The organism is Klebsiella sp. CSG-1 (assembly GCF_056521145.1).
Genome location: NZ_JBWNLD010000004.1, coordinates 344,090 through 401,760 on the forward strand (window position 1 = coordinate 344,090; position 57,671 = coordinate 401,760).

Below are 57,671 nucleotides of genomic sequence, written 5' to 3' on the forward strand. Positions count from 1 at the left end.
GCCATACCGCCGCTATGAACGCCCTGATGCGGCAGGACATTTTTGCCGACCACTGCGCGCGGGCGCTGTATCACCGCGGCGAACAACGCGGCAAGCGGGTGGTGATGTTCCATGGCCGCCGCGTCAGCCGCGTACAAGCCAGAGCCTGGCAGCAGGCGCATCCGCTCGCCGTCGATCTGCCGGAAGCGTTTAAAGGACTAAACCATGAATAAGAACCTCTATCGTATTGTCTTCAACAAAGCGCGCGGCATGCTGATGGTGGTGGCGGATATCGCCCGTTCCGGCCGCGCGGGCTCCGCGCGCGCTTCTGCTCCGGGACGGCTTCCGCGCCAGCTGCACGGCAAAATCAGCGCCATTAGCTTCAGCCTGTGGCTGGCGATGGGCGTGATTCACCCGGCGCAGGCCAACATCGTCGCCGACGCCGGGGCGCCGAAAAACCAGCAGCCGACGGTGATGCAGAGCGCCAACGGTACGCCGCAGGTCAATATTCAGACCCCGTCGGCCGCCGGGGTGTCACGCAATACCTACAGCCAGTTCGATGTTAACCAGCAGGGGGCGATCCTCAATAACTCGCATAAAAACGTGCAGAGCCAGCTGGGCGGCATGGTGGCGGGAAATCCCTGGCTGGCGAAAGGCGAAGCGAAGGTCATTCTTAACGAGGTCAACTCGCGCGACCCCAGCCGGCTGAACGGGATGATTGAAGTGGCAGGGAAAAAAGCCCAGGTCGTCATCGCCAACCCATCCGGCATTACCTGTAACGGCTGCGGCTTCATCAATGCCAATCGCGCCACGCTGACCACCGGCCAGGCGCAGCTCAATAACGGCAGTCTCACCGGCTATCAGGTCGAACGCGGCGAGGTGACCATCGAGGGCGCCGGGATGGACAGCTCGGCCGCTGATTACACCGATATTATCGCCCGCTCGGTGAAGGTTAACGCCGGGCTGTGGGCCAAGGATCTGAAGGTCACCACCGGGCGCAACCGGGTGGATGCCGCCCACGAACGCATCGAAAAAACCGGCGATGACCCGGCAACCCGTCCGCAGCTGGCGGTGGATGTCGCCAGCCTCGGCGGTATGTACGCGGGAAAAATCCGCATGGTCGGCACCGAGAGCGGCGTCGGGGTGCGTAACGCCGGCGCGCTTGGCGCCCAGGCCGGGAGCGTGACCCTGACCGCCGACGGCCGCATTGAAAACAGCGGCACGCTGCGCGCCAGCGAAGACGCCACCGTTCGCACCGCCGGCGAGTTCAGCAACAGCGGCGCGCTGACCGCCGGCCGACATGTTGACATTCAGGCGGCAAGCCTCACCAGCAGCCACAGCAGCGTGCTGGCCGCCGGGGTACAAAATGACGGTAAGCTGGCGGAGAGCGGCGACCTGCGGCTGCATGCCGACGGCCAGCTGAGCGCCCACGGCCAGACGCTGGCGGGCGGGAGCCTGCGCGCCAGCGGCCAGGGGGTGGACGTCAGCGGCAGCCAGACCCAGGGCCAGCGGGTCGAGCTGGACAGCGGCGCGGGTAACCTCCTCAGCCAAAACGCCGAGGTCAACGCCCGGGAGTTGACTCTGCGCAGCGGTCAAACGCTTAACAACGACGGCGGCACGCTCAGCGCCGACGCGATCACCCTCTCCGCTCAGCATCTTTCGAACCACAAAGGCAAACTGGTGCAGACCGGCAGCGGCGCCCTGGTGGTCAAACTGCCGGGTGACATCGATAACCGCGAGGGGGAGATTGCCGCCAATGGCGATATTCAGCTCGCCGCACAGTCTGTTAATAACCAGGGCGGGAAAGTGCTGGCGGCGCAAAACGGCAGCCTGACGGCGCACGCCCGGACGACGCTGGATAACCGCAAAGGCACCCTCGCCGCGGCAGGCGATACCCGGATCGACGCCGGGATCCTCAACAATAACGAGGGGCTGATCTCCGCCGCCACCGGCCGCGGCGACATCCGCAGCGCGCAGGCGGTCAGCAACAATAAGGGCCGTATCGAAGCGGCCAAAACGCAGGAAATCAGCGCCGCCGGGCTGAATAACCAGCAGGGGGTTATCGTCGCCGACGGGGCCACGCTGGCGCTCGCCGACGGCGCCTTCAACAACCAGTCCGGCTCGCTGTACTCGCACAGCGGGCTGGCTATTTACAGCGGCGCGCTCAACAACCAGCATGGTTATCTCGCCAGCAGCGGCACGCTCACCTTTAAAGGGGGCGATGTTGATAACCGCGCGGGCCAGTTCGCCACGGAGCAGACGCTGGACGCCAGCTTCAGCGCCTTCCTCAACCAGGAGGGCAGCCTGAAAGCGCTGAGTGCGATGACGCTGAACGGCGGCACGCTGGACAACGCACGCGGGGTCGTCGGCGCGGGCGGTGCGCTCAATATCGGCGTCACTACCCTCGACAACCGCCAGGGTACCCTGTTCAGCAGCGCAGACGCCCTGCTCCACGCCGACCGACTGGACAACCAGGGCGGCCAACTGGCGGCGCAGCGGGCGCTGACCTTTAACGGCGGGCAGCTGATCAACGATAACAGCGGCCTGATCCAGAGCGGCGATAGCCTGACGCTAACCGCCGACGACATCAGCAACCGCAGCGGCAGCATTATCAGCAGCGCAAACGCCACCCTGCGCAGCCAACAGTTGCAAAACGGCGGCGGAGAGATTCAGAGCGTCGGCGATCTGCTGATCGACAGCGTCCATGGCATCGTGGACAACGTTGCCGGGCTGATACGCAGCGGCGCGACGTTAACGCTCGCGGCCGCCAGGCTTATCAACCAGAATACCTCCGGCGACAATCTGGGACTGGAGGCGCAAACCATCGGGCTCACCACCGGCGCCCTCGATAACCAGGACGGAATCATTCTGGCCGATCGGTCGCTGACGGTGCGCAACAGCGGTGAACTCAACAACCGCAACGGTGGGCTGGCGGCATCCGGGACGGTGGATATCGGCGGCGATAAACTGGCACTGTTTAACCAGGATGGCACGGTGAAAGCCGGCGAGTGGCTGCGCATCGACGCGGACAGTCTGGACGGCAGCGGCCAGCTACTGTCGCTCGGCAACATGGCGCTGAGCAGCCGGCAGTCGCTGAATAACCGCGGCACGATGGTCGCCAACGGCCGCTTCACCCTCACCTCTACAGGGGATATCGTCAACGGCGGTAAGCTGCTGGCGGGCAGCAGCCTCGACATCACCAGCCGCAACCTGAGCAACGGGGTAAACGGCGAAATTAACGCCGGGCAAAACACCCTTAACGTCAGCGACACGCTGTTCAACGCCGGGCTGATTGACGGCGGCTATACGCGGATTAACGCCGGGACCCTCACCAACAGCGGCAGCGGGCGCATCTACGGCAACGCGATTGGCGTCAATGCCCTCACCTTCAATAACCTGGCGGAAAACGGCACGGCGGCGACCCTCGCCGGGCGCGAGCGCGTCGACCTTGGCGTGCAGACGCTGAACAACCGCGATCACGGGCTGATCTACAGCGGCGGCGATCTGCTGATTGGCGGCGCGCTGGCGGATAACGGCGCGGCCAACGGCCAGGCGGGAACCATCAACAACCACAGCGCGACGATTGAGTCCGCGGGTGATATGACCCTCGCCGCCGGGCAGATCAACAACATCAACGATCGCTTCACCACCGGGGTGGTGACCGTTTCTCAGGAGCAGGTGACCGAATATCAGCACACCGGCTCCCCCAACCGCTGGAACGCCACGGACGATGGCGTGTTTGTCGACCGCAACTCCGCCGACGGTCTGCGCAATCTGAACACCCCGGACGACACCGGGAGTAACAACGATAACTTCAACCAGTTCGATTATACCCGCACGGTGGAAGAGACGCGGATCCTCGAATCCGACCCGGCGAAGATCCTCGCCGGCGGCAATATGACCCTCACCGGCGACCGCCTGTTGAACGATAAAAGTCAGGTCATCGCCGGCGGCACCCTGGCGATAGCCGGTCTGCAGGAGGTGAAAAACGACGATGTGGCGGGCGAACGGCGGACCACCGACGTCGGTAGCGCCACCCATTACTACCGCATTCGCCACAAAGGGGGCGATGAGCAGGGCCGCGACCGTACCGCCTATACGCCGCCGAGCGAAATTCAGAGCATCTCCCTGAAGCCGGGGCAGCTGATCAGCGGCGGTAGCATCGAGGGCACGCCGCTCACCATTGACCCGCTGACCCCGCAGGGCACGGCGGCGGCTATCGGCGTCGCGGGCGCCGTCGCCGGGCAGCACACCGTCTCGCCTGGCGAGCCGGTCACGCCGCCGGCGGGCCAGCAGTTTGAGGTGACGCCCGCGGAAGGGGCGATTCGCATCGTCGGCCCGAATACCACCCTGCCGGATAACAGCCTGTTTACGGTCAATCCCGCCAGCGACGTACCGTATCTGGTGGAGACCGATCCGCGCTTCACCAACCAGAAGCAGTGGCTCGGTAGCGACTACATGCAGCACGCGTTAGCCGGTGACGGCGACACGACGCTGAAACGGCTGGGCGACGGCTACTATGAGCAGCGGCTGATCCGCGAGCAGGTGGTAGCCCTGACCGGCCAGCGCTACCTTGACGGCTACACCAGCGACGAACAGCAGTTTAAGGCGTTGATGGATCAGGGGATTACCTTCGGCAAACAGTATGCCCTGAAGAGCGGCGTGGCGCTGACCCCCGAGCAGATGGCGCTGCTGACCGGCGACATCGTCTGGCTGGTGAACACCACGGTGAAGATGCCGGACGGCTCACAGCAGACCGTGCTGGTGCCTCAGGTCTACGCCAAAGTCAAACCCGGCGACCTCGACGGCTCCGGCGCGCTGATCGCCGGGAATAACGTCAACATTAAACTCGACGGCGACCTCTTCAACAGCGGCACCCTCAACGGACGCCGCGTCCTGCAGCTTGACGCCGACACTATCACCAACCAGACGGGCACCCTGAGCGGCGACGATGTGCGCCTGAACGCCCGCAACGACATCAATAACATCGGCGGCATCATCCAGGGCGGCAGCAGCCTGCAGGCGGTGGCCGGGCGGGACATCAACGCCACCACCACCCTCGCCGACGCCCAGAGCGTCAGCGGCGAGAACCGCTTCAGCCGCACCACTATCGACAGCGTCTCCGGCATCTATGTCCAGGGCGACGACGGCAGGCTGACCCTGCACTCCGGGCGCGATATCACTCTCAGCGGCGCCCAGGTGGTCGCCAGCGGTGAACGCGGCGAGGTGCAACTGGTCGCCGGGCGCGATATCCGGCTCAACGACGTCACCACCGCCTGGCAGGATAATCTGGTGTGGGATGCCGACAACGCCCTCAGCCAGAGCCAGAGCCGCAGCACCGGCAGCGAGGTGACCGGCAAAGGCAGCGTCACGCTGAGCGCCGGGCACGACCTCAGCGCCCGCGGCGCCCTCCTCTCCTCCGGCGCGGCGCTGAACCTCGGCGCAGGCAATGACCTCACCCTCGCGGCGGGCGAAAACAGCCAGACGCTGGACGAACGCCACAAGGTCACCGGCAGCAGCGGCTGGCTGTCCAAAACCACCACCCGCACCGAGGACAGCGTGTCGCGGATGACGGCCCAGGGCAGCGAGCTCAACGGCGACAGCGTCAGCCTCACCGCCGGGCACGATCTCACCCTGCGCGGCAGCAGCGTGGCCGGCAGCGGCGACGTGGCCCTGCTGGCGGGCAACGATCTGCTGATCGGGACTCAGAATGAGTACAGCAGCGAACTGCACCTGAAGCAGGAGAAAAAATCGGGGCTGATGAGCTCCGGCGGGATCGGCTTCAGCTACGGCACCCAGAGCGTGAAAACCACCGACACCGGCGCGGACGCCACTCAGGCGGGCAGCACCGTCGGCAGCGTCAACGGCGACCTGACCGTGCGCGCAGGCGACAACCTGACGGTCACCGGCTCGGATCTGATCGCCGGCCGGGACATGGCCCTCAGCGGCAAAAACGTCGCCATCACCGCCGCCGAAAACCAGAGCCGGCAGACCCACGAGGTGGAGCAGAAAACCTCCGGCCTGACCCTCGCCCTCTCCGGCACGGCCGGCAGCGCCCTCAACAGCGTGGTGCAGGCCACCCAGGACGCCAGGTCCGCCGGCAGCAGCCGGTTGCAGGCCCTGCAGGGCGTGAAAGCAGCGCTCTCCGGCGTGCAGGCCAGCCAGGCCGCGCGTCTGGATGCGGCGCAGGGCAACGATCCGGCCAACAACAATACCGTTGGCGTCAGCCTCTCTTACGGCAGCCAGTCGTCGAAATCAACCCAGCGCAGCGAGCAGACCACCGCCCTGGGCAGTAGCCTGACGGCGGGACGCGACCTCAGTATCACCGCCCGCGAAGGCGACCTGAACGCGGTCGGCAGCCAGCTGAAGGCCGGTAACGACGTGGCGCTGTCGGCCAGCCGCGATATCACCTTACAATCGGCGCAGAACACCCAACTGCTGGAAGGCAAAAACGACAGCCACGGCGGCACGGTCGGCGTCGGGATTGGGGTCGGTTCCGGCGGCTGGGGGATCAGCGTCTCCGCCAGCGCCAACAAGGGCAAAGGCAGCGAAAGCGGCAACGGTACCACCCACAGCGAAACCACTGTCGATGCCGGCAACAATCTCATCCTCAACAGCGGGCGCGACACCACCCTCACCGGCGCCCAGGTCAGCGGGGATAAAGTCGTGATGGACGTGGGTCGCAACCTCACCCTCACCTCCGAACAGGACAGCGACCGCTACGACTCGAAACAGCAGAACGCCAGCGCCGGGGGCAGCTTCACCTTTGGCTCGATGTCCGGCTCCGCCAGCGTCAACCTCAGCAAGGACAAGATGCACAGCAACTACGACTCGGTGGTGGAGCAGACGGGCATCTTTGCCGGCAAAGGCGGGTATGACATCACCGTGGGTGAACATACCCAGCTGAATGGTGCGGTGATTGGCTCGACGGCGACTGCAGATAAAAACCGCCTCGACACCGGCACGCTGGGCTGGGGCGATATCGACAACCGGGCCGATTTTAAAACTGAGCACCAGAGCGTCGGCTTCAGCAGCGGCGGCAGTATCGGCAGCCAGTTTGCGGGGAACATGGCCAACGGCCTGCTGACCGGCGGGAACAACGAAGGACATGACAGCAGCACCACCCACGCGGCAATCAGTGAGGGTGACATCATCGTACGGGATAAGGACAGGCAACAGCAGGACGTGGCGAACCTCAGCCGTGACGTGGAGCACGCCAACCAGACCCTGTCGCCGATATTCGATAAGGAGAAGGAGCAGCAGCGCCTGCAGCAGACCCAGCTGATCGGCGAGATTGGCAACCAGGTGGCGGATATTGCGCGCACCGAGGGACAGATTAGCGCCATCAACGCTGGCAAGGCAGAGCTGGCGAAGAAAGGGATCACCGAGCCGGAGAAAGGCGCCAGCAAGGAGGCCTGGGAACGATATAATGCTCAGCTGGCCGCCACCGACGGCTATAAGGCGGCGCAGCAACAATGGGGCACCGGCAGCAGCGTTCAGCAGGCGATTCAGGCGGCAACCGCCGCCGTACAGGGACTGGCGGGCAGCGACCTGAAGGCGGCGCTGGCAGGCGGTGCGGCGCCGTATGTGGCGGAGGTTATCGGCCACTACAGCAATCTGGACGATGCGGGCAAGGTCGCCGTGCATGCGGTGGTCAACGCCGCCCTTGCCGCCGCGCAGAACCAGAGCGCCCTCGCCGGTGCCGCTGGCGCAGCCACGGCGGAAATCGTCGGCATCATCGCCACGCAGATGTACGGTAAACCGGTCAGCGAGCTGGACGAAACGCAGAAGCAGACCGTCTCGACGCTGGCAACGCTGGCGGCGGGACTGGCGGGTGGGTTGACCGGCGGAAGCACGGCAGATACAGTGACCGCTGCGCAGGCCGGGAAGACGACGGTGGAGAATAACGCACTGACTGCTGGTTCAGATCTTGGTTTTTGGTTAGGGAAGACGCCGGATTGTGACACAACCTGTAAAGCGAATATCGCAGAAGGAGTAGCGAAAGGTAACTTGATAGTTGCTGCGGGTGAAGTAACCATAGTTGCAGCAACTGCGGAAGTGGCTGTATTGGCAAGGACTGCGCTTGCTGGTTGTAAATTAGCTCCTATAGTTTGTCTAAATGATGCTGGTATAGCCACGGCAGAAGCGCTGGTTCCAGGTGGCGTTGGAGCCGGTGGTGCGATAGGGATTGGTAAAACGGCATCAGAAGCGGCAGCTGCTAAAGCTGAGGCTGTGGCAGCTAATGCAGTGAAAAACTCCGGAAATGGTACAGCTATAAATTCAATTAAAAATACAGTAGAAACACAATCTAGTGTCGAGCAGAAATTAGCTAACTATTTGTTGGATAAACAACATCCTGTCGGAGGAAGTAAGGCTGAGTGGTTCGATAGTGCTCTTGGTTTTAACAAAACAAACTCGAGCGAGCTTTCAAAACAAATAATTTTTGATCCTGCTAAAGCCGTTAAAACAACAGAAACTCAGTTTGGTACTAAATACGATCAGGTAATACCAATAACTGGTACGAATGGTAGAACAATTAACGTAAAATTTGGTTGGATTAAGAATAATGACGGAGTAGTTAGACTTGTAACTGCTATCCCAGCGAAGAAATAAATACTGGTATTTACTTTATGTTTAAAGAATATGATGTAGTAAAAGCAAAAAAAAACTTATCTACCACAGTTCCACAAGGATGTCTAGGTGCAATCGTTTTGGTATACCAAGAACCCATAATAGGCTATGAAGTCGAGTTCGTTGATAGAGAGGGAGATACATTAGATGTTTTAACAGTTTATCCTGATGATATCGAACTATCAGAATAGCAATCCACCTCTTGTCACTGTAAAAACTCTCGGTCATCGAGCCGGGAGTTTTACTTTCAGAATCAACCACAGTTCCGTTTCAGACAGTCATAACGCTCACGTTTGATTACTCACAAATCACCGGTATCGTTAAGCACACCGGGAAATGCCTTAAACTGATTCATCTTCTTCTTACTGAAATCCACCGCACTTAACCCTTCGACGCAACCCCACAGCTCGCGGCTGTCATAGGTGGTAATGTAAGTATCCCTGTAAAACGAACCATTCACTTGTTGATATCTGGCCTAACGTGTCGTAATGTCCGAGATGTCCCCTCTTATGGCACAAAGCCGTCTACGGTAACGGCCAGTGGCTGCTATGAGCGAAGAGCGGAAGTTGTACTTCTTTTGGAGTTGTCTAAGCAGCACAGTTGAAGAAATGTTTAATCCGAACCGTGCTGGTATAGGTGTGTGTGATTTCAACACAAATTAATCATAACATTTTAAATGGCTAATTAATTACAGACCGTTCTGTTATAAACGGTTTTTTAGATTCGGTTTTACTTGCTCCCAAAAATCAAGATAGAACTTACCTTTTTGATAATAAGGTATTTCATTGCTGTTTTTCGGTATTTTTTGCCTTCCACGTGCGTAAATTTGATCTTCTATTTCTTGTAAACTTTTATCTCTATAGTTGAATATCTCATTCAAAAAAACACTCAGCTCGCCTTTATATTCTTGATATCGATTCTCAAGTTGCAAATCAATTGCTGTTGTGTCATTAACTCTTGCTGATTGCTCGTTGATGACTAGATTTAAATTAGTGATTTCAGAGTTCCCCATAAGTGTTGCCATTAGGATATCCTCCTTACTAAAATTAAACTTGTAATGAGAATCAAATGAATCAGCATAAGGGTTAATATGTGTGGTTATGTCAAATTCTTTTGTAGAGCGAATTCGGCTATTACATATACCACAGCACGGTATGAGGTTATAAAAAGACAGAGATAGAAAAGGATACTTGCTTTTTAAATAAAAATGGTCCAAGTCGAAAAGAATTTTATTATTTCCGTCTCTATAGTTATTATTTATGGTTGGTTTTATATTTGATATAACTTTCAGATCATAAATTCCGCAGTAAAAGCAATGCATTCTTTTAATGTGAGTGTTTTTATAAAACTCAACACATTTAGAACTACTTCTAAATGTGTCATAGAAAAATACTCGTCTTAACAAAAGCTCTCCAAGTTTAGTCGGTTGCCAAACTCCATTTACACATTGAGAAATATCTTCAGCTTCTAAAATATTAAAAGCCTCACGGATTCTAATAGGGAAATACTGCGGCTCTGAGGTTATTAATTCTTTTAATTTCTTGTAATTATTGAATTCTAATCTTTGAAGGTATTTTATGTGGCGTTTTTGAGTTTGTTTGGAACCTGATGCGGAAGTATTTAAGTGCTGCCCGTTTTTATATTCCGTCAATAGCTTGGAAAGTCTGCCGCATAAAGATTTTTTAAATAACTCACCATTATTTTTTCGCGGATTTAATACATCCCAAAACTCTGATATTTTGCCATTCAAATATATTTTAGGGTTAGCAGATGAAATACTATTTATAAACTTAATCATTCTCAATCCCCTCATTTATTCTTGAGGTGCTTTCATTTTCATAAAGCATAGCCTTTAATTGGTTATGAAGAAACTTATCACCAATCATATTTATGAATTTATTGATCTCTTCTTTTTCTAAGTTACTATAGGATCGGCTAGAAATTTTTCGTATTATGTTTTTTATATGGTTAGTTGCAAACGTGCCATATCTTTGGTTGTCAAGAAAAAATATGGTTGAGTATAAATCATAAATATTAGAGCCAAAAGTTCTGACATCCTTATTTTCAGAGAGCAGAACACTTTCCTCTTCCAAAATTATCACATTACTATGTGGCAAATCTGTCAATAAAAAAGGAGAATGTGATGTAAGCACTAACTGAATATTATAATTAGAAAAGTTAGGGAGCATTTTATTTAAATTATTTAAGAAGTCAATCTGCCATGAAGGATGTAGATATAAATCCCCTTCATCAATACATATTAAAGTATCAGTTCTTACATTTTTCAATCTTTCTCTAAGTACAGTAAATAATGTTAAATAAGCTTTTGAACCTGAACTAACACCTTCCCAATCGGCCCGAAAATCCCCTCTTTTCCCGAAGAGATAATTTATATCTTTAATTACCTCTAAATTTTTCTCACTTACTTCTATCGTATAGCGAGTGTAAGAACTGAAACCACTAACCGTATTATTAATAATTGGATTGATCGTATTTAGATTATTTTCAATTTTAGAAAAATCACTAAAACCTGCCTGTAAATCAGAGTATTTTTCATGCTTTTTATTATCTATTTTATAACCATCTATAATTTCAGCAATACAACCAGATACTTGCTCGCCAATTTTTTGAAGATATAAATCCGTTGATTCATTGTCCATTGATTCGAAATTAATTTGTTCTAGATATTTTTTTTCGAAATCATTTGATATATTGTTTATTAGTTTAACTAAAAACATATACTTTAAAGAGTAGATGAATTTATTTTTAGGGTTAACAATATCTTTAATCCTTTTTCTTACCAGGCTTGTGAAGTTTTGACCGTCTTCAAAATCCAGTTTCTCGGAAAAAACGTATAAGTCTATCCCAAGAGATGTAGGTATCGATATTTTAATTTCATTTTTTAGAATGGTGCGATGTTTTGTAATTAAATCGATTTGTGAAGATAATAAGTTAACCTTGTCTCCGCTTGAACTATAATTACGATAGCCATAGTTATTATTTGAAGTAGCATATGTAATCTCTCGACCAAAATTATACCTCCTGTTATCATGAATATTTGAGAAGAACACCCCCCTGATTCCTTTTATTTTATTTTTATCTGACTCATATTTATACTCAAAGTTAGCTTCAATACCTTGTTCTAAATTGTGATAAATAGTGTATTTTTTCTCATCATCTTCTACAATAGCCAAAAAACTTGTGTTGTACTGACGCATGGTTCCTTCTAGGATAGTACATATCAACTCTAAGCAATTTGTTTTCCCAACACCATTTTTTCCAACAATGGCTGTGACATCTGTTATTTTAGTAGAGAATAAATTAGCAATATAATCTTCATTATCCATCATATTTAATGAACATGAGTCTTGATTGTATGAAAACCTCTTGTCGCTTGCTAAATTTATGGCGAAATCCGTAAATCCTTTATATTTATCAACCCATATATATGAAATTTTCATTCTAAAATCCTTACCATTGTTGTTATTTAGAACTATATTGGTGTTTATCCTAGCTTATTGCATGGACAGCTAGAGTGCATTGCCTTAATTTAACATTTATTTCAAAAATGTAAACTTACATAAGAGGAAGAGCTACGAGTACTTTGATTTGCACTTTTTCTTTAAGAAACCAGATCATTAGAATCTGTCCATTTCTGACTGAGGGCTGCTTACAGTTGCAGCTTGACCATTTTAGACTTCAATCAACTCAGGGGTCTCCAACGCATCATCGGCTTTATTCGCACCCCATTTTTTGACACACAATTACTATAGAAACGTCCGCTCCTGGCACAGGGCTGCTGTTGCAGCCCTGACAACCTTAGACTTCGATCGATTCAGAGATCTCTAATGCATCATCGACTTCAATGCCCAGATAACGGACTGTGCTTTCCAGTTTCTTATGGCCCAACAGAAGTTGGATCACCCGGAGATTCTTGGTTTTCTTGTAGATTAGGTAAGGTTTTGTTCTTCTCATGGAATGTGTGCTATATAGCGAATCATCGAGACCAAGCTTTTCTACCCACCCATGAAAAATTCGGTTGTATTGCCGGGTTGATATGGGCTGGTTAGTTCCGACTCGAGACCGAAACAAGAAGTCTTTACTATGCAAATTGCCATGCTTTATCAATGCAGCAACAGCTTCTCTTGTCCCTTTGGTTATCTCAAATTGCACAGGGCTACCGGTTTTCTGTTGCAACACCGTAGCTCTGCTTGAAACAGAGCTACCATATGCAACATCAGATACTTTGAGTTTGACCAGATCACAGCCTCGTAGCTTACTGTCCAGGGCCATATTGAAAAGAGCCAAATCGCGCGTTTTACCTTCTAGTTCAAGCCGGATTCGGATCCCCCAGATATGAGATATCTGAAGTGGTCTTTTTTGGCCGATGATACGGTCTTTGTTCCACGGTGACGTGTTCATACTCAAATCTCCTGCAATGTGGGAGATTTGAGTATGGTTGTCCCTTATGAGCGAGGAGCGGAAATTAACATACCTTCGAAAGTGGCCAAATTTAGCTATCCACTACACAGAATAAGAAAAGGTATCTTCTAGCATAAATGCCCGTAACCGATAAGGTACCGGGCTATTACGAAACCTTATTTCTAAGCCATAGTGCCAGCCCGGTGTCCAGTATGAGTTCTGCAAGCCTCGTGGGCCCAATCATAGTGACGCCTTCAGCACGGAGATCCTCACTCAATGTCCCTTGATGCCAGACAAAGAACATCCGATCATAGCTGTCACTGGTCTGGAACCGTGACAGATAGTCAGAGAATACAGACTGCTCAGCAACAGACTTCACTTGCACATATGCCCGTTCTCCGGTGGTGGGCAGTTCAAGCTCAATATCGACAGTCTTCTGTGTCCTGCCAAGGCTCCCGGTTCTTCTCCATCCGCTGGCGGAGAAAATCAGATCTACGAGCAACTCAAAGTCCTGCCAGGTAAGCAAACTACACAGCCTGGTAATAGCCTTCAGGTACTGAGCTTTAGCAATATCAGCGCTGATGATTTCCGGCGATTGCTCATCATTGATTTTTCGCAGGGCGTAATCGGCCAAACGCACATCGCAGATGGTCCCCCGGTAATTCTGTGTAGCGAGTAAAGCACCGCTCAGGACGCTGTGGGATAGAAGGTTCCCGGCCAGACTATGGCTGTGCCATCCGCTCACCGTGGGGCGGGTCCTACTGCCATCATCCAGTTCGGTGACCTCTCCGGAAGGCTGGCACCAATGCAATAACCCCTGGCTGAACGTAATGAAGAGTATATCGGGGGTGGCGGTGTAAAACGTCCTTATCTGTCTGACATCACTGGTGGCAGTGGACTGGTTATTTTTCCTTTCTTCTAACCAGACTTTATTCACATCCTCCCACTTTCCCTCAAGGCACATCTGATGGGGCGTTTTGTGGTACCCAAACTTAATAATGCCAGATGTCAGGCACTCATGTTCCCATTCGCCTCCCTCTCCCAGCTTGATATATTTAACCGCAGTCGCCTGGATCTTTTCCAAAATGCAATCACTCCACTAAACAAATTTCCTAACTGAATGTTCTTACTTTACCTCTGAACAGGGTGTAAAGGCGCGCATTTCCTTTACCGGGATAAATCAGCGTGGCGCCAGATAGTGGTGACAATACGCGTCATAAAGAGCTAATAGGACGTACAGTAAACGGAATTCCCGTACCGGGTGCAGTTGGTCTGCACAGGTCCTTTCAAGACATCATTGAGAGACTGGGTCTGGCGTTCCTGTTGCTCCTGCTGGCGCTGTTGGTCGACGCTGGCCAGCGCCTGATTCTGCCTGTAAATATCAGCACTCAGTTGATTACAATCTCCTTTTGTCATCGGTTTATTCGTAAACGTTTTGACAGCCTGTTGGTAACGTTGCTGATATTTCGCGCTATCTTAGTTCCACACGTCCAAGTATTTTCCGATAAAACTTTTTCCTGTCCCAGCTATCTGGTAATCCATAAGGTCGTTATTTAAAAAAAACGTCAATGCCGCCCGCCATGCCCGCCACAAAATTATATTGACTGTCATCCATTTCTGATTTGGGAATGGCACACGAGCAAAGAAAAAATGGCATTACACCCGAAGGTACTTTTTTATTTCCCAAACATTCCACCATTTTCATCAAATATCTCCAACAGTTCATGAACTCTCATGACTTCATCAAGAATAGGTTGAACATTATGTCTTTCCCCCAATACTTGATAAATTCCATCATTTAGATAGTAGGCTCTGAAGATGTGATGCGGCACATCTGTTTCTTCTGGCTTGTTCAAGATTAGACTTGGGAAGATATTTCCTACAATTCCACCTTCAAGATACATATCCAGTCGTTCATCAAAGTGCTCTATTGCATTTCTAAGTTTCTTATCATGCAAAGGGCTGCTTTCTGTCACATCAAAAATTTGCCTCAGAAACTCAGCACGGTTCTTATGTAAAATCTTCTCACCTTTTCCACCAATCATTGATGGAAAGAAGTACCGAGCTATAGCAGCACTATGATTGATGAAGTTTTGTAGACAGTCTAGAAGCTCATCTTTCCGATCTTGTGGCCCTAGCTTCCCTTCACTGATCGCTTGGATGTACTTAGATGCTCTATCCACGGCCTGTAGAGCCGATGTTGTATTGAACAACATCGATTGGATATAGAAGACTTGGTGCGGAGGCCATATTGATGGCTCATTTTTATCCATTATCTATCCTTTGCTAGATTGCAGTGGCATACCGATTTTGACCACATTAGCAGAAGTGTGGAATGTCCGCTCCTGGCACAGAGCAGCCGTTCTGACCGAACGTGGTCATAAGAACGAAGTTATACGCAAATTTTGTTGACGATGGTGAAGTGATTTGCGAACGGTCGCTATGCTTTGCGAGATAATAAAACCCATCAAGAATGGCTGGTGCCGTATTGTGCGCTGTCACACTGTGACGTTAAAACTGCGTGACGCCAGCCGTCCATTGAAAACCCGTCGCCTCGGGAGATTTGACGGTGTGATATCAGCTCTAAATCTGCGCCATACCGCCGTCAACAAACAGTTCTATAGCATTGATAAAACTGGCGGCATCAGACGCCAGAAACGCAACGGCTTTGCCGACTTCCGCTGGCTCACCAATCCGGCCTAACGGAACCTGCGCCGCCAGTGCATCAAACAGGCCCTGACGCTGTTCCTCGGCAACCAGCCCCCCTAATCCAGGCGTTTTGACCGGACCCGGACTCACGACATTCACCCGAATACCACGCCCCTGCAAGTCCAGCGCCCATGAGCGAGCAAAGTTTCTCACTGCGGCTTTGCTGGCGCTATATACGCTAAAGTTAGCCGTCCCTTTTACCGAAACGGTGGAAGCGGTGAGGATAATGGATGAACCGGCACCAAGCAGTGGCAGTGCTTTCTGGACGGTGAATAATACTCCGCGAACATTCGTCCCGAAAATCCGGTCAAAATGTTCTTCGGTTATGGCACCCAGCGGCAGCATATCTCCGCCACCGGCGTTAGCAAACAAAATGTCCAGACGCCCCGACTCTTCTTCTATCTGAGCGTAAACCTTATCCAGATCGTCAAGACGGGAGACATCGGCCCGAATCCCCTTAGCCGACGTGCCGATCAACGCGATGGCCGAATCAAGTTCCTGCTGACGACGTCCGGTGATGTAGACTTTTGCCCCCTGCACCGCCAGCTCCTGAGCACTGGCAAGACCGATTCCTGTGCTGCCGCCCGTGACCAGGGCAATTTTGTCTGACAGTGGTTTACTCATTATTCATATCCTCGGCGTTGTTTCGAATTGGCCGTCATTCAGCCTGTGAACACACTCTAGCCGCAGAGAAATTATTGATAAATTAGCAAAGATGGAAAACACTCTTTCTACAGGTGAATAATCAGATGCCTCATGGAGAAACAGAATGTGGATCAGTTAATGGCTATGCGTGCGTTTACGCGGGTGGTGGAAACCGGCAACTTTACGCGGGCAGCGGATTCACTGAACCTGCCGAATGCCACATTAAGTAAGCTGGTTAAATCACTGGAGGCCCACCTCGGCGTGCGTCTTTTACATCGTACGACCCGGCGCGTCGTCGCAACGCCAGAGGGTCAGGACTATTATGAAAAAGCCTCGCGGGTACTCATTGATATTGAGGAGATAGACACTTCGTTTAGCACCTCGCAGATCAAACCTAAAGGGTATCTGCGTATTGATGTCGGCGGTTCTACCGCACGTGAAGTCCTGATCCCGGCGTTACCGGATTTTTTGCAGCGCTATCCGGAAATCAAAATCGATTTAGGCGTATCCGACAGGCCGGTAGATCTTATTAGCGGAAATGTGGACTGTGTAATCCGTGGCGGCTCTCTCGATGACTCATCGTTGATCGCCCGTCATATTGGTGATGCCGCGATGGTGACCTGCGCTACATCGGGATACCTGAAAGCCGCTGGCGTACCTGCGCATCCGGATGAATTAAGAAATGGACATAAGCTGGTAAGCTATTTGTCTCCGCTGACGGGCAGAGCCTTTCCTTTTCGCTTTATTGTAGAAGGTGAAATGCGGGAGATGAAGACGCAGCATTACATCGGGGTTAACGAAAGTAATGCGCATTTGGCTGCGGCCGTGGCCGGGATGGGAATTATCCAGACCTTTTGCTATGCGGCGAAACATGAACTGAACAACGGCACACTTGTTGAGATCCTACAGGCATGGCGTCCCGCGAGTTATCCTTTTTATGTCGTCTATCCGCAGAACAGGTACATGACGCACCGATTACGAGTGTTTATTGACTGGCTAACCGAGGTATTCCCAGCGGCACTGCGCGGTTACCGATAAACATACCTCTGACAATAGGTAGAAAACATGACTCTATATGATGAGTGTAAAGAGGCTCTTAGTACTGATTTTGACGTACTTGAAGGTCAGAGAGAGAAAGAAGCTCTTAATATTTTGTACAAATTTCCATTTTCCAATGGGAATATACTATGGGCTGAACTTAATTATGTAGATTATGAAGAGATAAACGAACTTATATCAGACAATCATAATAAAAATTACGATGTATTTGTTTTTGTTGATAATATCAACACTCCCATTTTCAAAACTAATCTAGTTTTGATCGCTGAGAATATCTATGACGTTACTGCCTTATCGCCAAAAATATTCATTTTTAATAATGAATTAATATTACAACCTCTATTCCCAAATGAAACAATCCGTTTAGGTAGGAAAATTAACGGATCTTTAAAAAATCCCGACCGTCTGAGCCGGGATCTGTTTATCATCCGTTACAAACAGCCACCGTCCCTACGCCTAATTACCGGCAGATCGCCGGTATCGTTCAGCGCCTCCGGAAACCCTTCTGTAAGCATCCCTGTAAATCGAACCATGCACTTTTAGATATCTAACCTACCGTGTCGTAATGTCCTAGATGTCCCCTCTTATGGCACAAAGCCGTCTATGGTAACGGCCAGTGGCTGCTATGCGCGAGAAGCGGAAGTTAGTACTTATCACACAAAACAGGGTCATGTATCCAATAGGCGATATTCCAGAACCGTATGGGTAACAAGATTTATACTTAATTCCAGATATTCCGGGATTAGGAGCTTACCATGGGGAACAACCTGTTTTTCTCACTGCTTCGTTCTATTGTTCATCTTGATCCGATACAACTTGAGTGTGCTCAGGAACACCGTCGTCACCAACTCCGGTATGATCAGTGGTGGATGGATAAACCAAAGTGACGATACATCTGTGTTTTCCGGATGCGAAAGCACGCAAGATGGGGTTGGAGAAAATGGGTGCTATTTAAGACGGGAACCAAACCCTGGCGTGCCTCGCAGGCTATGTAATCAAAACTTAATCAAAGAGATAATCATGAGAAAAATAGTTTCGTTTGTTCATGTGTCGCTGGATGGTTTTGTCGCTTCTACCGCTGAGGGCCCGGCGGGTCTGGCCTGGATAAGCCTGAGCCCCGACTTGTTTGAATACGTGGAGCAGCGGATTCAGCAGACCGACACCGCCTTATATGGGCGCACCACCTACCAGATGATGGAGTCGTACTGGCCAACTGCTGCCGATAATCCTGACGCCAGCCCGCATGACCATGCGCATTCGCGTTGGTATAAATCTGCCCACAAAGTGGTGTTGTCGAAAACCCTGTTGCAAAAAAATCATCCTGATACGCAAATTATCAGTAGCCATTTAAGCGACGAAATCCACAAGCTCAAGCACAACGCGGGCAGCGAAATCTTACTGTTTGGCAGTCCCTCAGCGACTCACGCGCTAATGTCGGAAAACCTTATCGATGAGTATTGGCTATTCGTCAATCCGATTCTGCTGGGGCAAGGCATTCCCTTGTTCAAAAACATAAAAGACAGAACCTCACTCATGCTGGTGAATAGTAAAATTTTCCCGTCGGGCGTAGTGTGCCTGCGATACGAGGTGAAACGAAACCAATAATGCAAGGTTCTGATAGTTCTGCAAGAGGAAACAACGCCGAACGGCTGCATTTCTGCGAATGTGCAGCCAATCGATGTTTTGCGGTTTGCGATCTATCCTAACTGGCAATTTCACCTAAGGGCCAGCAACGTCCGCTTCTGGCACAGAGCGAACAGACTAGCGGGCTGTCAGATCAACTGTGAGCAAGAAGCGGACCCTGAATAGTTTAAATATACCAGGCAAAGCCGCTACTTTTAACGCGTAAACAATCAAGGGATTAAGACGTTGAAAATTGACTGGACTGGTATAGCGCCTTACTCGATCACAAGTTCATGGATTGGATCCGCGATGATACCAAAAATAAATTAGGGTGACGTGGTAGATGAGTGGATACGTAGACAAAGGCTATAAAGGAACCTTCCCCTTCCATGTAGGCTGGAAAGACGTCCATTCTGCTATGAGCGAGGTGCGGAAGTTGGTTTAACGGTTTTTGCCCACCCAGTATGTAGCATCTAAGGCCCGACTTTCTGCAGGATAAATATTTATTGAAATCGGTATTTACTCAGTGCTACAAGAACAGAGCAGTTTTTATAATTACTGCTCCAGATGCTCAACGAATACAAGAAGGTCAGAAAATGCTTAAGTCACTTCAGCCAACAACCACAGTTACTACCACCGGCACCTTCGGCGGTGTGGGCGTATCTGTGACAGGCTCCTGACAAAACAGATTCTGAATCCCCGCCAAACCGGACGGGGAAGAAAATATCTCCGTTCATAACGTTCTGAATGGAGACACATCATGCTTTTATCCGAAAATGCACTTTTAGTTATCGATATGCAGCAGGGGCTTTTCCGTGGCCCTACTTCCCCACACTCCTCAGACACCGTTCTGTTGAATATCCGTCTGCTGATTGAAAATGCGAGGCAGGCTCAGGTGCCCGTTTTTTTTGCCCGCCACATCGGACCCGATGATTCCCCATTCTCAGAGCAAAGTCCGTTAACACAACTGATACCCGAGCTGAACGTAAACGCTGAACAGGATATCGTGTTTATTAAAAAGTATCCCAGCTGCTTCCGTGATACAGAGCTTCAGCTTCAGCTCAGTCTGCGAGGTGTTAAGCAACTGGTTATCGCCGGTATGAAAACAGAATTCTGTGTGGATACTACCTGCCGCGCAGCGCCAGAGCATGGATTCAGGACTGTGCTGATTTCAGATGCGCATACGACAATGGATAACAAATATTTGTCAGCGAGTGAAATCATTGCCCATCACAACGTTACGCTGGCTGGACCGTTTGTGACACTCGCAACCGCGGCTTGCTGGAGTTTTCATTCTGAGAAATGAGCCTGAACCTGGAGCCACCCCCGCGGTGGCTAAAATGTCCAACGTCCCCTCCTGGCGCTTAACCGCCAGGCTGAAGGCCCGTACAGGTCAGCTATGAGCGAGAGAGAAGCGGACTTTCGCTTATATTTGGCAGGCGTAGGGTTATGTTTAAGTTAGCATCTAAGAACCTACTGTTCCTGCGGACCTGCGCTAAAACAATATCATTATCTATACCTCTTCTCATGCGCAGATAAGCATGGCAGTCACATCAACACTGATAGCTGCAATTTATATTTGCGAACCACCTTCTTACCGCGCTCTTTAAAACTCTTTCTACTTATTTTCACCCTTCCGTTATGAAAAGTGAAATTTTATCCAGCTTCATTATATCGCACTGAATAAAATTACAGTATATATTGCATAGCCATTGTTGATTATTGCTAAGTGGATTCAGGAAATAATATAATTTCATGTAACGTTGCATTATTCATAAGGACACACCGTTTTTCTGCCAGTAGTCGCGGCATTGATGATACGTATCCCCTGCCCTCCGAACGAACGGCAGGCTGTCGAACACCTCCGCCCATCTTCTGGGCACTGTGGCGAGTCAGATGCGCTGTATTAACCAATTGGGAGCAGTTCAACTTAAGCATGTACGCTTACTTTGTACTAAAATGCTTATCCAACAGATGCTTTAAGATATCGTCTCAGGATCAAGATGGATTTATCAGCATGACCAGAACAGAAAGGCTTCTCGAATTACTACAGATATTAAGGGCGCAAAGATATCCGATCACTGCATCCACTCTCTCTATAAGATTAAGAGTAAGTGTGCGATCTCTTTACAGAGATATAAAAACGCTACAGCATCAAGGAGTGTGTATTGAAGGTGGTGCTGGAATTGGTTATATCGTTAAGTCTGACTTTCATTTACCACCCTTAAACCTTACTCATGAAGAAATCAATGCTATTACACTTGGGTTAAATTGGGTATCTCATAATACGGATTATGATTTCAAGAATACCGCAAGGAATGCACTTGCCAAAATACACGCCGTCATTCCTGGTGAATTAAAGAATCTTATTGAGAGTCAATCCTATCTGATCGGTCCTTCAGAAAATAATGAGATGTTTTTTGAAGATATCCGCAATGCTATTAAAAAGCGAAAGAGAATCAAAATAAAGTATTGTGACAAGAAAGATACTTACTCTTCTCGAATCATATGGCCCATCGGATTGGTATATATGGAGTCCTGCTGGCTTTTGGTTGCATGGTGTGAGATGAGAAATGATTTTCGTCATTTTAGAACTGACAAAATTGAAGAGATGGTACAACTGGATTCCATATATAGTGAAAGCAGGACGGTTTTATTGAAAAAATGGAGAATAAAAGAAGGAATCAGCGAGGAGAAAGAGTACTGACAAAAACTGTCACAGCTAGTTTGTATACTACCCCAGATGAAAGACTCAATTCTACTTCATAGGGGGAATTATGAATTTCCAGAATAAAGTTGCTGTCATAACAGGAAGTACTGCAGGTATAGGTCAGGCAGTCGCAGAGCAATTACACAAATATGGAGCTAAGGTCGTTATTGTATCCCGCTCGTCAGAGCAGGCTAAACAACAAGCGAAACGATTAACCTCACAGGGACAGCAGGCGCTGGGGATCGGATGTGATGTGTCACAACCCGAACAAGTACAGAAAATGATAGATGAGGTTATCAAACATTTCGGCAGACTTGATTATGCTGTAAATAATGCAGGCCTAACAGGTGAACATGGTAAAAACATAACAGAGCAGACAGTTGAAAACTGGGATAAGGTTATTGCCACCTCATTGAGCGGCGTTTTTTACTGCCTAAAATATGAAATACCTGAGATGATGAAATTTGGTGGTTCTATCGTTAATTTATCTGCAGTAAATGGTCTGGTTGGCATTCCAGGATTAGCACCTTACACCGTGGCTAAACATGGTATAATCGGTTTAACCCAAACCGCAGCGTTAGAGTTTGCAAGTCAAGGCATTCGAATCAATGCAGTCGCTCCCGGCTATGTCCAGACCCCACGAATGACTGAATTTCCTGAAAATATCGTACGTAGTTTCGCAAATAGCCACCCTATGAAAAGGATGGCAAAAATGCAAGAAATAGCAGACTTCATATTGTTTTTGCTTTCAGACAATTCAGCGTTCTGTACCGGAGGAGTTTATCCAATCGATGGTGGTTATTTAGCCGAGTAAAATGCCCCTACAGCCCTTTTAAGCTGTAAGAATTGCCTCAATAAAGTGGCAGGCTCAATGGGAGCGTTAGAATATATAGTTAACGCTTCCGTTGCGGGGCTATTGATAACAATATTTCCAGTATGGATTAACAGGAGTATAGATGATTGACTCTCCATTGGTTCATACATCATGCCATTAACAACGTCCGCTTCTGGTACGGAGCGGACGAGTTAACTGAGGTGAAGGTCCGCTGTGAGCGAAGAGCGGACATTTTATTTAGATGGTCTTCCTTTAGAAGAAAGAGAGACAAAATATCTAAACTAATAATTACTTTCGTGATGAATCTAGCGTTCGTAACAGTAATCTAACACCTCAGTGAAACTAATTTCTTCCTTAGAAAGTTTAGATTCAAGATCGTCAAGTTCATCAATCTGAGGTAGATCACTTCCAGGTGAAATCGAGACGTAGAAATCCAGATTCAGTTCGCGGCCTGCTTTCGTGAGTTCTTTACCCAATTGAAGCAATATATAGTCACGTAAAACTAACTGATTCCGTCTGAATCGGATAAGTTGATAACATAGGAAAAAGTCCGAACGTTTATTCGAATCATAATTTCTAGCATTCCACCCAGTTTTCCGCGTTGCACTATACAATGTTCGTTCTTGTATATTTTTCCAAATGTGAAAATCAAAGTGCTTTTTGGGATAAGGATTTTCGTGCGTTACTTGAGCAAAAAATTTAGTACTATCGAATTGGTGCTTATCTAAAACAGCTAAAATCCGATTCTGTTTAGACAGCATTATCCTCAAAGATCTGGGCATTTCAAAACACATCAATTTGGTTTTATCCAAGATTCTTAACTCCCTAGGGAGCATCTCATTTTCTCTGTCTATATGACTTTCGATCCTTTTTGGCACAAACTGAAAAAAGGCAGAAAAAAATCGAAATAACCCATTAGGGTTTAAAGATCTGATAAAGACTTTATCTTGTTCGCAAATGTTGTGAACGAAGTAGTATGTCCTTCCAAACCATACTAACGATTGAGCTATTTCCTCTATCAATTCCCGTATTGTGTCATCGACTGAATGTTGCCTATTCCTAGTGTGTACGTTTCCAAGCAGTTTTTGTGTAAGCCCCTCATCGTTAGATTCAATGTTAAACATATTGTTAACTTGTCGTCTTGCTGAGTGAAAAACTCTAGGAAAATCCTCATTAAACATCCCTTGGTAGAAACCTGGTCGCTCATATTTAGGCTTTATTAAAAGCCTTTCAATAAAACTCAGATAGTCATAATCATGATAGCAGTAAAAAGGGGCGCCCTTTAAAATCTTCATTATAATCCCCCTTCATATTTCACATCTAGACTGCGGGCAAGAGAAGTAACATGATAGTCAATCTTGAAATCAATTGGATTCAGTTGTGGAAGAATCTCGAGTGCGCAAAATAGGTGAGAAGCATCAGAATGGGAACTAAGAAACTCTCTTACAACCTTGTTTTTGTGGTGTACCCCTCTACTCCTTCCCATTTGGTCACTGAAACCATCATGTCTTGCACGTTGTTCAAATGTCATTTTCCACTTGTTGCGGATCATATCTCTTGGGGAGGCACGGAAGCTGAAATTGTACGGATTTGAAAGAATCATCATCCTTTTGAAATATTCTTGTTTATCGGGAATACGTTCGATTAATGCTCTGAAACTATTAAGTACCGCCTCAGACAATTTTTCGTTATCAAAATAAGCACTGTATAGAATAGCGAAACCTAAAACAGACATCAGGTCATTGATAACGGATGAACGAAGGTGTAACCGAAACTCATCATTAACATCAAGTTTTGGATCCACAAATTTGGTTTCTGATGCTTGCAGAGATAAGAACATGAACATAGGGAAAACCTTGCTAAGCTTATTTTCATCATTCTGTTCCAGTGCTTGAATACATGCTTCAGCTAATTCAAAATATATTTGTCCAAAATGATCTGGCAATTCTTCATTTTGTTCTTGATCTAGGATATGCCTAACAATATCACTCCGACCTAGAAAGGCTACTGCTTCATTCTGCGTAGAGGTTAGCCTTCCTAGTATATCAGCAATGTTAATCTCTGGTAGAGCATACTGTTTTTCAGGGTAGTGCTCGAACTCTCTATATCTATCCAAGACCAAAGAGATATCTTCAAACCAACGGGGAAGTTTCCAATGATTATGTAGGCTTCCAAGAATAACTTGTGTTGCAGCTTCTGGCATCTTCATTTTTATCATTGAACTAACAAAATCCGGAACCAAACTTGCGTGAAAATCACATATTTCTGGTAGTATTTTTGCGTATTTCTGTAGTAGTTTCTGAACTACTAACTGTTGAACATACCTTGGCTTGGATAAGCGCTGCCCTTCGATCTCTTTTTCGAATTCAATACGCTCAATGATAAAAGCCAGATCAATTTGCAAAAAAGCAGGAAGAGAAAGTAGAGTTCTCTCTGTCCAAATATCTTTTTGAAAGAACTCTCTGAGTTCTTGCTCAAAAGTAATTATGCGGCGCAACGTTTCAAGGCAGAGATTACTACCTAACGCGGCCCACGTATCCGCAATTCCAACTCTCATAACTATTGCTTCATTGCTATCAAGGATATCCGATGAAGAAAAATATTCTTCGATAAGTACCTTCATTCTCCGAAGTTCACTCATACCTATATCGAAATGAAACTGTCGCGCATAAGTATACACTCGAGAGGAGAATCGGCTGATGAGATCCAACCCAAGCTTGAAATCGCCAACATTTAACGCTAATTCAATATGGCCTATCAATCTATTTATGATCTCACTCTCCAGCCAATCATAATTAACCTCTTCATCGGCCGTTAATTGGCTGCGGGTTTGCAACGCCATAGTCGTTGCACTGTCTCCGGCAAAAAACCATTGCTTGTGTTTTTGTCGCCTAGGATACCAGTAACTTTGATGGTTGATTTTGTGTTTCTGATTAAGATAATGCAAAAGTAATGCAGAGTAATCATCGTTTATAGCTGGTAGATTGTCACAAAGTCCTACTTTTTCTAACCCCATGCGATCGTCAATATAGTTTAGTTGCTCAAATGCTGAATGTGCGGCTTTGGAGTGATGATTGGCTAAAGATATAGAATTTTTAGAATTTGATGCCCCCTCTATGTGGCGAGCAATTCTGGGGAGTATCTCGCTACGAGCTAACTGATTGAGATCAAAAAAATTAAATAATCTTTGACCTAATGGAAAAAGAGCCAACGAGCTTATAAGCGTTAATAGCGTTCCTGCCGCATAAATGAAAAGTCCGGGCTCAAATCCGAACAACTGTAAGGCTGTTGCACTGAGGCAGAATACGGCAGAAGTAACCATAACACGCGAATATACGCTACCAACTTGTTCGGTAGTAAGTATCTGTATTATGTCTCGCCGAAGTCTCGTATATCCAGAGCTAACAATGATACCAATTGTAGCGAAGTATATCGAAAAAATAGCTGTAAGCAGCTGTGCATATAGCCTCAGTTGGTCAATATTGAACTTTTTGTCGTCGGAGCTCAGAGGATGAAGAAAGTCCGTGTTACTTCGAATATAATTCTCTAAAAACCCAAGAGCTAATAACAAAAAAACAACAAACAATAAACTTTTGATGCCAATTAATGTTATTGATATTAAGATGTGGGCACCATTACTAACCTTGGAAAGAGCCGTTTGATTTTTATATGAACTACGTTCAATTAAAAAACAATTCTCATTAAATTAGTTCTAACTTTCCAGAACAATGTTTGAGAAATTAGCCAAACTTTTATTATATTAGTCAAGAAACACCTCTTTCCAATCTCTTTGTGCAACTTAAGTTGTGTGCAGTGAAAGTTATAGAAATCAAGTATAACATGTTATTACATACAGTTTTTTTAATGAATTTTTCGACAGAAATCACTTTAAGTCAAGTTGTAGAGTCAATTTCATCTGTAGTGAGATGTGGTATGAATTTGATCTAAGCATCGTCCGCTTCTGGCACGGAGCCGACTATCAGATTCGGCCCCGGTCAGTTCATCAACTTTATCAGTCAGTCTGCCTGGCTCCCGGGCAGCATGCTCCTTCCTGAGCCGTCATTTTATAACACGCCCAGTTGTTTCATCAGAGCCAGGTTATCTTCAAGATGCCAGTTGGCGATGATTTTATTATTTCTGACCTGATAGATATCCGTCGCGATAAAATCAACCTGCTGGCCCTTACCTTTCAGTTTGCCGAAGGTTCCCGTGAAATGTCCGCGGAAATGCAGATGTGATACGACTCGATCGCCTGCAACAATCATCTGCTCAACCTCGCAACTCAGATCCGGGACAGCGGTACGGAAGGCGCGAGAGGCCAGAAGTGCGCCTTCCGGTCCCTGTTTGCGGCCCTCAGGCGGCGTCTTATCGACAAAATTATCGGCCAACGCCTCACGGGCCAGAGCTTCATCACCCGTATTCCAGAATGTCGCGTAACGTCTCGCGACGGTTTCAAGCGCAGCCTCGCGAGCTGATAACAGGTTGTTTTCCGCAATCAATTCATGGGGTTTCACCAGCTCAAGCGGTGCAGAAAACGCAGCGCTGGCCACGGATAGCAGCATAAGCGCCACCAGCCGGGAAGGATAAATCGTCAACTTTTTCATAAAAAAGTCCTGTGTGTTGCCTCAAAGAAACAGGTGACCCGGGCACATTCAACCGCTTGCGGGTAAAACGTGAGGATTAGTGAATCAGCGCGCCGCCTTCGATATCCAGCAGGGTTCCGGTGACAAAGGGATTGTCCATCACGAACAGATAGCCTTTTGCGATGTCCTCTGCCCGCCCGAAGGCTTTTGCCGGCAAATTTTCAGCGGCAGACGCAAGCAATTTTTCGCGGGCAGCAGGATCCATGCCTGCGTAAGCCTCGGTATCCGTCAGCCCCGGACTCACCGCGTTGACCCGCAGCGGAGAAAGCTCCTTCGCCAGCACCTTAACGGCTGACTCCAGGGCCGCGTTCATGGTGGTCTTGACGATAGCGCCCGCGACAGTGCGGCGGGAAACAAAGCCGCTGGTCAGCGTCAGGGTACCCCGGGCCTTAATATTTTTACTCAGATGCCTCGCGACATGGATACTGCCCCAGAATTTGGTATCGAAAGCCAGTCGGGCCTCGTTAAGATTCAGTGAAGCGAGCGCCCCGCCGGGTGCCTGCGATCCCGCCGTCACAATAACGTTATCTACCTCTCCGAGCGTCTGGCTAAGCTGAATCACCTCCTCCTCTTTGCTGATATCAAGGACGACAGTATCCACAGATGCGCTTTTCTGGCTCAGTAACTGTCTGGCCCGCGCCAGCTTTTCACTGTCCCGTCCGGCAAGGATCAGGCTTTCTCCCTGTTCAGCCAGAGCACTAGCCACAGCAAAGCCAATGCCGGAAGTCCCGCCAATGATTAATGTTTTTTTCACCATCACTTTATGCCTCGTCGGTTTTGTAGCACGGATAATCGGTATAGCCTGCGCTGCTTCCGCCAAAAAGCGTGGCGGGATTGCTTACCGTCGTTAATGGAAGGTTATTCCTGAGCCGGTACGGCAGGTCAGGGTTGGCAATGAACGGGCGGCCAAAGGCAAACAGGTCGGCCAGCCCCGCCTTCAGTAGTTTGTCCACTTTGTCCTGGGTATAATTTCCGGCGACAATGAGAGTGCCGCTAAAGGTAGCGCGTAATACTTCACGAAAATCAGCAGGAACCTGGGGCGCATCGTCCCAGTCAGCCTCTGCCAGATGGATATAAGCGATACCTTTCTTTTCACACCATGCAGCCAGCGCGAGGATCGCGTCAATCACCTGCGGGTCGTTCATTCCGCGCTGGGTGATGAACGGGGAAAGGCGTATGCCCGTGCGCGTCGCGCCGATGGCGTCGCTGATGGCTTCCAGCACCTCCTGCGCAAAACGGATCCGGTTAGCCAGGCTGCCGCCATACTCATCGGTACGTTGGTTCGATGTCCGGCGAAGAAACTGATCGATCAGATAACCGTTACCGCCGTGCACCTCAATACCATCAAAACCGGCGCTGATGGCGTTTAACGCGGCCTGCCGGTAATCAGCAATTATCTGCTGAATATCGGCATGCTCAAGTGCCCGCGGCTCCGGACAGTCGACCATATGTCCTTCCCCCTGCTCATCAACAACCCATACCTGAGCATCCGGCGCGAGCGCAGAGGGCGCGACAGGTTTGCCATCTGCATGGAAACCCGCATATGACATGCGCCCAACATGCCAGAGCTGGGAAAAGATAATGCCTCCTGCGTGGTGAACGGCTTCTGTGCTCAGCCGCCATCCTGCAACCTGTTCAGCGGAGTGCAGACCGGGTGTCCAGGAGTACCCCTGCCCCTGAGGTGAAATCTGCGTAGCTTCCGTAATGATCAAACCCGCGCTGGCGCGCTGCTGGTAGTACGCCGCCATAAGTGCTGAAGGCACGTTTCCCGGCTGTAACGCCCGCGCCCGGGTCATTGGCGCCATCACGATCCGGTTTTTCAGGCTGAGAGTCTTCAGCTGGTAGCTATCAAAAAGTGTACGATTTTCCATTTTCTATCCCCCGTAATGAATTGTTGAAAATACTTTACGTGGTGAGAGATATTTTGATAATGGCATTAAAATATGATTGTCTTTTCAGGATTACTGAATAATGGGAAAGCTTGAAGATATGGCACTGCTGGTTGCAGTGGTGGAGGCAGGCGGGCTTTCAGCCGCTGGTCGCCATATGGGACTCTCGCCCGCCACCATGACCGCCAGGCTGAAGGCGATTGAGGAGCGTTATCAGACCCGTCTATTCCACCGCTCCACTCGCGCCATTACCATGACTCGTGCCGGTGAGGAGTTCTATCACGCTGCACTGCGCGTACTGGATGAAATGAACCATGCTGAGTCGCTACTTACGCAAAAAGAAGGGGTGCTCAGCGGTAATATCCGCATTTCGGCCCCCTCCGATTTTGGCCGACAGTATCTCAGCCCGGCCCTGCTCGATTTTTCCCGGCTGCATCCGGCAGTGAAAAGCTCGGTATACCTGGGCGAAAGCGTCAAAGATCTGGTAGCCAATCGTCTGGACATGAGCATTCGTTTCGGAAACCTGCCCGACAGCAGCCTGGTCGTCAGAAATATCCGCCCGAATCATAGGGTTCTGGTCGCCTCAGCCCACTATCTCCGGGCGGCAGGCACACCAGGTTCCATTGATGATTTACACAACCACCGATGCCTGGCGCTGGAACTGCGAGGAAGGGTCATGAACGAATGGCGTTTTGAGCACGACGGTCAACAGAGCACATTGCGCTTTACCCCAGCCATGGTATGCGACGATGGCGCGCTACTCCGCCAGTGGGTGCTGGCGGATGCGGGTATTGCCAGTAAGTCATGGTGGGATGTAAAGCGTGATGTGGAGCAAGGCAGACTGCAACTGTTGTTTGCTGAAAGTTTTATTGGGTTTAGCCGCCTTGATAAAAAAAATGTCGGGCTGCAATTTGTCTACCCGCAGCGACGGCTGCAGCCGCTGCCGGTTACCGCCTTCACTCAGTTCTTTATCGACTGGCTGGAAAATGAGTAGAAATCGACGGCCTGCTCCCCGTATTTTAATTCACCGTTACGTTACCTGGCTCGAAGCGCAGAGAAAGCAAGGCCATAAGATCCGCTATGAGCGAAGAGCGGAAGCTGAAGTTCACGTGCTAACTGAAGGACAACTTCCGAAGTCGCGGCTGTTCATTTAGGATTTTACGAACAGACTCATTATCCCCACTCCCAGGGCGCTATAGAAAAGCAACTGATACAGATTAGTCGGCACTTCTATCCATTTTCGAACGATGCCCAGCGCAACCACGACCAGCGCAGCAGGATAAATGGCGCACAGCACGGGAACCGCCATTTCGGTGAGAGAGTTCAGTCCCAGCACGGCAAGTGCTGCTGACACCATCAGGGATAGCGTCACCAGCAGCCCATAAGACGCGCCGGTCGTCTGGTTGAAATAGCGCGCCGTTCCGGTCGTCAGACCAATAGCCGTGACCAAACAGGCCAGGGTAATGATCGCCGCCAACAGCACCTGACCATAAACGCCAAAAACAGTTTCGACATAGGCGCTCATCACCTGCATACCGTTCATTGCGCCCTGCACCGGACTATGGGACCCCATCGACAGATAGCAGATATAAATCACAGCCAGACCTGCGGCAGCGATAAAGGCTGCGGCGGTGGAATGAGTGAAGATACCCCGCGGATGGTTGACCCCCCGCTCCTTGAGCGTATGAGTGATAATGGCACCGAAGCATAGCGCACTGATCACATCCAGGGTTTGATAACCGTTGACGAATCCTGTACCGAACGCGCGAGTTTCATACGCGGCTGTTGCTGTTGTGAGTTCGCCAATAGGGTGTAACCAGGCACACACGCCGATAAAAATCAGGGCACTTATTTTAATCGGCGAAAGGAAGAAACCGACAATTTCCAGTAGTTTTCCCGGTTTTGCCAGCGTCGCGCCAGCAAGGCCAAAGAAAGCGGCGGAAAATATCATCTTCTGCATCAGGGAGCTACCCGTGCCGTCGGTGATGACTTCGTAGCTAATCGTCGCGGTGCGCGGCGTGCCAAAGAACACCCCCAGTGTTAAAAAGCAAATGCCAATAAAAATCAAGCCCGGCCATTTGCCTAAGGGTTTCGTTAATTCCGCAATATCACCGCCATTAATGGCAAGGGAAATAATCGCCAGCGCCGGGAATAAAACCGCTGTGATAATAAAGCCAAAGCCTGCATTAAAGGCGTTTGCGCCCGCCTGCATGCCGACCAGCGGCGGGAAAATAATATTGCCTGCGCCCAAAAAAAGCGCAAGTGTCATCCCGCCAAGAGCCATTGTCTCTGGCAATGAAAGTCTGGTGTTTGCTGTCATTATTAACTCTTATTATATAAATATCATACTCTGGAAGGCGTGGTCATTATCTGCCCGGTCACCGTTCCGGTCATACATCGTCATTACAACTGGAATATCCCTTCGATGGTCATGCGTGCGAAGCCATGCAGTTCCACGCGCCCGTCATCGCGAACCACACAGCGCAACGCCCCTTTACGCTTCCCGCCTTGTTGAGCGGTCAGAACATTTTTCCCCGTACGCGCCGCCCAGAACGGAGCGAGGAAGGTGTGTGCCGATCCCGTGACCGGATCTTCGTTCACGCCGACCTGCGGGCCGAACCAACGGGACACAAAATCAAACTGGTTATCAGCGGCGGTCACGATCACGCCGCGGGTGTCGAATACAGCCAGCTTGTTGAAGTCAGGATTAAGCCCGTCGATGATGGTTTTGTCATCGACCAGTACAATCAGATCGTCCGATTTCCACACCCCTGTAACGCCGCCGGTAATGCCAAGGGCTTCCAGAAGTCCGTCAGGCGTATCAATCTTCGTGACCGATTTAGCCGGGAAGTCCATGCACAGCTCATCCCCGTTCTTACTCACCGTCAACAGGCCGCTACGGGTGTGGAAGCCGATAGTCTCTTGTTGGTAGCCAAGCTTGTTGAACAGCACCCAGGATGCTGCGAGAGTGGCATGACCGCACAAATCCACTTCAACCGCAGGCGTACACCAGCGCAGTTGATACCCCTCCTCGACCGGCACAAAAAAAGCGGTTTCAGAAAGATTATTCTCCGTGGCGATGGCTTGCAGAACATCATCAGGCAGCCACTCAGTTAACGGGCAAACGCCCGCCGGGTTGCCGCCAAAAGGTTGAGTGGTGAAAGCATCAACCTGATAAAAAGGAATTACTGCGGTGTCAGGCTTTGTCATTTAATTTATCCAGATAGTTGTAAACGGTGTACCGGGTGACACCCAGCGCTTTAGCGACGTGATTAACGCTGCCTTTAATCTTGAAAAAGCCCTGAGCATGTATTTCAGAAATAACCCGCTTTCTGAAATCGATTTTACTTTCTGAACCCGTAGGTCTGAATTTCGAAATAACCTCATCCAGGGATTTATCCTGAATATCACCCAGCGGATTTTCTGGTGTTTCAGCCGCGGCGGCCGGATGGAGTAAATAGTCCAGATCGCGTTTGAGTTTTAACACCACGTCCATATCGACGTTAATGCAGAAAGCGACTAACGGCACGCCGTCATCGCTGTAATAAATCGTCGATGCGCTATTCAACGTGGTGCCAGAGAGTGTGGTGGTGGTATATCCACTGAATACCTGACTGGGAACACGCTTCGAGGCATCCAGTAAGCCTAAGAATCCCGTGTCATTTTCCGGGCCGGACAACAGCGCATCACCGGCTTTCCTGCCGCTGACGTGTCCATTAATGATGTTTATCACGGACGCTTCGGGACGGGTAAGGTCATGCAGCACCGCTTCTGTGTTTAAGGGAAGCGTGGTTCTCAATGCTTCAAGCGAAGCCGTCAGAATAGTGATTAAACGTTCACGTTCGTCTTTCATTTTGCTCTCCCCATCAGACTACGGCCTGGACTTCTATTTCGACGTCTAAATCAAAAGCAAGGCGGCTGGTGACAACGCTCCTTGCGGGGAAACCTTCCGGGAAGAACGCGCTGTAAGCGGTATTGAATTCGCTAAAGTGCTCCATGCTGCTTAGCCAAACCTGGACTTTCACAATGTTGTTCAGCGTGGTATGCGCTCGCGCCAGAGTTTCCCGGATGGCATGCATGATATGCCGGGTCTGCTGGGCGACAGAGCCATACAACGGCTCACCTTCGGGGCTCATGGCGACGTGCCCGGAAAGAAAAACAAACCCGTTCACCCTCACGGCGTCTGAAAAGGGAAACGGTTTGGTCGTGGGGTAGCGTACGATAGACATGTGTCAGATTTGCCCTAAAGAAAGTTGAGTAGCACGGTAGCATGACTTCATTTGCAATTAAACAAAATTATCATTTTAAACATTTGTTGATTTTATCACGGTCATTTATCTCCCCTCGCTGAGCATCGACAGATATTTTGTTGACGGGACTGGACATGCCCTGAACCCTGTTTGAGTACTCTAAGTCCGGGCATGCCCGCCTCTGGCACGAAGCGGACGAGTTAACTGAGTGGAAGGTGCGCTCTGAGCGAGGGGCAGATCAGACGTTGCCGCAACGGGAGATTTCGCTCCCGGCTGTTAAGTCGCTGGAGTGGGACTGCAGCTTTTGCCGTCAAAATCCTTTATGCTGTGCCAAACTCCTGTACAGGGTATGACCATGATAATAGTAGAGAAAGCAGACCCGTTAGATGCAGAATCTCATCGGTTAATCGAAATGCTGTCATCAGAACTTGCCGCTATTACCGGTGATAATGGCAAAAGCCATTTTGCCATTGACGCAATAAATGGCGACAATTCATTATGGGTCCTGGCAAGGAATACTCGTGGCAATGCGATAGGATGTGGCGCTATCAGGCCAGTAACACAACATATAGCTGAGCTTAAGAGGATGTTTTCAGACCGAAGCGAGCCTGGTGTTGGCCGTGCTTTACTCCGTTTTCTGGAAACATCGGCAAGGGAGATGGGATACAGCGAACTCTGGCTAGAAACCCGGCTCATCAATCATAAGGCTGTCCGTTTTTACGAAAAAAATGGATATGTCCGTATTGAAAATTATGGTCCCTACATAGGCAGGAAAGAGGCCGTTTGTTTCTCAAAGGCATTGCATTAATGGCGTCCTATGTCCGCTTATGGTTGAAGGAGACAGATTGCCTTCATGGGTGCAAATATTCCTCGTGAATTTTTATGATGGTACTGTGGTTATGTTTTCTGTTCCCTTCCCTGTTATTACTTTGTTTGCACTATTGTTTTTAATAGTCGTTGCGCTATTTCCTGAAAAAAATCGCCACAGCGGTACCCTGCGTTTTCTTATCGCCTGCACAGTCCTTCTTTCTGTAAGCACGCTGCGCTGGGAATACGAGTCAGCCATGCTCAGGAATATTCAATCCGTCCTGGCAATACTTCTGCCCCCTCTCGCATGGCATAGTTTCATCTCAATGACTGAAACCAGTAAGCAACGTCGCTGGCTAGTGCTGCTTTTACCCCCGACCATTGCATTTTTGATCAGGATAGTTTGGCCGGTTGCGACTGATTTCATCCTGTTTATCCTGTTTATGGGATACGGATATGGTCTCTTTCGTATTGCATGGCAGGGGGAGCATCACTTCACGCTGAACCGACTGGCGGAGTCAGCACATACGGTAAAGATGGCTTTTTTCGCCGGCAGCTTTCTGTGTCTATCTGCGCTGACAGATCTTGCGATTATATTTGACTTCAACATCACCGGTGGAAAACAGGCCCCGGGTATGATTGTCATTTTCCAGATGGCGCTGCTTCCTCTCATCGCCGCGGCGATTGTCAGCGCGGGAAGGACAACGGTATCAGGAAATGATAACCGGGAAGAAACGCCCCCCGAAAGTGTTGTGAGATCCTCAGGAGAGTTTGAGGCGATTTATCGCAGACTCGAGAAACAAGTCCGTGAAACACAGATTTATCTTAATCCCGACCTGACGCTGAGTGTTCTGGCCAGAAAAACAGGCATACCCGCGCGACATCTTTCAAGCGCCGTGAATTCTGTGAGTCAGTGCAATATATCGCAGTGGATCAATGGCTTCAGGATTGAACGGGCAAAGGAGCTGCTGTTAAACCCCCTGCTGCCCGTGACGGATATAATGTTGGAGTCGGGATTCACCACTAAATCAAATTTTAATCGTGAATTTCTGCGCGTTTGTGGTGTGTCACCTACTTTGTTCCGGCAGAAGATGCAGTGTAATCAAGCGAAGAATTCAGGAACTCACTGATCTTACGAACCAGATTTTGATGAATACTCGATCTCTTTGCATGGGGGCCATCCTGGCAAACAACTTCATCGCCAGGTGATTCTTCGTTCAGGAGATTTTCAGCACCGGGTTTACAAAGCTGCATGAAACTGAAATGTGTTGCGCCTTCGACGATCTCATATTGCCTCCAGCCTGGGTTCATTTTGGCAGCCAGATACCCAGACTCCTGTCCTGCAGGTAATTCTGCCAATCTGTCCGCCTGTGCGGCTAAAATCAGGACTGGAATGTTAATAGCATTCAGACTCTGAGGGGTAAACCCCGGCGCTAATCCTGAGTCAAGAGAGACGACAGCCCGGATCCTTGCATCCCTGTTATTTGCGGATATTTTTTCCACGGAAAGCGCGTCATTAATGCCCAGCTTTTCTGTTAACCGGCAGTCGCCGCGTTTGGGATGGTTTTGACAATCGTTGATAAACAAGGAAGGGTTAAATCGCGCACCCGCTAGCGACATTACTGTCCATCCGCCCAGAGAATGCCCTAAAGCCGCAATACGCTCCTTGTCCGTTGCCCCGAAAAGTGCCGGGGAGTCGATGACGAAATCAATAACCCGGAAAATATCGTGCGGACGTCGCCACAGCTTTTTAGCCTCTGGAGGATTCTGATCAAACGTAGTCGTGCCTGGATGATCCGGGGCGGCAACAATATATCCCTCTGCGGCCATCGCCGCAGCAATCCAGGACAGATTCCGCCAGTTGCCGTTGTATCCGTGCGAAATAACCAGGAGAGGATGTGCTCCAGGTAATGGTGGCGCATCGGGGTTCACCATAACGCCAACAAAAGCGGGATTACCTCCAGTATTCACTGCTCTTCCCTCAGAAGAGGCTGGATACCACACCGTCACATTTAGAGTTTCCGACTTTGGGTCTGATAACTTTATCTGACGAAAGCCTGGAGATGCCTGTACTTGTATGACGTAAAAGAAGACAGACAATAAACAAAAAACGCGTATGCACATCATAATATTCCTGTGGAGATGAATTTGTGCAACTTGTATATATCAGGTTCGGTATCCGGGCGTCCTGGAACACGATTGAGGTCGTGAATTTGGTTTTTTTCAGCATTTTACATGTACATCTCTTACATCAGAGTGTCTGAGTGTCACTCCCAATGCATTATGCGTTGTTGCTATGTAGTCGCTAAATTGAGATATCCGTCTTGGGGATGCGGACGTTTTCCTGGACGGGTTATGTTGTCAGCAACAGGTGCTAACGTCTGGTGGGGCGAATCATGACTACTATTCTGTGATCTTTTCCCGGTTTCCCTTTTTCATAGCGCCATTCATTTTTCATGATACTGATGACTTTATGTTCAAACTCCGGAGTAGTTGTCGATTCAAGGATTTGTGTATTCTGAACTCTTCCGTTTGCATCAACATCAAACTGTACCCGCAGGGCACCCGGCAGTAGCTTTCCGTTCTTATCGTGAGTGGTGATAGCTATAGTTGCAGAGGAAGTGCTGCCAGAGGGTGTGCTGTCGCTTGCCTGTGTACCAAAGCAGACAGCCAGAAGAAATGGCAGGATGAGAGTGAGTAGTCTGATAGATTTCATAAAGCGTCCATGTCTTAAAATTAACCATATGATAGATATCCTTAATGGTTAAGTACACAGCCAAACAACCCAATGAAGATGGCACAAAGAGGCAGCGAGATAGTCAGCGCCTGCATAGCTGTATCGACGCAATTCGCCTTGCTTTTAAGGGCGGCCTGCAGGATTTGCTGCTGACTCATCAGTCATATTGTTCTTCACCCCATACCGCTATCCGTTTCGCTGCTAACATCAGGCTTAAAAAAATTGCGAAGAACTCTTTGCATGACTGATACCGCAGCAAATGAGATAGCGCCACACTTACCCTTACTCTTTGAAAATGAAGCCAATGGGATTCTTCAGGATCCGATCGGTGCGGGGATCGTGCTGTATGTTTGTCACATGGGTCTGGCTCTCACCGGCACTGGCTTTTACTCCTTTGCTGGCGCGCTTATCTTCTTTGGTCCAGGCTGGAACTTCCTGTACCTGCCCTTGTTACAACAACATTCAGTTCTGCTGAAAAAGGTCTGGCTCAGGCTGCGAAACCGATCTGCCAGCGATATCGGCTCTGGCAGATAGGTTTGGTCTGCTTCCAGGTCAAGCTGAATGCAAAAGCGATGATGGTGGGTTCAATCAGCGGTAAATCACCCACTGTAACGAGTATGACCGGGAGCAACACAACGCGCGTCAGTCCGCCTTCTCGCTCAGCTTCTCACGCATAAACTCAATAAAAACCTGCGTTTTCGCAGGGAGCAGTCGCGTTTCAGTCAGAGCATAAACCGTGACCGCTTCAGCCTTCCAGTCAGGCAATACCCGGGTCAGTTTATTATCCGCAACGTCTTCCCCGACAATTTTGTCAGGCAAAATCGCAATACCTGCTCCCATTGAGGCAAAACGACGCATCATACCAATGCTGTTCATCTGAAAGCGCCCGGAAGTTCTGATGCTAATCCGGCTTTCTTCGCGATATAAGTGCCAGTGACCGGGCTTATCCTGCCGCATACCAATACATTCATGATCCGTCAGCTCATCAGGGTTACCGGGATTGCCATTCTGAACTAAATAGTCGGGGGATGCGTAAAGGCTGCGTGAAAGCGACCCGAGCTTGCGTGCAATGAGGCCGGAATCGGGCAGACTCCCCATGCGAACTGCCAGATCATAGGGCTCCGACACCAAATCAACATTTCTCGGCGTTAAATCAAAATCGAAGCTGATACCCGGATAGCAGTCCGAGAACGCTTTAATCAGCGGCGCGAGAATCACCACCGCAAAATCGGCCGGCAAAGAGACTCGCAGCATACCCTGCGGCTGAGCCAGGAGAGAACCCAGCTGCTCATGCGCCAGACGTGCTTCATCAATGATGCGCCGGCTTCGTTCGTAATAAATCTGACCGGCTTCGGTCAGTTCAATCTTGCGCGTCGTCCGGTGTAACAGCCTGAGGCCGATAAACTTTTCAAGCTCATTTATTTTACGCGACAGCGTGGAATTTGGCATGCCCAGAGCCTGAGCTGCGCCACGAAAACTGCGCGCTTTGACAACTTCGACAAAGTAGGACATGTGGTTAAGAAGTTCCATGTTTATTGTGCCATGAATGGAATATTCAATTCTGATTTTAGCTATTTATCCCAAAAATTAACAGGATATACTTTAAATATTCGCAGGGGAAAACCTGCATAACCCCTGACAAATACTATATACGTCAGTCAGTTAACCAAAACCCACAGGATTAATTTTATGAGCTTTGAAAAATTCACCTCTGACAATGCCGCCATGCTGTTGATTGACCATCAGGTCGGCACCATGGGCTGGGCTAAATCCATGGCGTTTGACGAACTTAAACGCAATGCGCTGATGCTGGCTAAATCTGCCGCCATTCTGGATATGCCGGTGGTTCTTACCTCAAGCATGGAAGAATATGCGCAGGGGCCGCTGCTTGCAGAACTGAAAACTATTCTGCCAGAAGAATTTGAAGCACGAATCAAACGCATGGGCATTGTTAATGCCATGGACGATGAGAACTTTGCCGCCGCGGTTAACGCTACCGGCAGAAAGAAACTGATTATTGCAGGCGTAACTAACGATGTCTGTACGGTCTACCCGGCGCTGTCGCTGGTTGCTGCCGGGTTTGACGTACAGGTTGTTGCGGACGCCGGTGCCTCACCAACCAAAATGGCTGATGACATTGCGCTACGCCGTATGGACAAAAATGGCATTACCCTGACGACAACTAACCAGCTAATTGCTGAGCTGGCAGGAAGCTGGGCAACACCTGAGGGGGAGAAATTAGTCCAGGTATTAATGGAATCCTTTCAGTAATGAATAAGCCAGCAGCCTCGTGCGGCAGCGCTTTACGCCTTCCGTGCGGGTCTGCCTTCCCGGATAAAAGAATCACAACAATGCTTAAAATTGAAAACAGCAGAAAACAATCGCATGGCTCTGGCGGATTCGGTATCGATATCCTCTGGCCGGGAATGGTACAGAATTCAGATGACAGTGGTATTGGGGCAATTGGCCGTATTGACCAGGCAAACGTAAAAGCGGGAACGGTCATTCCCATGCATCCTCATAAGGATGATGAAATTCTCACTTACATGCGTAAATGCAGAATGCTGCATCTGGACACGGTCGGTAATGAGGAAGAGATTACTGATACCCGACTGATGCTCATGAACGCCGGACATACCTTCCAGCATGAGGAACGCATTCTGGGTGAAAAAGGTGAATCAATGCAGTGTCTGCAGATTTTCATTCGCCCCTCAGAAACCAACCTGACACCTCAGGTTCAGTTTCATGATTTCGGCACGCCTTACAGTGACAATAACTGGCGGCTGATTGCCGGCCCTGAAAACGCACCGTTAACTTTTCGTTCTCAGACGTGGGTACAGGACGCGCGGCTTGCTGAAGGTAGCGAGCTGACGCTGCCGGCGGTTCCGGTCAGTAGCGCGGTGCGCCTGTTATATGTCTTTGAGGGCGCAGCCCGGGTTGGTGAAATCGCCCTAAATACTGGTGAGAGCATGATTATCGAAGACGGCGACGTTCACACCGTCATCGCGCTGGATACCACTGATCTGGTGCTCTTCACCACTGATCCCGCGGCAAAAGTATTCCGTGGCGGTATGTTCAGTGGCAATATGCGCCCGCACCGGTAAAGGTATTTATAAAATTTCACAGCAGCTCAGTCATTCTTTTCAATTGACAAGCAGAATACAGCACTTTGAATTTTTCACTCACCGACGTTGAGTGATGTTTATCACCCGGAATCCGGATATTACTTTTTAATTTTAATTCAATATTAAAAACATCATGTATTACTGAAATTTTTATGTATCCAGTCAGCATACTGAACACCTGCATTAATTTTTTGTTCTTTATTAATACCGCGCTGTTTTACCGACCTGACTTTTTATCAGGCTACAGGAAAAGAAAAATGGATAAAATATTTACCCCGTTCAAACTCGGGCAGTTAACGCTGAATAACCGTCTGGTGATGGCCCCCATGACCCGTAGCCGTGCTGAATATGACGGTACGCCGGCTGACATTGCGGTTGAATACTACGCACAGCGCGCCGGGGTGGGCCTTATCGTTGCAGAAGGGACGCAGCCCAGCGATGACGGACAGGGTTACTTAATGACGCCCGGTATTTACACCGACGCACACGTGGCGGGCTGGAAACAAATCACGTCAGCCGTTCACAATAAGGGCGGTCATCTGTTCATCCAGCTTATGCATACCGGCCGCATGAACCATCCTGACAATACGCCGCACCATCGTCAGGGCGTGGCGCCTTCCGCTATTGCCCCCGGCGTACAGATGTTTACTGCAACCGGCATGCAGGATATTCCGGTGCCACGCGAACTGACAACGGAAGAAATCCGCAGCACGGTTGCTGATTTCCGTTATGCGGCACGGCGTGCTGTTGAGGCTGGTGCCGACGGCGTGGAAATCCACGGCGCTAATGCCTATCTGATACACCAGTTTTTAGCACCAAGCGCCAACCAGCGCATCGATGAATATGGCGGCTCCATTGAGAACCGTGCCCGTTTTGCGCTGGAGGTGGCGGCAGCCATTGCAGAAGAGATTGGTGCAGACAAAACCGCGATCCGTCTTTCCCCGGGCAGCCAGATTTGGGGTATTAATGAAGGTGAGGAAGGCCCGGCGCTTTATCGTTACCTGGTTGCTGAATTGAATAAGCTCGGACTGAGCTACCTGCACATTATGCACATGGGCAATGAGGAACTGCTGGGTGAACTGCGGGCGTTATGGACGCAACCGCTGATCCTGAATCGCCCCGGGAAAAGCAGAGAAAACATCGGTGATGATATCCAGTCCGGTCTTGCCGAACTGGAATCTTACGGCCAGATGATTCTGGCTAACCCGGACTTTCCAGAGCGGGTGAAAACAGAGGCGCCGTTGAACAGCGCAGATCCGACGACCTACTATGGCGGTGGTGTCAAAGGATATACTGATTATGCCAAAATGTAGTCATTTATTATGCCCGGGAAGGGCGTAGCAAGCCCCTTAAAAAGAAGTCTCTGCCAGTCGTGGGAGATTGAAAGCCAAACACAATAAGACAGAGCCAAAACCAGATGAAAACCCCGCCCACAGGGCGTGGTTTTCAGTTGGCAATAAAAAAGGATATGTCTTTAGGCATATTTTTTACTATCACCGTCCAACGATATCGCGCTTGTCTTGCGGGGTGATGGTATTACTGACCCTTCATTAGCCCCACTACGTAAACTGTTTCCAGTTACCCACACTTATACTCACTCAATGAGTCACTCGAATATTGACGAGTCCGGCCGTTGAACTCACGGCACAAAGCGGACAGCTGTAGGACTTACTGTCTGCTTTGTGCGAGGGGCCGACCTTAATGTTGCACATCCATGGCTAGTTTGTAATCGTATGAATTACTTTAACAGAAGCCGTATTCCCAGAACGGCCATGACTCCCCCGCTTAATTTATCGATGAACTTACGGTATTTAATGTAAGTCTGACGCGGCCCGTCCGTTGATAATACGTATGCTACGACTGCATACCACAGTACATCAATAGCGAAAGCCATTAAGGGCAGGATAATATACATGGCAGGCTGAATGTTTTTACTAAGCGCTGCGGAAAAAATACTGGCAAATACCAGAGCGGTATGCGGATTACTAATTTGCGTGAATACGCCAGTGAGAAAAGCTTTTGAGGCGCTGACTTCCTCTGTCACGGCAGAATCGATAAACTTGTTTGCAGGACGCCGAAAGATTTTTAACGCAAGCCATAACAGATATAAACCACCGGCAATCTTCAGGCCTGTGTAAAGCGATGGAACCAATGTCAGCAGGGTGTGAAGGCCCGCTAACGCGATGGCGGCAAAAATAAGCGCACCAAAACCCATACCGGCCGCCACAGATAATGCCGTCCGTCTTGAACTGGACATGGCCGTGCGGGCAACAAGAAGAAAGCTGACTCCCGGGCTCATAGCGCCAAAAAGGATAGCAACGCCAATCGCAGAAAGCGCAATCAAATCATTTGTCATTCATCTTCTCCCTCATACTAAACGTCAGCCAGTGTCGAACCACACATCTCATGGATCGCTCCCAATTGTCACCATAGCACAACGTCAGCAACTTCCGCCTCTGGCAAAGAGCGGACTGGACATGGCGTTTAGTTCTGGCGTGTAGTCAATGTGGGTTTTCGTTTCATGGCAACGTCCCCTCTTCTTGAACAATAGCGTGGCATCGAGCCGTTGAGCTCACAGCGAAATACAGGCGCTGGAAATTCATTTTACCAACGGGACCCACTGTCGCGACTCAATGCCGCCTTATGTTGCTAAGGAGATATTGCTCAATTTCTGATGCATGAAGTCAATGAGCGCTCTTGTTTTAGCGGGCAAGTAACGCCGATCGGAATAAAGGGCGAACAATTGCAATGGGGCTGGCGATTGTTCAAACTCAATCTCGATTAACCGTCCATCGCTAATGTAGGGTTGGCAGGCTTGTTTCGATAGGATTGCAAAACCCACGCCTGCTACCGCAGCGCGTCCTGCCATCTCTCCGCTGTTTACCCGATAATGCCCTTTAACCTTAATTGTCTCGAATCCCCCCTTCATATTGACAAACTGCCAGGGGGCACCTTTCAGCGCACTTACCGTTGTAATGCAGGGTAATTCTTCAAATTGCCGAATATGAGAAGGGGTGCCATAGCGCTGAATGACGGAAGGGGCTGCAACAATGGTGCAAGGGATAGTCACCAGATGCCGGGCTATGTAGTCACTGTCATCCATCTGACCACGAGTAATAATGATAGCTAAATCCAGATCATCTCTCAGGGATTCGAGGCCTGACAAATTTGTAACACAGCTGATCTCCAGGTCCGGGTACTGACAGGCGAAATCGGCAATAACAGAACCCAACAATGCGGGACCTATTTCATTGGGAATACAGATGCGTAGTGGCCCCTTGAGCTGCATTTGCCGCAACGTTAGCTCGGTCTCAGTTTGCTCAAGCGCCTCCAGTAATGGCTTCGCGCGGATATAGAGCAGGTGCCCCGCCTGGGTGAGTTTCATATGTCGGGTGCTACGCTCAATAAGCTGAAGATTCAGTTTTTCTTCTAACTGAGAAATACAGCGACTCACGTTTGATGTCGGCATTGCAAGGACTCTTGCGGCCCCAACGAAACTTTCTCTTTCAACCACCGCGATAAACACTTTCAGTGTATTAAAATCAAGCGCTGAACGCATCAACTATCCCATATTTGATAATAATAAGTGCCATTTTTACCATCTAATGAACATCATTGATAGTGGTTAAACTCGGATATCTTTCAGCCACAGGTTGCTTACTATGCCACTGGTCACACAGACGTTTAATCATAAAACCCTCATGCGGATAGCCATTGTAATGGCTTTTGTCCAGTTCACTAATGCATTGGAATATATGGCGTTAACGCCCGTTTTTGCTTTTATGGCCGAGGGATTTTCGGTTCCTGTATCATTTTCTGGCTATGTCTCTGGTATGTATACGCTGGGTGCGGTGCTTTCTGGGATCGTTGCTTTTTATTGCATCGATCTGTTTAATAAAAAACAATTCTTGTTCACGAATATGGTGCTATTGGGAGCACTAACATTTTTGCCCACCCTCACTACTCATTTTGACATTCTTCTGGCACTGCGATTTTGCGCAGGAGCGGTTGGTGGTACGACAATGGGGGTGGGTATGAGTATTTTAATAAATTACGCCCCGGCAAACTTACGTGGAAAAATGCTGGCAACGGTAATTGCGTCATTTTCGCTGGTCAGTATCGTCGGCATGCCAGCGATATTATTTTTATGCACGCACTATGGTTGGCATACTGCGCCAGGGTTAATCAGTTCGCTTTGTCTGTTATCTTTACCGTTGATAATATTTATTATCCCTAAGGATACGGCCCCATCAGGCGTGAAGAGGAATCTATCTATTGATGCTCAAACCTTACTTTTCGCCTCTTGTACTGCCCTTGTACAATTCAGTCCAATGCTGATCATTCCCATTTTGGCGCCCTTAATGACGCAGTATATGGGCGCACAACAAAACCTATTACCTTTATTGTTCTTAAGTGGCGGGATAGCCGGTTATCTGTCTACAAAAATAACAGGCATGCTGACATCGCGTTTATCTGCTCTGATGCTGGCAACAATTTCAACTCTGTTCCTGGTGGCAAGTTTGCTGATTCCGGCGATGGGTTATCATAATGTATTTCTATTTATAACCTTATTTCTTGGCGCTTCATACAGTCGGCTGGTTTGCGCGTCGTCGGTTGCTGTCCAGTATCCTGAGGATGAACAACGAGCCAGCTTTACTTCACTACAGACAGCCATGATGTACCTGATAACAACTCTCGCATTCTTTCTGTCTTCCTTATTACTACCGGACCAGGGAATAACAACGCAAAATCTGAACAGACTGCTGGTTGTCAGTGCATTAGCCGCCTCTGTATTTCCCGTAATGGTCATAATACTTCAAAAGAAACTGGCTAAACGCACTATCCCGGCTGACCACTTCATCATTGATTAGCATAACGTCCGCTCCTGCCGCGGAGCGGACCGTCAGACTCTGCTCCGTTCGGTTTCAGGCTGTCTGCCCCCCTTCCCCATAGACGACATCCCGGCTTCCCCTGCCTTTTATGACACGAGTCATTAACTAACACGCTAATAAATAATAAAAATACGACAGAATGAAGGGACCAGGCACAATGCGATTGTTTATTGGCATAACGTATGGCGCTCCGGCAATCAACCCCCTTAGCGCCCGCTCAATTCGCTTCCGTCACGCTCTTACCCACCCCGGCCCCTGCACCACCGTTTTGCGCTAAGCCGTGTCACCCCATATTGGTCTATCGCCTGTGTACCTTAACGCCTGCGCCATGAATCTGCTGAGAGATCGTTTTTTAAGTAACTTGCATTTTGATAGTTACTATGTCAATTTGCTCCCGAAAGCCACCTATCTATCCGGGCCAGTCCATGAAAAATGAACCGCTTTGCCACGCTCCCTGCCCCATCGCCCGTAGCCTTGGCCGCATCGGTGACAGCTGGAGCATAATGATCCTGCGCGACGCCTTCGCCGGCTTTACCCGCTTTGACGAGTTCCAGAAAAGCAGCAACGTCGCGCCGAATATTCTTTCACGCCGCCTGAAGGCGCTGGTAGACGACGGCCTGCTGGAGAAGGTTTGCTACAGCAGCACACCGCCGCGCTACGAATACCACCTCACGCAAAGCGGCCGCGACTTTCGCATGGTACTGCTGGCGCTGGCGGAATGGGGTAACCGCCACTTCTCACCCGAAGGCCGTCAGATGCAATTGGTGGAAAGTGAAACCCAGCGGCGCGTGGAACCGATCCTGGTCGATAAAGCGACCGGCGAAGAGATTATTCCGGGTAAATACACCATGGTGCCGGGACCCGCCGCTTCGCCGATGATGAAATACCGTCACGACTATCTGTTGCGCAAACGCGAAGGCGATAGCGGGCAAAAATTCCAACCCGAACCCTACCGGGATGCCAGCAATGAACCCGGCCAGTAAGAAAAGCGCCTTCGTCCTGGCGGCACTCGCCGTCGCCGCACTGGCGGCAGCGAGTTACGGCGCTTACTGGTGGCATACCGGGCGCTTTATCCAGACCACCGATGATGCCTATGTTGGCGGTGACATTAGCGCCATCTCCAGCAAAATCTCTGGCTATATCCAGCAGCTGGCGGTGCAGGACAATATGGCGGTGAAAAAAGGCGATCTGCTGATTCGCATCGACGACCGCGATTACCGCGCCGCACGGGCAAAAGCCGTCGGAGAAGTGGCGGCGCAGCAGGCCGCGCTGGCCGATATCATTGCCACCCGCCAGCTACAGCAGGCGACGATTGCCGGTTCTGCGGCCTCGTTACAGGCCGCCGCCGCGGCGGCCGAAAAATTGGCTAACGACAACCGGCGCTATAACGCCCTGGCCGCGTCGAGCGCGATTTCCGCACAAATCCGCGATAACGCCTCCGCCGATTACCGCCGGGCGCGCGCCGAGCAGGATAAAGCAAAAGCGGATAAAACCGCCGCCGAACGCCAGCTGGCGGTGCTGGATGCCCGCCAGCAACAAACCCTGGCCGCCCTGACCCAGGCCCAGGCTAACCTCGAGATGGCCACGCTGAACCTCAGCTATACCGAAATTCGCGCGCCGTTCGATGGCGTGATTGGCAACCGCCGCGCGTGGTCCGGTTCGTTCGTCAGCAGCGGCACGCAGCTGCTTTCGCTGGTTCCCGCGCACGGCCTGTGGATTGACGCCAACTTCAAGGAAAACCAGTTGGCGCATATGCGTGCCGGCCAACCGGTAACCATCGTGGCCGATGTGCTGCCGAACCGCACCTTTAAGGGCCATGTCACCAGCCTGGCACCGGCGACCGGCTCACGCTTCAGCATTCTTCCTGCGGAGAACGCGACGGGGAATTTTACTAAAATCGTTCAGCGCGTACCGGTTCGCATTGCGCTGGAAGGAGAAGGGGCAAAACTTGACGTACTGCGCCCAGGGCTATCGGTAGTCGTCACCGTGAACGAAAAGAGCCGCCGATGAGCACCGCTCAGGCGCTGTCCGTCCCGCAGGGTCTGTCGATGCCGATGACGCAGAAGATCTTCGCTTTCGCCAGCATGTGCGTGGGCATGTTTATCGCGCTGATCGATATCCAGATCGTGTCCGCCTCGCTGCGGGATATCGGCGGCGGCCTCTCGGCGGGCGACGATGAAACCGTCTGGGTACAAACCAGCTACCTGATCGCCGAGATCATTATTATCCCGCTTTCCGGCTGGCTGGCGCGGGTCATGTCGACGCGCTGGCTGTTTGCCGCTTCCGCGGCGGGCTTCACGCTGATGAGTCTGCTGTGCGGCTGGGCGTGGAACATTCAGAGTATGATCGCCTTCCGCGCTCTGCAGGGGCTGGCGGGCGGATCGATGATCCCGTTGGTTTTCACCACCGCCTTCGCCTTTTTCCAGGGTAAACAGCGGGTCATCGCCGCCGCGACGATCGGCGGCCTGGCCTCCCTGGCCCCCACGCTTGGCCCGACGGTGGGCGGCTGGATCACCGAAAACTTCAACTGGCACTGGCTGTTCTTTATCAACGTTATTCCGGGGATTTACATCGCGGTTGCCGTACCGCTGCTGGTGAAAGTCGATAGCGCTGACCCCTCGCTGCTGCGCGGTGCCGACTACCTCAGTATTCTGCTGCTGGCGTTATCGCTCGGCTGCCTGGAATATACCCTCGAAGAAGGCCCGCGCTGGGGCTGGTTTGACGACGCCACCCTGACGACGACCGCCTGGGTCGCCCTGCTGTGCGGCGTGGCGTTTATTATCCGCACCCTGCGCCATCCGCAGCCGGTCATGGATCTCCGGGCCCTGCAGGACCGAACCTTCAGCCTCGGCTGCTATTTCTCGTTTATGGCCGGCGTCGGCATCTTCGCCACCATCTATTTAACCCCACTGTACCTCGGTAGCGTGCGCGGTTTCAGCGCCCTGGAAATTGGCCTGGCGGTATTTTCCACCGGCCTGTTCCAGGTGATGTCGATCCCGTTTTATTCGTGGCTCGCCAACCGCGTCGACCTGCGCTGGCTGCTGATGGCCGGGCTGATCGGCTTTGCGGTGTCGATGTACAGCTTTGTGCCGATAACCCACGACTGGGGTGCCGACCAGTTGCTGCTGCCTCAGGCTTTTCGCGGACTGGTGCAGCAGTTTGCCGTCGCGCCTACCGTGACCCTGACGCTGGGCAGCTTACCTCCCGCACGCCTTAAGCTGGCCTCCGGGCTGTTTAATTTAATGCGCAATCTCGGCGGCGCCATCGGCATCGCCCTGTGCGGAACGGTGCTTAACGACAGGACCAATTTGCATTACAGCCGCCTGGCGGATCATCTGAATAACGCCAACCTGGCAATGAGCGATTTTGTTCAGCGCAGCGCGGCAAACCTTGTCGCTCAGGGGATCTCCCCGGATGCCGCTCATACGGCGGCGCTGAAAAATCTTTCCGCACTGACGCTGCGGGAGGCACGAACACAGGCATTTTCCGATGCTTTTTACCTCATCATGATCGGTTTTTTGATTGCCGCGCTGCTGGTTCCCTTAATGAAAAAGCCGCCGGCACACTGATATTACAGGAGAGTTGATTATGGGCGTTTCAGCTAAACGCATTGTCGTGACCGGGATGGGGATTGTCAGCCCTCTGGGCTGCGGCGTACAGCACGTCTGGCAGTCGCTGCTGGCAGGTAAGTCAGGTATTACCAGGCTTAGCGAGCAGATGGTCGAAGACATTCCCTGCAAAGTGGCCGGGCAGGTTCCGTCCATCGAACGCGATCCGCTGCACGGCTTCGATCCGCAGGCGACCATCCCGGCCAAGGAACGCAAAAAGATGGATCGCTTTATCGAATTTGCGCTGGTTGCCGCGCGTGAGGCGCTAACGCAGGCCGGGTGGTCGCCTGCATCAGCGGCAGAACAAGATCGCACCGCAACGGTAATCGCCACCGGGATCGGCGGGTTCAGCGAGATCGCCCATGCGATACATACAACGGACCAACGCGGGCCGCGTCGCCTGTCTCCGTTCACCATCCCCTCTTTTCTTGCCAACCTGGCCGCCGGACATGTGTCTATCGCCCACGGTTTCCGTGGCCCCATCGGCGCGCCGGTCACCGCCTGCGCGGCAGGCGCGCAGGCCATTGGCGATGCTGCACGGATGATCCGCAGCGGCGAGGCGGATATCGCCCTCTGCGGCGGCGCAGAAGCGGCAATTCATCGCGTTAGCCTTGCCGGGTTTGCCGCAGCAAGAGCGCTCTCCAGCGCAGCCAATGATCAGCCGGAAGCGGCTTCCCGCCCCTTTGACCGCGACCGCGATGGTTTTGTGATGGGAGAAGGCGCCGGGCTTATCGTGATTGAATCGCTGGAACACGCGCTGGCGCGCGGCGCCACCCCGCTGGCAGAGCTGGTCGGCTACGGCACCAGCGCCGATGCTTATCACCTGACCGCTGGCCCGGAAGACGGTAACGGCGCGCGTCGGGCCATGGAAATGGCCATTCGTCAGGCGGGGGTGGCAGCAGAAGAGATTGACCATATCAACGCCCACGCCACCTCGACTCAGGTCGGAGACAAAGGCGAACTGGCGGCGATAAAAAGCCTGTTCGCCACGCATCCCGTCGCCATTACGTCAACGAAATCAGCAACCGGCCATCTGTTAGGCGCGGCCGGCGGGATTGAGGCTATTTTCACCATTCAGGCGCTGCGTGACCAGGTGGTACCGCCGACGCTGAACCTGCATCACCCCGATGAAGACGCGGAAGGCCTGAACCTGGTGGCGCGGGTGGCCCGCCCGCAGAAGATGCGTTATGCGCTGTCGAACGGTTTTGGCTTTGGCGGCGTCAACGCCAGCCTGCTGCTGAAACGTTGGGAATAATGGTTCCGCTCCCCTTCTGGCAATCGCCGGCGGGGGAGTTCCATCAAGGCAAAACGCGCATTGATACTCACGGTTTATTTCTGCTTGTTGATGCTTAAGTTTTCCCCGCGTCTTTCTCGAGGGCGTTACCGCCGCGTAGCATCGGCATCGACTGGCGGCGGGCCGTCGCCGGTTTTGGCGGGTACGGCTATGGCAGGAAGCACGTCGCCATAGCCGCCGTGGCGCCCCCTTCCACGCCGATGTCGGCGGGCGCCACCACGCTCCATGCCCTGCTGCAGATGATGACCGTCGCCCCCGGATCCCCAGATGGGCCAGCGCGGTTTTAACCTTTAGTGTGAATCTCAACGCAGGGAACACAGTCCGTTTGCGCAGCCTGTTGGTAAATAATATCGTGGGTGCCGACGCGACCAATTGTTCATCTGCCTTGCTGCCGATTAAAGCATCCACCACTCAGTTGAGGAGCCAGACCATGCCTGATAATCATCCGGACTCACAGCATATACGCTGGCAACAGGAAATGGCGTCACGACGTGGTGAGATCAGGGAGAAAATCAGAGCCTATACCGGACGGCGTGAACAGATTCTTTGCCCCTTTCCCGGCGTGAGCGTTGTGGAATTACACCGCCCGATGCCCCCCTACGCTTGTCTCTACCAGCCCAGCGTGTCGCTGATTCTTCAGGGGGAGAAGCGCGTCAGTCTGGGCGAAAAAACCTATGCCTATAATGAATCCCACTTTCTTCTGACCGCCGTCAATTTGCCGACCGTCGCCGAAGTGATGCAAGCCAGCGCTGAACAACCGTTTATCTCGCTGCTGCTCCAGCTGGACTTATCTCTCGCCCGGGAAGTGATGATCGACATGAAACAGTACGGCAATGACGCGGAATACAGAGATGAGGGAATGTCGCTCGGGCCGGCAGACGGCCCGCTGCTTGATGCGCTGCTACGTTATCTGAACGTCAACGAACATCCTCAGGATAAAGGCTACATGGGTAACCTCATTCAGCGCGAAATACTGTATCGCATTCTCACCAGCCCGGCGGGCAGGACCTTAAGAGAAACCGTATTGACCGGCTCCAGCGGGCAACGGATATCCGTGGCCATGGACTGGCTACGCGATAACTATGCGCAGCCGTTAAAGGTCGAAGCGCTGGCGCGGATTGCCGGTATGGGCGTCTCCACGCTGCACCACCATTTTCGCCGCATGACGAACATGAGCCCACTGCAGTACCAGAAGCAGCTACGGCTTCTTGCAGCCAGACGGTTGTTATTGTCGCAAGATGCGGATGCCTCGACGGCGGCGATAAGCGTAGGGTATGAAAGCGTCAGCCAGTTCCACCGTGAGTACAAGCGTCAGTTTGGTATCACGCCGATCGGCGATAAAGCCCTGTCGCTGGCGGCCGGGACAGGGCGCCCCTACTGAAGATCAGCGTACAGGCTGACACCGGTTCGCCGATGTCAGCCGTCCTTATCAGGCCGACAGCGAGGCCATATCAATCACGAAACGGTACTTCACCTCTCCCCGCTCCATGCGTTCAAATGCCTGGTTAATCTGCTGTATCGGGATGATCTCGCACTCCGGGTAAACCCCTTTCTGCGCGCAGAAATTCAGCATCTCCTGGGTTTGCGCAATGCCGCCGGAAGGTGAGCCGGTAATGCGGCGGCGCCCCAGGATTAGCGGTAAGGTGCTGAAACCCTCCATATTCCCCAGATTGCCAACAATCACCAGCGCCCCTTCGATATCCAGCAATGGCACGTACGCAGAGAGATCGTGCCGGGTGGGGATCGTGTCAATAATCACGTCGAACGAGGAGCCTGCCCGCTGCATATCCTCTGCTGATGTCGACAGTAAAACATGTTTCGCCCCCAGCTCATGCGCCTCCTGAGCTTTTGCCGCGCTACGGGTAATCACGGTGACCGTAGCGCCCAGCGCCTCTGCCAGACGTACGGCAAGATGTCCCAGGCCACCGATGCCAATCACCCCGACGCGTGAGCCCGGCCCCACATTCCAGGTGCGCAGCGGGGAGTAAACGGTAATACCGGCGCACAGGAGCGGCGCGGCGCGGGAAGGATCGAGCGCTTCCGGCAGATTTAAGACAAACTCTTCTCGTACCACGATATGTTTCGCATAGCCGCCATAGGTTATCTCACCTGAAATGCGATCGCGGCCGTTGTAGGTCACCGTCGGAAATTCTCGGCACATTTGCTCTTCGTGTCGACGGCACTGATCGCACTCCTGGCAGCTGTCGACTATCGTCCCGACGGCCACCATTTGCCCGACCTGATAGCGGCTCACTTCACTGCCAACCTCAGTCACCCGGCCAATAATTTCGTGCCCGGGAACGCAGGGGTAAACGGTCGCCCCCCACTCTTTCCAGTCATCCCGGGTTTGATGCAGATCGCTGTGGCACACCCCGGACCACAGGATCTCAATCGCCACATCATTCCTGCGCAAGGCGCGTCGTTCAAAGCTGAAGGGAACCAGCGGAGTGGTGGCATTAAGTGCGGCATAACCCATCGTTTTCATAGCTGCTCCTGTTGTGCATTAACCTTGCTGAACTGTAGCGGCCAGATGCACAACCCGGTGAGCCCGATCCTGCCTGATGACTGCCTATTACTCTTGAGCCGTGAATATCCGTTCGCGGGAAGATATCGCCGGGCTTATCTCCTGCGACGATATGCAGGGACCTGGCTGAATAGCGCCGTTGGCGGGCGCGTATGGCGCTTCACGCGCAATGTGGCCGGGAACATCGCAGGGAATAAGAGCGGGAAGAAAGGCGCTGGCCGAGTGGCTTTTTTTAACCCCACTCAATGGTAACGGGCGCTGTGAACTCATTTGATCCTCCGCCTGAAAGCCATCCCAAGTGAATGATTCACTCGCTCGAGAACCAGCCTGTCACCTCAGGCTCATCGTTTTCATTCCCTGCTCCGGATCAGGTCTATGAATTCCATTCATAGCGCCTATTTAATCAGCGTAATTATCTTTAACCGCATCTTCGTTAATCTGGGGATATCGGCTGAAGACACAATATGAAATACAGCAGGAAAGTAGCTACCGCTGATGAGAGTACCCCAGCCTGCGCGGCTGGGGCGTCATCGGAAGCTAACTAAATATGCTTATCGAAGAAGACGTCTAATTTTTGCATTGCCTGGTCAACGTATTTAGGCACCCAATACGTTTCAATATGGGTAGCGCCATCGATCAGGAACAGTTCTTTATCCTTCGTACCGCTGGCTTTCGCAAACGCATCTTCAGTCATATAGAGCGTATCGGCTTTTGTACCGGCAATCATCAGCAGCGGTTTATTGATGAGATTGATATGGTCCGTTACGTCAAAGCTCATCAAATCCAGAAGGCTGCTGGTGGTGTATTTAAACGTGGAGTTCGGGTGTGCGTGGGTTTTCCAGTAGTACTCGTAGCCCTGGCGATACAAAGCAAAAGGTAATTTAGCAATCTGTTCATCAGTCAGGTTGGCATCGCCGGAGTAAAGCACTTCGCCTCCGGCTGCTTCCTGAGCGCGAGCGTCAGAAGCCTGCTGAAGCCGCTGCTGGATAGTCTCCAGCTGTGAATCCTGCATACCGTTGCGGCGCACAAGACCTGAATTAAACATGCTGATAGTTGCAATCGATTTGAACCGTTTGTCCGTCTCGGCGGCAACCAGTGAATACCCGCCGCCACCGCAAATGCCAAGCAGGCCAAGGCGGGAAGTATCAACCCCGGGATACTGGCTGATGTAATCCGCCATACCGTGGATATCCTCGATACGATTTGCCGGTTTATCCACGCTGCGAGGCATCCCACCGCTGGCGCCCTGATACGCGGCGTCGGCGGTAATCGTGATGTAGCCCTGCTCAGCGAGACGCTGGGCATACAACCCGGCGACCTGTTCTTTTACACCGCCATTAGGATGCGCGACTACCACGGCAGGGTATTTTTTGGCGGGATCGTAGTTAGCTGGCGTATAGACGTTGGCAGCAATCTGGATGCCGTGCAGATCGTATTTCACCGGATGAATATTGACCTTGCCTTTGACGTTCTCAGTAATGGCACCGTCATAGGCCAGTGTGAATGGATTTTTCTTGTAATCAGCCGCATTGACTGAGGTCACTCCGGCCATTGCCGTGAGTAGCATGGCACTGATAAGCGTGAATTTCATGGTCTCTCCCGATGAGTGTCGGCCTGGTTATACAGACTCGCGAAATTAAATATGCAGCCTCAGGTTAGGGAGAACAGGCTGTCAGCTGCGTGACCGAGAAATAACATTTTTGTCAGGAAGCGGCCGGGATGGGGAAGTGTTCCTGACAGCGCTGTCAGGTAAGCGTCAGCTTTATGTTGGCTAGCAAGGAGCAGAATGATCTCGCTTAAAGGAGATTCATGTTCAATTTTCTGAGAAACGGAGCGATCAATGAAAAGCCAGAATGCCCCAACAATGCCAGAGCGGCGCAAGCTATTAGTCGCCGGGGCGGGTATTGCCGCCGCCTCGCTGATTCCCCACGTATCGGCGGCGAGCCAATCCTCTCAGATCGATTCATCCAGACAATCCAGCCAACGCAATGCTGCTCCGGGTAAGCGTAAGCTCGGGAAGCTGGAAGTTTCTGCCGTCGGTCTGGGCGTGCAGAACATGAGTCGCAAATACGACACGTCCGTTCCCTGGCGTCCCGAGATGGTCAATGTTATCCACCGGGCATTTGATGAAGGTGTGACGTTCTTCGATGCCGCCGAAGCCTACGGCCCGTTTGAAGTCGAAAAAATTCTCGGAGAAGGCGTCGCCCCGTTCAGGGACAAAATCGTTATCGCCACCAAGTTTGGCTGGAACATTGACCAGCAGACGGGTAAGCGTCTGCCGGGCCTTAACAGCAGGCCGGAGCATATCAGGCAGGTCGTCGACAATATGCTCAAACGCCTGCGTACCGATCGCATCGACTTACTGTATCAACACCGTGTTGATCCGCAGATCCCGATCGAAGATGTCGCCGGTGTGGTGAAAGATTTAATGGATCAAGGAAAAGTCCTGCACTGGGGTCTGTCTGAAATGGGTATCAACACGTTGAGACGCGCCCACGCAGCATTACCCGTGACCGCCGTACAAAGTGAATACTCCATGCTCTGGCGCGGCCCTGAGAAACAGGTGCTTCCGGTGTGTGAAGAGCTGGGCATTGGGTTCGTGCCATGGAGTCCACTCGGCGTGCAATTTTTAACCGGCTGGATTGATGAGAATACCCGGTTCGCTACCGGTGATTTCCGCGCGACAGAAACGCGCTTCTCGCCTGATAACCTGCCACACAACTTACAACTGGTTGAACTACTGAAATCCTGGGCAATAAGAAAAAATGCCGCGCCGGGACAGATTGCGCTGGCATGGCTCCTGGCCCGTAAACCCTGGATAGTTCCCATCCCTGGCACCACCAATAAAGACCATATGCGGCAAAACACAGCGGCTAGCGGCGTGTCGCTGACCGCCACGGAGATGACCGAGCTCACTCGCTCACTGGATACCATCACTATCCAGGGTCAACGTCTGCCGGATGCCGTGCAGGTTTATTCCGATGTTGAAGCACCGTTGCAAAGTTAAGAGGAAATCCCGTTATGCGCCTGTTGTTAGTCGAAGATGAAGAAAAAACGTCAACCTATCTCAACCGTGCGCTGGGTGAGTCCGGATTTACGGTCGATATCTCCGCCGATGGCGCGGAAGGCCTTCATTACGCGCTGGAGTTCGATTATGACGCCATCATTCTTGATGTGATGCTGCCGGGGATGGATGGCTACCGGGTACTCGAGGGGGTGCGAGCCGTCAAACAGACGCCGGTGCTGATGCTCTCGGCACGGGGATCGGTCGACGAACGGGTCAAAGGGCTTCGCCTTGGCGCTGATGATTATCTCCCGAAACCCTTTTCGCTTATTGAACTGGTGGCGCGTATTCAGGCCCTGGTGCGGCGCCGGGCTGTGGATGGCGCAGACATCACCCAGTTGCACATTCACGATCTACATCTCGACTTACTGGCTCGCCGGGTATTTCGCGCCGGAACGCGACTGGAACTGACCGCGAAAGAGTTTTCCCTGTTGAGCCTTCTCTCCCGCCATCAGGGAGAAATTCTGTCAAAGATGATGATTGCTGAGCAGATATGGGACATGAATTTTGACAGCGATGCCAACGTGGTTGAAGTCGCCATTAAACGTCTGCGCGCCAAAGTGGATGCCCCGTTCGACATTAAGCTGCTTCATACCGTCCGTGGCATGGGGTACGTCCTTGAAGTCCGCGCTGAATAAATGAAGGGGATAAGCATGCTTAAGCGCTCCATCTCAGTCCACCTGGCGCTGATGTTTGCCCTGTCCGCGCTGCTGATTGTTTCCGTTATCGGTATCCTGCTAAGAAGCTCCCTGCATGACTCTCTGCAAAAGCAGATGCACAATGAGCTGTTGTTCCGGGAATCATTGATGAGTCCATGGATCACCGCCCGCACCTCGGCTGACGGCTGGTCGACGCTGGCCAGTAAATTTACTCTGTTAACCAATTCTGAAGGTGAGCGCGTTCGCTACTGGATAGTGAGCGATGACCCGCGCTTTAGTATAGGGGGAACGCCGCCGCTGGGAGTGCAGTGGCCCGTTTTACAAGAGGGGTTTAATCGCGTGCCCGGCGCATCGGAAGGCGCATGCTCGCTGTTCCTGTTAGTCAAAACCATCCCCGCCAACGGTGAAAGGCCGGAGCTGCGCTACGTGGTTGCCATCGACTCCACGCCGTATATGGGCACTCTGAATGCCTTCACGCGTACGCTGCTGATTATTGCCGCCCTGGGCGTAGCGATCGTCGCCCTGCTGGGATATGTCGTTTCAAGGATTGGTCTGCGCCCGGTGGGGATGCTCAGTAAACAGGCACAACATCTCGCGCCGGTGGACCATGGCCAACGCCTGAATACCCGCGCATTGCCCGAAGAGCTACAGCAGTTAGCCTCATCTTTTAACGGCGTATTAGCGCGTCAGGAAGTCGCCTGGCGACAGCTTGAAAGCTTTAACGCCGATGTCGCCCATGAACTCCGCACACCGCTGACGAACCTGATTGGTCAGACGCAACTGGGTCTCTCACGCCGACGCTCGCCTGATGAGCTGGAAGAGTTACTGGGTTCAAATCTCGAGGAGCTGGAGCGAATGACGTCGATCGTGAACGACATGCTGTTCCTGTCCCATGCCCATGCGGGTGAACATGCTTCCCAGCTTACGCAGGTGTCCCTGCGAGAAGAAACCCTGAAAACCGCGGAGTATGTTGAGCCCTCTTTTGCAGAAAAACAGCTTTCTCTGGATGTTGAGGGCGATGTCACCGCGCACATCGACCGGCGGCTGTTCCACCGCTCGCTGGCCAATTTACTGGAAAACAGCGCAAGACACTCCCCCTCCACTAGCACGGTTACGGTGCGCCTAAGCGAAAAAAACAATCAAGCCTGTGTGGCAGTTTCTAACCCTGGCGATGCGATAGCACCAGAGCACTTACATCGGCTTTTTGAACGGTTTTATCGTGTCGACACCTCCCGGGCCAGGAGTGATACCCATCATGGGCTGGGCCTGTCGATCGTGCGTGCCGTTGCCATTATGCACCGGGGAGATGTCTTTGCCCGCAGTGAAGGTGGCATCAATACCTTTGGGCTGACGTTTGCTAAACAGCCTGACGCTATCCGAACAGAGGGACTGATTTCAGAGACAAAATCGGGACGCCAACGCGCTAAACCTGCTGACGAAATTGTCAGAGAGCCGTCAGTCTGATGTCAGGCTACTTGCGCCAGAATCACCGCTCAGACTCACCACTGCTGATTGAAGGAAGGAAACAGTGAGAATAAACAAGTTATTTAGCGGGTTTCTGGCGAT

At 51.0% G+C, this 57,671-nt stretch carries 49 protein-coding genes and 1 pseudogene (2 of these 50 running past the window's edge); 27 read left to right on the forward strand and 23 right to left on the reverse strand.

The window, feature by feature from the left end:
• The 3 genes in view from AC007G_RS12540 to AC007G_RS12550 are tightly spaced (at most 17 nt apart) and all read left to right on the forward strand, a layout consistent with a single transcriptional unit that may run on beyond the window.
• Positions 1 to 212: the end of a toxin-activating lysine-acyltransferase gene (locus AC007G_RS12540; RefSeq protein WP_032700060.1), read on the forward strand. Its footprint begins 337 nt before the window's first position; the window shows 212 of its 549 coding nt (coding positions 338–549); its start codon lies beyond the left edge, outside the window; the stop codon is at positions 210 to 212.
• A complete protein-coding gene (locus AC007G_RS12545) occupies positions 205 to 8,592 on the forward strand; it encodes a hemagglutinin repeat-containing protein (protein ID WP_180888538.1) in 8,388 nt (2,795 codons plus the stop codon). Before AC007G_RS12540 ends, AC007G_RS12545 begins: the two co-directional genes overlap by 8 nt.
• A gap of 17 nt (positions 8,593 to 8,609) precedes the next feature.
• Positions 8,610 to 8,801, forward strand: coding sequence for a DUF4926 domain-containing protein (locus AC007G_RS12550; protein WP_072000066.1), 192 nt, complete (start codon positions 8,610 to 8,612; stop codon positions 8,799 to 8,801).
• Positions 8,802 to 8,911: 110 nt separating this feature from the next.
• Here AC007G_RS12550 and AC007G_RS12555 read toward each other — a convergent pair whose 3' ends face one another.
• From AC007G_RS12555 to AC007G_RS12575, 5 genes are all read right to left on the reverse strand, one after another.
• Positions 8,912 to 9,070, reverse strand: a complete 159-nt coding sequence (locus AC007G_RS12555; RefSeq protein WP_167394775.1) for a hypothetical protein — start codon at positions 9,068 to 9,070, stop codon at positions 8,912 to 8,914.
• Between the two features lie 243 nt (positions 9,071 to 9,313).
• Positions 9,314 to 10,408, reverse strand: coding sequence for a hypothetical protein (locus AC007G_RS12560; RefSeq protein ID WP_142630983.1), 1,095 nt, complete (start codon positions 10,406 to 10,408; stop codon positions 9,314 to 9,316).
• Positions 10,401 to 12,071 carry an AAA family ATPase gene (locus AC007G_RS12565; RefSeq protein WP_142630982.1) on the reverse strand — a complete coding sequence of 557 codons (1,671 nt, stop codon included), beginning with the start codon at positions 12,069 to 12,071 and terminating at the stop codon, positions 10,401 to 10,403. The genes AC007G_RS12560 and AC007G_RS12565 overlap by 8 nt, the downstream gene beginning before the upstream one ends.
• A gap of 358 nt (positions 12,072 to 12,429) precedes the next feature.
• Positions 12,430 to 13,032, reverse strand: a complete 603-nt coding sequence (locus tag AC007G_RS12570) for a site-specific integrase (protein WP_004139064.1) — start codon at positions 13,030 to 13,032, stop codon at positions 12,430 to 12,432.
• A 166-nt stretch (positions 13,033 to 13,198) separates the two neighbouring features.
• Positions 13,199 to 14,116: a restriction endonuclease gene (locus AC007G_RS12575; protein ID WP_180888539.1), complete on the reverse strand. Its 918-nt coding sequence runs from the start codon at positions 14,114 to 14,116 to the stop codon at positions 13,199 to 13,201.
• A 101-nt stretch (positions 14,117 to 14,217) separates the two neighbouring features.
• On the opposite strand from AC007G_RS12575, the gene AC007G_RS12580 reads away from it, so the two are divergent.
• The gene (locus tag AC007G_RS12580) at positions 14,218 to 14,589 is read left to right on the forward strand and encodes a hypothetical protein (protein WP_334642225.1); all 372 of its coding nucleotides are present in this window, start codon (positions 14,218 to 14,220) and stop codon (positions 14,587 to 14,589) included.
• Between the two features lie 119 nt (positions 14,590 to 14,708).
• Here the strand turns inward: AC007G_RS12580 and AC007G_RS12585 are convergent, their stop codons facing one another.
• Positions 14,709 to 15,305, reverse strand: coding sequence for a hypothetical protein (locus AC007G_RS12585; protein ID WP_044523626.1), 597 nt, complete (start codon positions 15,303 to 15,305; stop codon positions 14,709 to 14,711).
• Positions 15,306 to 15,615: 310 nt separating this feature from the next.
• Complete coding sequence (locus AC007G_RS12590) at positions 15,616 to 16,365, reverse strand: SDR family NAD(P)-dependent oxidoreductase (RefSeq protein WP_180888541.1); 750 nt, start codon at positions 16,363 to 16,365, stop codon at positions 15,616 to 15,618.
• A 147-nt stretch (positions 16,366 to 16,512) separates the two neighbouring features.
• On the opposite strand from AC007G_RS12590, the gene AC007G_RS12595 reads away from it, so the two are divergent.
• From AC007G_RS12595 to AC007G_RS12620, 6 genes and pseudogenes are all read left to right on the forward strand, one after another.
• A complete protein-coding gene (locus tag AC007G_RS12595) occupies positions 16,513 to 17,424 on the forward strand; it encodes a LysR family transcriptional regulator (protein ID WP_180889127.1) in 912 nt (303 codons plus the stop codon).
• A gap of 27 nt (positions 17,425 to 17,451) precedes the next feature.
• A pseudogene (locus tag AC007G_RS12600) lies at positions 17,452 to 17,820 on the forward strand (CDI toxin immunity protein); the annotation flags it as partial.
• A 645-nt stretch (positions 17,821 to 18,465) separates the two neighbouring features.
• Positions 18,466 to 19,050, forward strand: a complete 585-nt coding sequence (locus AC007G_RS12605) for a dihydrofolate reductase family protein (protein WP_032690530.1) — start codon at positions 18,466 to 18,468, stop codon at positions 19,048 to 19,050.
• Between the two features lie 778 nt (positions 19,051 to 19,828).
• The gene (locus AC007G_RS12610; protein WP_032695951.1) at positions 19,829 to 20,374 is read left to right on the forward strand and encodes a cysteine hydrolase family protein; all 546 of its coding nucleotides are present in this window, start codon (positions 19,829 to 19,831) and stop codon (positions 20,372 to 20,374) included.
• Between the two features lie 711 nt (positions 20,375 to 21,085).
• Entirely contained in the window at positions 21,086 to 21,775 is a 690-nt protein-coding gene (locus tag AC007G_RS12615; protein WP_479466605.1) for a helix-turn-helix transcriptional regulator, read from the forward strand.
• A 70-nt stretch (positions 21,776 to 21,845) separates the two neighbouring features.
• Positions 21,846 to 22,592: an SDR family NAD(P)-dependent oxidoreductase gene (locus AC007G_RS12620; protein ID WP_032695949.1), complete on the forward strand. Its 747-nt coding sequence runs from the start codon at positions 21,846 to 21,848 to the stop codon at positions 22,590 to 22,592.
• A gap of 326 nt (positions 22,593 to 22,918) precedes the next feature.
• Here the strand turns inward: AC007G_RS12620 and AC007G_RS12625 are convergent, their stop codons facing one another.
• The 5 genes from AC007G_RS12625 to AC007G_RS12645 all read right to left on the reverse strand — a co-directional run bounded on the left by AC007G_RS12625 (position 22,919) and on the right by AC007G_RS12645 (position 29,127).
• A complete protein-coding gene (locus AC007G_RS12625) occupies positions 22,919 to 23,908 on the reverse strand; it encodes a hypothetical protein (RefSeq protein WP_142631082.1) in 990 nt (329 codons plus the stop codon).
• Positions 23,908 to 25,935 (reverse strand): hypothetical protein, encoded by a 2,028-nt coding sequence (locus tag AC007G_RS12630; RefSeq protein WP_479466606.1) that lies wholly within the window; start codon positions 25,933 to 25,935, stop codon positions 23,908 to 23,910. Before AC007G_RS12630 ends, AC007G_RS12625 begins: the two co-directional genes overlap by 1 nt.
• Positions 25,936 to 26,677: 742 nt before the next feature.
• A complete protein-coding gene (locus tag AC007G_RS12635) occupies positions 26,678 to 27,217 on the reverse strand; it encodes an ester cyclase (protein ID WP_047664800.1) in 540 nt (179 codons plus the stop codon).
• Between the two features lie 76 nt (positions 27,218 to 27,293).
• Positions 27,294 to 28,013 (reverse strand): SDR family oxidoreductase, encoded by a 720-nt coding sequence (locus AC007G_RS12640; protein ID WP_032700097.1) that lies wholly within the window; start codon positions 28,011 to 28,013, stop codon positions 27,294 to 27,296.
• 4 nt (positions 28,014 to 28,017) lie between these two features.
• Positions 28,018 to 29,127 (reverse strand): alkene reductase, encoded by a 1,110-nt coding sequence (locus tag AC007G_RS12645; protein WP_046852649.1) that lies wholly within the window; start codon positions 29,125 to 29,127, stop codon positions 28,018 to 28,020.
• Between the two features lie 100 nt (positions 29,128 to 29,227).
• Here AC007G_RS12645 and AC007G_RS12650 point away from each other — a divergent pair, with 100 nt between their 5' ends.
• Entirely contained in the window at positions 29,228 to 30,139 is a 912-nt protein-coding gene (locus tag AC007G_RS12650; RefSeq protein WP_049266388.1) for a LysR family transcriptional regulator, read from the forward strand.
• A gap of 156 nt (positions 30,140 to 30,295) precedes the next feature.
• Here the strand turns inward: AC007G_RS12650 and brnQ are convergent, their stop codons facing one another.
• From brnQ to AC007G_RS12670, 4 genes are all read right to left on the reverse strand, one after another.
• On the reverse strand, positions 30,296 to 31,465 hold the full coding sequence (gene brnQ, locus AC007G_RS12655) for a branched-chain amino acid transport system II carrier protein (protein WP_032695937.1): 1,170 nt from the start codon (positions 31,463 to 31,465) through the stop codon (positions 30,296 to 30,298).
• Between the two features lie 83 nt (positions 31,466 to 31,548).
• The gene (locus AC007G_RS12660; protein WP_047664797.1) at positions 31,549 to 32,355 is read right to left on the reverse strand and encodes a PhzF family phenazine biosynthesis protein; all 807 of its coding nucleotides are present in this window, start codon (positions 32,353 to 32,355) and stop codon (positions 31,549 to 31,551) included.
• A complete protein-coding gene (locus AC007G_RS12665) occupies positions 32,342 to 32,998 on the reverse strand; it encodes a helix-turn-helix transcriptional regulator (protein ID WP_032695935.1) in 657 nt (218 codons plus the stop codon). Before AC007G_RS12665 ends, AC007G_RS12660 begins: the two co-directional genes overlap by 14 nt.
• A 13-nt stretch (positions 32,999 to 33,011) precedes the next feature.
• Complete coding sequence (locus tag AC007G_RS12670; protein ID WP_064793949.1) at positions 33,012 to 33,374, reverse strand: RidA family protein; 363 nt, start codon at positions 33,372 to 33,374, stop codon at positions 33,012 to 33,014.
• Positions 33,375 to 33,750: 376 nt separating this feature from the next.
• Here AC007G_RS12670 and AC007G_RS12675 point away from each other — a divergent pair, with 376 nt between their 5' ends.
• Positions 33,751 to 34,203: a GNAT family N-acetyltransferase gene (locus tag AC007G_RS12675; protein ID WP_094898579.1), complete on the forward strand. Its 453-nt coding sequence runs from the start codon at positions 33,751 to 33,753 to the stop codon at positions 34,201 to 34,203.
• Positions 34,204 to 34,240: 37 nt separating this feature from the next.
• Positions 34,241 to 35,332, forward strand: a complete 1,092-nt coding sequence (locus AC007G_RS12680; RefSeq protein ID WP_228724099.1) for a helix-turn-helix domain-containing protein — start codon at positions 34,241 to 34,243, stop codon at positions 35,330 to 35,332.
• Here the strand turns inward: AC007G_RS12680 and AC007G_RS12685 are convergent.
• A complete protein-coding gene (locus AC007G_RS12685; protein ID WP_479466607.1) occupies positions 35,274 to 36,329 on the reverse strand; it encodes an alpha/beta hydrolase family protein in 1,056 nt (351 codons plus the stop codon). The genes AC007G_RS12680 and AC007G_RS12685 overlap by 59 nt on opposite strands.
• Before the next feature lie 247 nt (positions 36,330 to 36,576).
• On the reverse strand, positions 36,577 to 36,918 hold the full coding sequence (locus AC007G_RS12690; protein WP_099001057.1) for a TonB family protein: 342 nt from the start codon (positions 36,916 to 36,918) through the stop codon (positions 36,577 to 36,579).
• Between the two features lie 261 nt (positions 36,919 to 37,179).
• Here AC007G_RS12690 and AC007G_RS12695 point away from each other — a divergent pair, with 261 nt between their 5' ends.
• Positions 37,180 to 37,473, forward strand: coding sequence for a hypothetical protein (locus AC007G_RS12695; RefSeq protein ID WP_099001058.1), 294 nt, complete (start codon positions 37,180 to 37,182; stop codon positions 37,471 to 37,473).
• A gap of 108 nt (positions 37,474 to 37,581) precedes the next feature.
• Here the strand turns inward: AC007G_RS12695 and AC007G_RS12700 are convergent, their stop codons facing one another.
• Complete coding sequence (locus AC007G_RS12700) at positions 37,582 to 38,469, reverse strand: LysR family transcriptional regulator (protein WP_032700105.1); 888 nt, start codon at positions 38,467 to 38,469, stop codon at positions 37,582 to 37,584.
• A 159-nt stretch (positions 38,470 to 38,628) separates the two neighbouring features.
• On the opposite strand from AC007G_RS12700, the gene AC007G_RS12705 reads away from it, so the two are divergent.
• From AC007G_RS12705 to AC007G_RS12715, 3 genes are all read left to right on the forward strand, one after another.
• Positions 38,629 to 39,210 carry an isochorismatase family protein gene (locus AC007G_RS12705; RefSeq protein ID WP_099001059.1) on the forward strand — a complete coding sequence of 194 codons (582 nt, stop codon included), beginning with the start codon at positions 38,629 to 38,631 and terminating at the stop codon, positions 39,208 to 39,210.
• A gap of 80 nt (positions 39,211 to 39,290) precedes the next feature.
• Positions 39,291 to 40,043 carry a pirin family protein gene (locus AC007G_RS12710; protein ID WP_099001060.1) on the forward strand — a complete coding sequence of 251 codons (753 nt, stop codon included), beginning with the start codon at positions 39,291 to 39,293 and terminating at the stop codon, positions 40,041 to 40,043.
• 278 nt (positions 40,044 to 40,321) lie between these two features.
• Positions 40,322 to 41,377, forward strand: a complete 1,056-nt coding sequence (locus AC007G_RS12715; protein WP_032695926.1) for an alkene reductase — start codon at positions 40,322 to 40,324, stop codon at positions 41,375 to 41,377.
• Positions 41,378 to 41,802: 425 nt separating this feature from the next.
• Here the strand turns inward: AC007G_RS12715 and AC007G_RS12720 are convergent, their stop codons facing one another.
• Positions 41,803 to 42,420, reverse strand: a complete 618-nt coding sequence (locus AC007G_RS12720; protein WP_099001061.1) for a LysE family translocator — start codon at positions 42,418 to 42,420, stop codon at positions 41,803 to 41,805.
• Positions 42,421 to 42,705: 285 nt separating this feature from the next.
• A complete protein-coding gene (locus AC007G_RS12725) occupies positions 42,706 to 43,623 on the reverse strand; it encodes a LysR family transcriptional regulator (RefSeq protein WP_032695924.1) in 918 nt (305 codons plus the stop codon).
• A 103-nt stretch (positions 43,624 to 43,726) separates the two neighbouring features.
• Here AC007G_RS12725 and AC007G_RS12730 point away from each other — a divergent pair, with 103 nt between their 5' ends.
• The 6 genes from AC007G_RS12730 to AC007G_RS12755 all read left to right on the forward strand — a co-directional run bounded on the left by AC007G_RS12730 (position 43,727) and on the right by AC007G_RS12755 (position 51,239).
• A complete protein-coding gene (locus AC007G_RS12730) occupies positions 43,727 to 44,935 on the forward strand; it encodes an MFS transporter (RefSeq protein ID WP_099001062.1) in 1,209 nt (402 codons plus the stop codon).
• 446 nt (positions 44,936 to 45,381) lie between these two features.
• A complete protein-coding gene (locus tag AC007G_RS12735) occupies positions 45,382 to 45,939 on the forward strand; it encodes a winged helix-turn-helix transcriptional regulator (RefSeq protein ID WP_032700116.1) in 558 nt (185 codons plus the stop codon).
• Positions 45,923 to 46,966: an HlyD family secretion protein gene (locus AC007G_RS12740; protein WP_046852660.1), complete on the forward strand. Its 1,044-nt coding sequence runs from the start codon at positions 45,923 to 45,925 to the stop codon at positions 46,964 to 46,966. The genes AC007G_RS12735 and AC007G_RS12740 overlap by 17 nt, the downstream gene beginning before the upstream one ends.
• Positions 46,963 to 48,525, forward strand: a complete 1,563-nt coding sequence (locus AC007G_RS12745) for a DHA2 family efflux MFS transporter permease subunit (protein WP_142631079.1) — start codon at positions 46,963 to 46,965, stop codon at positions 48,523 to 48,525. The genes AC007G_RS12740 and AC007G_RS12745 overlap by 4 nt, the downstream gene beginning before the upstream one ends.
• A gap of 19 nt (positions 48,526 to 48,544) precedes the next feature.
• Positions 48,545 to 49,819: a beta-ketoacyl-ACP synthase II gene (fabF, locus tag AC007G_RS12750; protein WP_142631078.1), complete on the forward strand. Its 1,275-nt coding sequence runs from the start codon at positions 48,545 to 48,547 to the stop codon at positions 49,817 to 49,819.
• A 469-nt stretch (positions 49,820 to 50,288) separates the two neighbouring features.
• Positions 50,289 to 51,239 carry an AraC family transcriptional regulator gene (locus AC007G_RS12755; protein WP_032700121.1) on the forward strand — a complete coding sequence of 317 codons (951 nt, stop codon included), beginning with the start codon at positions 50,289 to 50,291 and terminating at the stop codon, positions 51,237 to 51,239.
• A 48-nt stretch (positions 51,240 to 51,287) separates the two neighbouring features.
• On the opposite strand, the gene AC007G_RS12760 is transcribed toward AC007G_RS12755, so the two are convergent.
• Positions 51,288 to 52,343: an NAD(P)-dependent alcohol dehydrogenase gene (locus tag AC007G_RS12760; RefSeq protein ID WP_046852663.1), complete on the reverse strand. Its 1,056-nt coding sequence runs from the start codon at positions 52,341 to 52,343 to the stop codon at positions 51,288 to 51,290.
• Between the two features lie 580 nt (positions 52,344 to 52,923).
• Positions 52,924 to 53,949, reverse strand: a complete 1,026-nt coding sequence (locus AC007G_RS12765; protein ID WP_223306670.1) for an alpha/beta hydrolase — start codon at positions 53,947 to 53,949, stop codon at positions 52,924 to 52,926.
• Positions 53,950 to 54,222: 273 nt separating this feature from the next.
• On the opposite strand from AC007G_RS12765, the gene AC007G_RS12770 reads away from it, so the two are divergent.
• From AC007G_RS12770 to AC007G_RS12785, 4 genes are all read left to right on the forward strand, one after another.
• Positions 54,223 to 55,389, forward strand: a complete 1,167-nt coding sequence (locus AC007G_RS12770; RefSeq protein ID WP_185935649.1) for an aldo/keto reductase — start codon at positions 54,223 to 54,225, stop codon at positions 55,387 to 55,389.
• 14 nt (positions 55,390 to 55,403) lie between these two features.
• Positions 55,404 to 56,084: a heavy metal response regulator transcription factor gene (locus tag AC007G_RS12775; protein WP_032695915.1), complete on the forward strand. Its 681-nt coding sequence runs from the start codon at positions 55,404 to 55,406 to the stop codon at positions 56,082 to 56,084.
• A 15-nt stretch (positions 56,085 to 56,099) separates the two neighbouring features.
• A complete protein-coding gene (locus AC007G_RS12780; protein WP_032695914.1) occupies positions 56,100 to 57,569 on the forward strand; it encodes a heavy metal sensor histidine kinase in 1,470 nt (489 codons plus the stop codon).
• A gap of 64 nt (positions 57,570 to 57,633) precedes the next feature.
• Positions 57,634 to 57,671 carry the 5' end (the start) of a flavodoxin gene (locus AC007G_RS12785; RefSeq protein ID WP_077267086.1) on the forward strand. The gene runs 619 nt beyond the window's last position, so only the first 38 of its 657 coding nucleotides appear in the window; the start codon lies at positions 57,634 to 57,636; its stop codon lies off the right edge, out of view.

Coding starts and splice junctions, on each gene's coding strand:
- AC007G_RS12545 (WP_180888538.1), top strand. CDS start 205: ATGAATAAGAACCTCTATCGTATTGTCTTCAACAAAGCGCGCGGCATG.
- AC007G_RS12550 (WP_072000066.1), top strand. CDS start 8,610: ATGTTTAAAGAATATGATGTAGTAAAAGCAAAAAAAAACTTATCTACC.
- AC007G_RS12560 (WP_142630983.1), bottom strand. CDS start 10,408: ATGATTAAGTTTATAAATAGTATTTCATCTGCTAACCCTAAAATATAT.
- AC007G_RS12565 (WP_142630982.1), bottom strand. CDS start 12,071: ATGAAAATTTCATATATATGGGTTGATAAATATAAAGGATTTACGGAT.
- AC007G_RS12570 (WP_004139064.1), bottom strand. CDS start 13,032: ATGAACACGTCACCGTGGAACAAAGACCGTATCATCGGCCAAAAAAGA.
- AC007G_RS12585 (WP_044523626.1), bottom strand. CDS start 15,305: ATGGATAAAAATGAGCCATCAATATGGCCTCCGCACCAAGTCTTCTAT.
- AC007G_RS12590 (WP_180888541.1), bottom strand. CDS start 16,365: ATGAGTAAACCACTGTCAGACAAAATTGCCCTGGTCACGGGCGGCAGC.
- AC007G_RS12605 (WP_032690530.1), top strand. CDS start 18,466: ATGAGAAAAATAGTTTCGTTTGTTCATGTGTCGCTGGATGGTTTTGTC.
- AC007G_RS12610 (WP_032695951.1), top strand. CDS start 19,829: ATGCTTTTATCCGAAAATGCACTTTTAGTTATCGATATGCAGCAGGGG.
- AC007G_RS12615 (WP_479466605.1), top strand. CDS start 21,086: ATGACCAGAACAGAAAGGCTTCTCGAATTACTACAGATATTAAGGGCG.
- AC007G_RS12620 (WP_032695949.1), top strand. CDS start 21,846: ATGAATTTCCAGAATAAAGTTGCTGTCATAACAGGAAGTACTGCAGGT.
- AC007G_RS12625 (WP_142631082.1), bottom strand. CDS start 23,908: ATGAAGATTTTAAAGGGCGCCCCTTTTTACTGCTATCATGATTATGAC.
- AC007G_RS12630 (WP_479466606.1), bottom strand. CDS start 25,935: ATGGTTACTTCTGCCGTATTCTGCCTCAGTGCAACAGCCTTACAGTTG.
- AC007G_RS12635 (WP_047664800.1), bottom strand. CDS start 27,217: ATGAAAAAGTTGACGATTTATCCTTCCCGGCTGGTGGCGCTTATGCTG.
- AC007G_RS12640 (WP_032700097.1), bottom strand. CDS start 28,013: ATGGTGAAAAAAACATTAATCATTGGCGGGACTTCCGGCATTGGCTTT.
- AC007G_RS12645 (WP_046852649.1), bottom strand. CDS start 29,127: ATGGAAAATCGTACACTTTTTGATAGCTACCAGCTGAAGACTCTCAGC.
- AC007G_RS12650 (WP_049266388.1), top strand. CDS start 29,228: ATGGGAAAGCTTGAAGATATGGCACTGCTGGTTGCAGTGGTGGAGGCA.
- brnQ (WP_032695937.1), bottom strand. CDS start 31,465: ATGACAGCAAACACCAGACTTTCATTGCCAGAGACAATGGCTCTTGGC.
- AC007G_RS12660 (WP_047664797.1), bottom strand. CDS start 32,355: ATGACAAAGCCTGACACCGCAGTAATTCCTTTTTATCAGGTTGATGCT.
- AC007G_RS12665 (WP_032695935.1), bottom strand. CDS start 32,998: ATGAAAGACGAACGTGAACGTTTAATCACTATTCTGACGGCTTCGCTT.
- AC007G_RS12670 (WP_064793949.1), bottom strand. CDS start 33,374: ATGTCTATCGTACGCTACCCCACGACCAAACCGTTTCCCTTTTCAGAC.
- AC007G_RS12675 (WP_094898579.1), top strand. CDS start 33,751: ATGATAATAGTAGAGAAAGCAGACCCGTTAGATGCAGAATCTCATCGG.
- AC007G_RS12685 (WP_479466607.1), bottom strand. CDS start 36,329: ATGATGTGCATACGCGTTTTTTGTTTATTGTCTGTCTTCTTTTACGTC.
- AC007G_RS12690 (WP_099001057.1), bottom strand. CDS start 36,918: ATGAAATCTATCAGACTACTCACTCTCATCCTGCCATTTCTTCTGGCT.
- AC007G_RS12695 (WP_099001058.1), top strand. CDS start 37,180: ATGACTGATACCGCAGCAAATGAGATAGCGCCACACTTACCCTTACTC.
- AC007G_RS12700 (WP_032700105.1), bottom strand. CDS start 38,469: ATGGAACTTCTTAACCACATGTCCTACTTTGTCGAAGTTGTCAAAGCG.
- AC007G_RS12705 (WP_099001059.1), top strand. CDS start 38,629: ATGAGCTTTGAAAAATTCACCTCTGACAATGCCGCCATGCTGTTGATT.
- AC007G_RS12710 (WP_099001060.1), top strand. CDS start 39,291: ATGCTTAAAATTGAAAACAGCAGAAAACAATCGCATGGCTCTGGCGGA.
- AC007G_RS12715 (WP_032695926.1), top strand. CDS start 40,322: ATGGATAAAATATTTACCCCGTTCAAACTCGGGCAGTTAACGCTGAAT.
- AC007G_RS12720 (WP_099001061.1), bottom strand. CDS start 42,420: ATGACAAATGATTTGATTGCGCTTTCTGCGATTGGCGTTGCTATCCTT.
- AC007G_RS12725 (WP_032695924.1), bottom strand. CDS start 43,623: ATGCGTTCAGCGCTTGATTTTAATACACTGAAAGTGTTTATCGCGGTG.
- AC007G_RS12730 (WP_099001062.1), top strand. CDS start 43,727: ATGCCACTGGTCACACAGACGTTTAATCATAAAACCCTCATGCGGATA.
- AC007G_RS12735 (WP_032700116.1), top strand. CDS start 45,382: ATGAAAAATGAACCGCTTTGCCACGCTCCCTGCCCCATCGCCCGTAGC.
- AC007G_RS12740 (WP_046852660.1), top strand. CDS start 45,923: ATGAACCCGGCCAGTAAGAAAAGCGCCTTCGTCCTGGCGGCACTCGCC.
- AC007G_RS12745 (WP_142631079.1), top strand. CDS start 46,963: ATGAGCACCGCTCAGGCGCTGTCCGTCCCGCAGGGTCTGTCGATGCCG.
- fabF (WP_142631078.1), top strand. CDS start 48,545: ATGGGCGTTTCAGCTAAACGCATTGTCGTGACCGGGATGGGGATTGTC.
- AC007G_RS12755 (WP_032700121.1), top strand. CDS start 50,289: ATGCCTGATAATCATCCGGACTCACAGCATATACGCTGGCAACAGGAA.
- AC007G_RS12760 (WP_046852663.1), bottom strand. CDS start 52,343: ATGAAAACGATGGGTTATGCCGCACTTAATGCCACCACTCCGCTGGTT.
- AC007G_RS12765 (WP_223306670.1), bottom strand. CDS start 53,949: ATGCTACTCACGGCAATGGCCGGAGTGACCTCAGTCAATGCGGCTGAT.
- AC007G_RS12770 (WP_185935649.1), top strand. CDS start 54,223: ATGAAAAGCCAGAATGCCCCAACAATGCCAGAGCGGCGCAAGCTATTA.
- AC007G_RS12775 (WP_032695915.1), top strand. CDS start 55,404: ATGCGCCTGTTGTTAGTCGAAGATGAAGAAAAAACGTCAACCTATCTC.
- AC007G_RS12780 (WP_032695914.1), top strand. CDS start 56,100: ATGCTTAAGCGCTCCATCTCAGTCCACCTGGCGCTGATGTTTGCCCTG.